This is a genomic window from Parabacteroides sp. AF17-28, assembly GCF_003479205.1.
Classification (GTDB): Bacteria; Bacteroidota; Bacteroidia; order Bacteroidales; family Tannerellaceae; genus Parabacteroides; species Parabacteroides acidifaciens.
Map to the genome: position 1 here is coordinate 1 of NZ_QUGV01000014.1, position 57671 is coordinate 57671.

Sequence of the window (57671 nt, forward strand, 5' to 3'; positions counted from 1 at the left end):
GTATATTTGATTAATTAAAAACACAAGAAAATGACAACAACAACCTTCCGCATCCATGCCTACGGAGTAGGCGAACTGGCCGGCCTGTACAACCCCCACCTTTCCCACCGTGGCGCCATCATGCAGCTCTGGCGCTGGATCAACTACCAAGGCGTCCTGAAAGAAAAACTGACCACCTTAGGCTACCGCCCGGGAATGCGCTGCTTCACACCCAAAATGGTCGCTTGCATTGTGGAGCATTTGGGGGAGCCGTGAAGATAATGTGCCAATGGGGGAATGTGCCAATATGCCAATGATAAGAAAAACTGGCTGAATTTGTAAATGAAGATTTAGCTGTATATTTTGGACAGAAGAACAAATGAACAAATGAAGATTTGGCGGTCTGTTCTTTTAATGGGACAAGCTCCTTATCATCTGCGACAGGCGTTCCCGTCCCATCTTTTCCCGGACAGGGGCGGTTTTTTTTCGGACGGGAGCGAAAAAAGGGGCACGAGGGGCACGTTAAAAGGCTTTTTCCGTAACTTTTATAAATATATAAGACGAGATATGCTACAGAAGAGCATATCTCGTCTCGCGTTATGATAAATGTTTAGAAAAAGGCCTTTTAACGTGCCCCTCGTGCCCCTTTTTACTAAAATGGAATAGATGGATTTGAGTCAGCGTGCTCTTTTTCAACAGTTTGACTAATCTCGTCTTTCGGCAGTGTTTCGTCTGTAATTCCCATCTGACGGGCCTTAACCTGGTCAAAAGTCATCTCTATGACCGCAAAAAGGCGTCTGCCGTTCCGCTTTACCTGTTCAAAATCGCTCCTTTTTAGCATCTTGCCCAGGTTATTTACGTTCAGATTAGTGATCGACAGACGTGTTTTTTCGGCTAATTTGGCCAATATTTCACTGCTTGAGAGATATAATGGCGCATCGAAACGTCCGGGACGACGAAAATAGGTGTAGAAAAGTTCTTCCTCGGGACTGCTTTGCTGGAAAGCTTCGTTGTTCGTGTTCACTTCGGCGATGTCGGTGTCGGAGAACCAGAATTTGAAGCCACTACGGAACAATGCTAATGCCTGCGAATAGATGCCGGTATGGTCGACGGGCGTGGTGTAGTCGATGCCTTGCGCCTCGAAGCAGAGGAAACGGCGTGATCCGGTACGGTCGGTCAACACCTGGCTATCGTTGACCGTCGCGAGGAAGGAGGCACGGCGGGTGTAGGTCTCGGCATTGCGGGCGTAGGCACGGCGGGTGTAGGTCTCGGCATTGCGGGCGTAGGCACGGCGTTCGTGTACAGTGTCTTTCGTTATCATCGCCTTCAGGCGGTTCAGCTCCATGCGGCTCTGTCCCGACAGCTCGTCGAGGATGATCAGGAAGCAGTCGGAGAGCAACAGCAGGGCGTCTTTCGACGACGGGTCGAGGTTGCCCGAATAGACATAACCCGAGAGGGCGGGCGGAACCAGATGGCAGCACCAGGTGGTCTTGCCGATCCCCTGCTCGCCACTGAGCAACAGGACAGAGTGGTTCTCCTGCCCGGTGCTGATGGCGCAGGCGACCGTCGCCACCAACCACTTGCGGAGGCACATCAGCCAGTAATCGGGGCGATCTGTGACCACCGTCGCCGCCAACCGGGCGATAGGGTCCGACACGCCGTCCCACGCAGGAAGCCCCTCGAAATAGGCTGTAAACGGGTTGTACTCGCGGCTGAAATCAGAAAGGATCACACTGTGGAGGTCACTCTGCCGGCATTGTATCCCTTCGAGCTGCATGGCGCACCAAACGGAGTTCTCCCAGTAGTCGGTCACGGGAGCGAAGTCTTTCCTCCCTTTCTTCTTCCGCCATTCCACGAAGCCACGCACGACGTTATAGCGCAGCATATAATGCTCGGAGAGGTAGCGGCAGATGCTCTCGACCTTCCTGTCCTGCCGCGCCGCCTTTTCGTCTTTACCCTGCTCTTCCTGGTGCGAATAGGCGCTGTCGAGGGCTTGCCGAATCTCTTCTTCGGGCAGGTCGGAGAAACAGCGGTTGCAATAGGCCGCCGTCTCTTCCTTCGAAATGCCTAAGCGGTTACACTGGCAGCCGAATTGGTAGACGTAGTTGTTCCGGTTTCCGGCCTCATACTTGCCCTTGCGCGAAGTGCGGTTGCGTGCCTTTGCGAACAGGTAGGGCAGGTTGTCTTTCGCGGGGGCTTCTTCCACCGGCATGGCTTCGGCAGCACTGGCGGCTACCGGCCCTTTACGGGGGACAACGGGGTCCAACAGGGGCATGTCCTCAGGCAACTGCCCTGTGTCGTTCAGCCAGTCCGAGAAACGGGGTGAGAGGAACAGCCCGCTGTCGTCCGAGACGAAGCACAGACGCCCGGCATCGCTTCCCGAAGCGTCGATCTCGACACCTAAGAGGTTCTCATACCACGCCTTCATCGTGTCGTAGAGGACACGGTGGTTCTCGGGGATCGGCTCCAGGCGGACCGCCGCGTAGACAATCACCTTCAACCCTGCCCCGCCGGGACTCAGGAAGCAGGCAACGGTGTAGGCAGCCGCTTCAATCAACGCCCTGAGGCGGACGATATCGGCAGCCGTCAACCCGTCGAGGTCCAGTATCAACAAGGGGTTATAGCCGGTCAGGCATTCCTTGAGGCGTTTGCCGTCGTAGAGGGCGGAAACGGTGAAGGCCGGCAGCCCTTTCTTGATCCGCTCGGCCGCCGCTTTGTCGCCATCGGCAAGACACCCCCGGAGTTTACGGACATCGGGGGCGTAGCGGCCCGCCTTGATTTCGGTTAACACGGCTACCAGGGCCCTATTTCCCTGATAAATTCTGAACATAATAAAGACACTAATTTGTACCATAATGCAACTTTTGTGTGATTTATGTCGATTCGTTCGGCATTTGTTCAAATGTAGGGAGAATGAACCGGTTAGCTCACACCTTTTTTGCTTTATTAGTAAAAAGGGTGTCGAATATTATTCGTCTGAAAGATAGCGTTTGGCGGCATCCAATAAACTGGAAAATTTCAGGGGCTCTTTTCCTTCTTCGGGACAGACTTTGATCACCTCGTCGAGCGCACGCAGAAGGGCTTCGCGGTTGCTTTTCCCGTCCACCTTGCAGTGCTCGCTCTTGATCAGTGGCGCCAGTAGCGTCAGGAACTGGTGTGTCGACCCGTGGAAGACGACCCGGTCTTTCCACTCCATATCTTCCTCCAGGGCTGCGTGTTCCAGGATACGGTTCACCTGGTTACAGCGTTTTACTAACTCGTGCAGCTGCTTTTCCGCTGGCTGCAGCGTCTCATTTAATTCTTGCAACATCCGGTTCAGACCGGCGGCTTCAAATTTTTTTTCATGCTGATTGTTTGTTTATTTGGGGATTGATTTGTTGTTTTAGACCGTAGAGATGCACGGCTGTGCATCTCTATACAGCGGGGTGTCAAAACATTCTTGTCCCCGCGCTTGACACATCCCCGTAGAGAGATGCACGGCCGTGCATCTCTACATTAATAAAACGACAAAGCCCCGGAAGTGTTACCATCTCCCGGGGCTTGTCTTTTGTATGCTTTCGTCCTTCACAGGGTTACCGGCTACATTGAACTTTTAAATTCAATATACTTTAGTATTATTAATATTAAATCCGGCCGCTTGTTCGCCTGTCGCAGGGTACTTAAAACTTGCATTTTGCACGGCCAAACATTTTAGAATTATCTATTCTATTATCTTCTATTATTTAACGATAGCTTTTACAGCCTCTTCACCTTCGACAGCTATCACGACTACACCCTGAGGAGCAGCGATAACAGCGTTGTCAGAAGTAAGAACTGTGTTAGCGACTGTCTGGCCGAGGATGTTTGAGATAACAACCTTCTTGCCTGCTGCACCGGCAACAGTTACCTGGCCTGCGCCTGCGATAACGGTCACTTCAGAAACAGAAGGAGTTGCTTCGTTAGATGTTGCGTAATCAGGAGCTTTCAAAGTGGCAACCATATTGGCGTCAGAAGAAGCTCTTGCAACCAAAATACCGTTTACGCTAACCACATAGTTGTTGTTGACTTTCATCGCGTAGGCTCCGTCATTACCATCAATGGCACGGAACTGGAACTTAAAGTCAGCTACTCTTGCTGCAGTCTTGGCTGTATCCGGAAGCACAGCAGCCGAATCAACATTGAAGTTTTTAACGATCAAAGAGTCAACGCCATAACGAGTGGCCGGACGGAAATACAAACGATTATCGCTTGCCAATTTATAATCAGGATTTGCTTTTGCAGTATCCCCATTAGCCAATGTCAGATACATTCTTTCTGCAGATGCATCTTCGTCAGCTTTCGTTCCGTCAGTTACCTTCTTGATACCCTGAGAGATGAAGTAAGAAGCTTCAATATCTGATTTATAATTTACAGTATCCAACCACAAGGTGAAGTTGTCGTTTGTAAACACGTCAGCATCAGCCTTCAATTCATTACCCGGTTGAGCCATTACTGCAAAGTTGTTTTTGCCGATAGCTAAACGGTCATTGTTGTTGTAGATGTTCTGGTGAACAGGATTCGTAAACAACATAGAAGGAGCATCCAATTCTGTAACAGTAAACAAGTCGGTGTTCTTAGTATTTGCAGCCAGCTTGATCACTGCAGGAGCAGAAGACTGTGCATTGATACCTACTTTCTGCAAACCGGCAGATGTATAAGAATCTGTAGTATCGATCAAAGCGTAAGTTGTTGCAGCACCCCAAGATTTCAGATAGAATACAGCTGTATCTTTAGACGCATCTTTTGTCAGAGCATAACCGTCAGCTGTCGGAGTTACCCATTCATTCTTGCTTGTAATCAAAATATAAGATTGACGATACAAAGTATCTACACCAGCTGCTTGAACACCTATTGCACCACCCTTCTTCAATGAACTTCCTTTCTTCGGCAATGCCAGATAGAATGAATATTCGGCTTCGTCCAAGACAAGAGTGGAATCTTGTTTCGGCTGCATAAACAATGCATTCAGATAAGGAGAAGCAGAAGCGACTTTGAATCTTTTGTTCGGCAGAGATGCTTCGTCGAAGTATCCGTAACCTGTCGTTACATAATTCTGGGAACCGATCTTGATTGTTGTTTCTGCAATCTTGGCATCATCCAAGAACAGTGTATCACCAGCGCAAGTATACGTATTAGCGACAGCTTTACCGGCAGCATCTTTAACCACATTGAATGAACCTTCAACCAACTTGTTACCAGTTTCACGGTTTACAATCTTATAAATACCCTTAGCGCTACCAGCTATAACAGCCCACTGAGAAGAAGGAATAGCTGCACTACCCTTACCAGCCTGATAAGCGTCAGCGTTTGCCAAATCCAATACTTTATATTTACCATAGTCTGCATTTACAGCAGCGTTCTTTTCTTTATTCATATCCTTAATAAAGTAGAAGCCTGCTGTGATTTCAGCATCACCACCGATAGCGGTTGAACGGCCGGAAGCAACGATGTTTGCTTCAGAGAAACCTACAATATAAGCAGAAGTATTCATTTTTGCATCGATACCCAAAGCAACTGTAGAGCTCAACTTCTTTAAGCCGATTACAGGAGTAGCACTTGATGCAGCCAAATTGTGCATAGACAGAGAATCGCCTACAGTCCAGTTACTACCTGATGTTTTAGCCACAGTTGAAGCTGTAGAAGAATAAACAGGAAGTGCAATAGGAGCAATAGACAAAGAGTCGTTACCGTATGTATACTTAACTTGGAACATATACAAACTATCGCTTTTTGCAATACGCAACCCTGTACTTGTTCCCCATGCTGTTGCGTCATTACCTTGTTTTAAAGAGTCTGTTTTCAAGATATATGTACCCTTACCTGCAGCAGCATCCTGAGCTGTACCGGCCATAAATGCGGTATCCACAGACAGATAATGTTCTTTCGCTTTGCTACCCTTTACCTGGAAGAACAATGTATCAGTGCCCCATGTACTTGCTTTTGAAGCAACCCAAGTTTGGGATGTCAGCAAGTTTGTTTCGCCAGTAGTAGTTGTAGCAGGATCTTTTCTGCCATTTACAGCTGCAAAGTTGAAACCTTTGATGTTTGCGTTAAAGTCTTCAGCTGTCAAAGTAATAACATTGTTCATCTTACGAGGAACAAAACTTTCAGTAGAAGAGGTTGCGCCTTTCGCTGACTCAACTTGTACATTAGAAACTGCTACACAATAAGCAGAGTCACCTTTAGTTGCATAAAGTCCCTTAGTGCCAATAGCCCAAGTGTCAATACCAGTTGCTACTTCAGAAGAAGCGGCACCTTGTCCGCCTAAAGCCTTTACAGATAAATAATGACCGGTTGCTCTATTCTGGAATTTGAAAGTAGGCACAGTACCAGCCACTTTTTCTACACGCCAAGCCATAGAATCCAACACTGCGATAGTTGAATCTGTAACAGAAGTAATGTCTTTGTGCAATTTCAAAGTTCCGTCTACTGTAACGGACAAATCGTTACCGGCAGTTGCAGCACTACTTAAAAATACAAAGTCACCTGTCTTCAAGTCACTTGTACCTAAGTAAACGCCATCTGCAGCATTTGCCGACAATCCACAAGCTACCAGTGCGGCAGCCAAAAGAGTAGAAAATCTCTTGTTCATAATTTAATAATTTAATTAGTAATAAAACTTATGTGTTATATAATGTATATCACTTTGTGAATGTTAACGATTGTATTTTGACTACAAATACGTACGTTTAAATTCGTCATTTTTTGAGGGGGTTTTGGAGTTTGTCGTGAAAAGCGGTATTTTCGTCCTTGTTTAGTTATCTAATTGATAAGAAAGGACATAGAAAAAGGAAAAAACTTTGAGAAAAGAATTGCAGGTTTAAAAAGTATGCGTAAATTTGTGACTAATTTAAACGTACGTTTTTTTTCGTCATTTTGCTTTTGCCTCCTATCTTTTTTATTCCCAATCAGTTACAAGTCAAAAATAGGTCGTTTTTACCCCTAAAAAACGGACTTTTCCGCGTTTTCCCGTCTTCGCTCATATATTTCTTATTTATAATCACTTACACCCCTTTCATTCAAGTAGTGCTCGAAGTGCAAATTTGTTGTTTTTGAAGGGACAGGGCGAAAAAGGGGGTAAAAAGGGGCAAAAACTTCTTACAAGTTTACCCGAAATAAGCGATATCGAGTGAGCCGATATCGGCACTTACAATGAGGGAAAAGTGGCGTCTTTGCTGGCATAGGATAAGGGATAATCGAGGTCACATAAACTAACGAAGCCCCGGAGATGTAAGTATCTCCAGGGCTTGTTTGTGTCTGCTTTCCACCTTCACAGGCGTACTTGTAGAATGAACTTTATTTCATACTTTAGTATTATTAATCCGACCCCTTGTTCCCCTTCGCAGGTTAATTGATGTTGGTAGAGACGGACGGATGCCCGTCTCTACAACCTCGCGCGGTCGACTTTAGAATTATTTGATTATAAATTGTAATGTTAAGTTACTTTACAATAGCCTTTACAGCTTCTTCACCTTCGATCGATACGACAACTACACCAGCCGGAGCTGCGATTGTTGCATTGTCGGAGTTGATAACTGCATTGGCAACTACCTGGCCTAAGATGTTTGTGATAACAACTTTCTTACCGGCAGCACCTGCGATTTCTACAGCACCGGCCTTAGCCATTACTCTGACTGTAGTAGTCTGGATGCTTTCGTTGGATGTTGCACCACCTTCTGTTGTTGTCAGGCTGAATACTTCACCGTCTGTTACGTTATCAGGTGTCAGGCCGTAACCTGCAACTGAATTATGTTCACCCGTGATGTAGTTGACAACCGGACAGTTGTTGTAGATCTTAACCCAAGCACCATTCCAGGAACCGATAGCTGAATATTCATCCAGATTTGATTCGATCAGGAAGTTGTCTGTGTCACCTTCATTAGCATCTTCGATCAGACGGAAGGAGAACGACCAGTTGTTGTGCTTACCTGTTGTGTATTCTCTGCGATCTGTGTTTGCAGGATCAAACAGCTTACCCGGGATCAGTTTGCCTTGTTCGTTCTTCAGGTCTGCCAATGTCTTGCCATTGGTCGGGATGTAGAAGAATTCTCCGGCTTTAACTGTACCTTCACCTAAGAAAGCGTTGATCTTAGCTGCGTTTTCAGGAGTGATCACCATGTGTACACCTTCAATGAATCCCAGACGTACGGCATAACCTTTGTATGTGTACATATCCGGATGGTTGTAAGCGTGAGAGCCTTTCGTTACGCTGTCGGCCAGGTTAACCAGGAAGCGACCTGCTGTGTAACCGTTGTAGAATACTACGTGGGTTGCGTCTTCTTTCTGGTCGATAGCATCTTCTACTGATTCGAAGTAGCCATGTGTATTTGTGTTACACCATACACCGTCGCTAACTGTGTCTTTCTCGATTGCCAACATATATTGCGGCATGCGGGCAGCCATTGCGCGGAGCGGTTCTACGATGAATACCTTAGACTCGTCGCTTGCGTTCATCTTTTCCTGAGCCAGGCCTAAGTAGCTGAAGCCGTCGATTACGTTGGAAGCAGGTGCTCCTGTTTCGTTGGTCTTGTCTTCAAACAATTTCTGGTCAACGTTTCCTACCGTACGGAAGAAGTTAACGTTTGCTTCAGGGATCGAGCGATACAACGGACGATCGTTTTCTTTCAGTGCGAATGCGGAAACCCGATCGTTCGGATTGTTGTTCAATGTATTGTATTCAACATAACCGTTTGCATCCACTACGCTGGCACGGCGGTAACCATAATACAAGTCTTCACAACAGTTGTTGATACGGGTGTCGATCAGTGCATAGCAAGTAGCGTCGCCGTCAACCTGGTCATTCTTCAGATAGAAAGAAGCCAGAATAGCAAGACCGTTTTCACGGATATCCTTGATGCCTTTTGCCACATAGTAACCGTTAGCAGCTTCGGCTGTGTTCATGGCAACATAAGTAGTGTCGTTGTCGATCAGGTTTGTATCTTTCACTTTCAGTACATAACGCTGACGTACCAATTGCGGCAATTCTAATCCGCTGTTTGCATCGATTACACCGGCACCGTAACCGAATTCGTTCAGTCTCATTCTGTAACCATTGTAACCATAAACAGTGTCTAATTCGTAGTAAGAATTGTCACCGGTCGTTACTTTCAACAGTTCGTTGGATTGTACATTCAGATACTTGTCACCATTGTTATGGTTGTAGCGTAATGCATAGTTCGTGTAAGGCAGAACTTCCGGTTCGATATAGCCATAACCGTGGTATCTGCTTGTCAGAGCGGTCTTGTCTTCAACCGGTTTGATTTCGTAGTTGTCAGTCAGAAGTAACCGGCCACTCGGTATCATTCTTTCAGTTGTCATATAGTTTCCGAAGTAGTCGCCATATGTGTTATCGATGGTAAAGTAGCGGCCGTCTTCTTCATACAGCTGACCTGTAAAGATATCGTTGCATGGAGTTCCGAATTCGCGGTTGCGGATTGTAACCAAGTCGCCGCAATCGCTGCCATACTTTTCAACAACCCACATGGTTGCCGGCATTTGATTGTAGTCCTGAGCTTCCAGTTCTTCAACATCGTACATCAACATACCATAGAAGTTATCAACGAGGTATCTTCCTGCATTCACTCCGTCTTTAGCCTTGATCGTGTACAGACCCGGATTCAGGGTTGCACGTTTCAGGTGCGTGAATTTATTGTTGAATGCCATACGACATTTCAACGGTCTTGCATCTGCAGCGTCAGCGATAGCAGCTGTCAGGCAGTTGCCGGAATTGCTGAGGTCTTCGAGTTTCAATACGATTTCAGTACCGTTGTTTGTCCAGGAGTTACTTGCCTGTGAAGCGTTAGCCTGAACATCCGAACCGTAAGCAAAATGAGTAGCTACCCAAGATTCTGCCCAAGATTTCTTAGCCGTATAGTCTGCTACGCTCTTTTCAGAAGCGTTCAGCGGTTCGATCACCAAGCTGTCCAAAGTAGGATAGTAGGTGAAGTTATAGAAGAAACGGGCACGAAGCGGAGCTGGTGAGTTTGCCTTGTAGGTTTCATGTTTCAACTTCAGGTTCGCGTTCATCGGAGAAACCGAATTACCCTGCCAGAAAGCGGTATCGACCATCAGGTAAGTACCTTTCTGATCATTCATGTATTGCAGTTTCATGAAGTGATTTCTGCAGTTGAGCAGGTATGCAGTCTGTGCATTTGCTACGTTATAGGTATTTAACCGGGCTTCTGCATCAGCTAATGCTTTTTCGCAATTATTATATCTTTCCAATGCGGCTTTATAAGCATTTTGAGCATTGATCAGGTTTTCGTTTGCAGTAGCGAGAAGGCCTTTAAATAATTTGAGGTTGTTGTAGACTGTTTTGTAATTCCTATAATACTCATCTTTTTCCCCGTCAAACTCAGCCATAGCCATGCTCACTCTTTGTTTATTTCGCCCAGTTAAAACTGACATAGCTGCACTACCTGTAGTTATAGCCGCTTCAATTTTTGCGATGGAGTCTGTTTCGCGATGGAATATATCTTTCTGTGTTAAATAATTATTATTACGTTGCAGGTCTCTGTCATCAATAGATTCGGCAGTTGCAACAATCATCATGGCTACATCATAGGCAGCATCAAATCCATTTTGCAGAGTGGCTAATTCTCCTTCGTTATATTGAATGGTGCTCTCTACTATGTTTTTAAATGCTTGTGCATTAGTCAAATCAGCTTCAGCTCCAGAACTGTTTTCTCCACCATAAAGAGTCCGTTCTGCATCTTCCAAATCGAGTCTTGCAAAATTAGCAGCCATCAAAGCGCTCTCATATTCATCTGGGTTTGTTGTCCCGCCTAATTGGCTAACCGATGCCCGATAGAAGTCGAGGATGGCAGTGTAGTCATCTTCAGCCTGGTAAGCCATGTCTGCATCCATAACACCACCTGTGTTCGGAGTGATTTCAACGGCATCGTCCAGACCTTGTTTACCTTCGAAGAACAGGAATTTAGCCCATTTCTTATCTACGGATGGCTTGTGATAGTCTATCATAGAATTGAAGGCATAAGAGTCCAACGTGATAGGAGCAGCTTCGACCGGCTGGATCTTTAAGGCCTGAATCGCATCCGAGTTGTTGATCATCTCGTTTTTCGAACCTTTGCGTGAGTACACGTAACCGTCATAGCTACGGCTCATTGTGATCACAGAGTCTTTTGTGAAATAGGCATAAGGTGCCACTTCTCCGAAGTCACTGCTGTTCTGAGAGTCGGTGTTATACCATTCCCAGTTTTCAACACAGCTTTTAACCATCCAGCTCGGATCTCCCAAGGCTTGGTTTTGATAGTTAGTCGAAGCGGCAAATGCAGGATCGAATGTCAATTCTACGTTTGTCTCTTTGTTGATGAATTTCCATTTACCACCACCGACAGTCTCATCTTCATCATAGACCAACTTCCACAAAGAAGGATTCAACGGCGCATTTTCAGCCGGGACCAAACGCAAGTAAAGTTTACCTGTCATCATGTCGCGATACTGAACCAATACTTCTTGCTTGCTGGGGTTGGGTCTGTCAGCCTGCATGTAACGTGGGTTGTAGTGAGTTGATGTTCTCAACTGGTACCATTTGTCAGATTGAATCTGATTCACGGTCTTAGTTGGAAAAGCAGCTCTTACATCAGCTTTACGAAACTCGTAGGGTCTTTCAGGAACCGCCGCGTTCGTGGCCACTGAACCAGCTACCAGGGCGGTAGCCATCAGAGTAGAAAACAATTTGTTCATAATCCAATTAATTTAATTAATAAAAAATATATTTGAGCATATATAAATCCAGTCTCTTATGTACGCACGTATCTGAATGTTGAATTTCTGTAATTTGACTACAAATACGTACGTTTATTTTAGTCATTTCGGACGGGTTTGTCCGGCGAAACGGGTTTTTTGTACTTGGTAAGCTATCTGATTGATAAGAAAGAACATAGAAAAAGAAAATTTCTTTGCCAAAAGGGTTGCAGGTTTAAAAAGTATGCTTATTTTTGTGACGAAAATAAACGTACGTTTTTTTAGTCATTTCGTTTTTTGCCATCTATCTATTTTATATCCAATAAGTTATATGTTCATTTTTGTCTGTTTTCACCCTTAAAAAACAGACGTTTTCGGATTTTTGATAAATTACCGTATCTTCCTTATTTCAAATTATTTATCTTGTTTTCTTCAAGTGATACTACAAGTAAAAAAGTGTGGTTTTTGATTAATTGTGAGAAAATAAGGGCAAAAAGGAGGATGAACAGACTGTGATTTATGAATTATGAACCTCGATTTGTATGGAAACCGGTATTGTGGCTTTTAACTTCCATTTTTAATTTTCAATTAATTTCTCTGGCTTTCGTATTTACAGAATGCAAACGAGCGCGGAATAAAGCAGACTATTTTTTCTATTATCTGCGTTATTCCGCGCTCGTTTGCGTCATCTGTGTCCGGTAAATACGGACTTAGCTGTTGATTATTTTGCCGGCTGGTCGGTCATCGTGAATACCAGATTGCCGCCGTCCATGATGTCTTTGTGGCTGATGGTTAGGCCGGTTACCGGTTTGCCGTTGAGCTCGACGGATTTTACGTATTTATTGGCTTTCGACAGGCCTTTGGCTTCAACAGTGAAAGTCTTATTTCCGGGGAGTGAAAGCGAAACCTTTTCTATCTGCGGTGCGCCCAGCACATATTCGCCGCTGATCGGGTTGACAGGATAGAAGCCCATGGCCGAGAAAATATACCATGCAGACATCTGGCCGCAGTCGTCATTGCCGCATAGCCCGTCCGGTTTGGCGAGATAGAAACGGTCGAATATTTCACGGATTACCTGCTGCGTTTTTTCCGGATGACCGGCGTAGCTGTAGAGGTAAGCGACGTGGTGGCTCGGTTCGTTACCGTGCGCATATTGTCCGATCAGGCCGGTTACGTCCGATACGAAGCCGGTGTTTTCAGCCGTACTTTCCAGGAAGAACAGGGAATCTAACTTTGTCACAAAGGCTTCGTTTCCACCCATGAGGTCGATCAAGCCTTGTACGTCGTGCTGTACGTGCCAGGTGTATTGCCAGGAATTGCCTTCCGTAAAGTCGCCACCCGATGAGCTGGCGTGCGACAACAGGAAGGAGTTGAACGGCGTGCGCCAGTTGCCTTTGGAGTCTTTTCCTCTCATCAGCTTGAGTTCCGGGTCGAACAGATTCTTATAGAATCCGGCACGTTTGGAGAAGTGCTCGTAATCTTCCGTCTTGCCTAATGCTTTTGCCATCTGGGCGACACAATAGTCATCGTAAGCGCATTCCAATGTTTTGGAAACGGATTCGGTATCGATGATGTCGAACGGGAAGTAACCGTATTTTTCGAACGTTTCCCAATCGGAGTTGTAATGGCTCACGGTCGCACTGGCTTTGACCGCCTCATAAGCTTTTTCTGCGTCAAATCCTTTGAAGCCCTTCAGGTAAGCGTCTACAATCACCGGAATGGCGTGGTTGCCGATCATGCAGAAATTCTCTTTCCCCCACAAAGCCCAGATAGGCAGGAAACCCTGTATCTGCTGGTGGTCCAACATTGTCTGGATCATGGCGTCGACTTTATCCGGGTTCAGAATCGTGTACAGCGGATGGGCGGCGCGATAGGTGTCCCAAAGCGAGAACGTTGAATAATATTCGCCGGTCGGAGAGGTGTGGACATTGTCATCGATGCCCCGGTAGCGTCCGTCGGTGTCGGCAATGTTGTTCGGCTGCATCATCAGGTGGTACATGGACGTGTAGAAGCTGGTCTTTTCGTCTGTCGTTCCTGTAACCTGTGCACGGGCGAGGAGTGCTTGCCACTGGTCGTGTGTTGCCTGGCGGACAGCCTCGAAGTCCCATGCCGGGTTTTCTTTTTGCATGGAGGCAAGCGCACCGTCGATGCCGACGCTCGACATGGCAATTTTTACCTGCACGGCTTCACCCGGTTTCGTGTCGAATTCGAGTACCAGGCGTTTGGCCTTTTCCCCTTTCTCAGCGGGAAGTTCTTCTTTGACCGTGTAAGGATGGTCGAACTTGATTACATAGAAATAATGGCGTGTCACCCAGGCGCGTGTCTGGTTGTGGCCGGTGATCGTCTGGTTGTCCGGCATCTCGATGTCGGCTTCCAGGACATGTGTTTTCAGGCTTTCCACACTGCCGACCATGCCGCGTTGCAGGTCGAGGAGCAGGCGGGCGGGACCTTCGTTCTTGAATGTATAGCGGTGGAGAGCTGTGTGGGCGGTTGCCGTCATTTCGGCATCCACACCGTAGTCCGACAGGGTGACGGCATAGTAACCCGGCGCAGCTTTTTGGGTGGATTTGTCGTATTCGCTTTTGTATGTATTATTCTTTATATCGCCGTTGAAAGGGAAAAGCAGGATGTCTCCGAGGTCCGGGCAACCCGTTCCGTTGAGGTGCGTCTGGGCAAACCCTTCGATAAAGTTGTCGTCGTAGTTATATCCCGAACAATACCTCCACGAACCGACACCGGATTCCGGGCTGGCTTGTATCAGGCCGAACGGGGCGCAGGCACCGGGAAACGTATGGCCGTTATCCGCATTTCCGATAAAAGGGTTGACATACTGGCAATAATCTTCTTCGATATTGTCTTTACTTTGCGGTGCAGGGGCGCACGCGCTGACTATCCCTAACAGGGACAGCCCGATCAAAAGGTCCTTCATGAATTAGAATATTATAATTATTATTGTATTGTTATTCCTTTTTCCCGTCTTTCATCTTTTCCCGGATCTTCAAGCGTTTGATCTGCAAGAAACGCAAGAAACTGATCACAAGAACAGTCACTCCGATTACACAGAAATATTGTACATAATCAGGGTCTGCCTTTTTCCCCGGCCAACCGATCACGCTCATCACGATCAGGTATATTAACAGGACTGCTGTTGTGATATTTATTTTCTTCATCGACTCTTCTTGTATTTAAACATGCAAACTTAAAGAAAAAAATTATCTTTGCCGGCCAGAAAGCGCGAAAAGTCAGATTTATGCATATCTTTATCCGCAATTTTAGGATACAATTATGAAAGGCGAATCCGAGATACACTCTTTTAATCAGTTATATTCTGACTATAAAAGTCGTTTTGTCCGTTTTGCCAATACATATGTCGGCGACAGCATGATTGCGGAAGATATAGCGATCGAAAGTCTGATGTATTATTGGGAGAACAGGGGGAATCTTGCGCCCGAATCGAACGTGCCGGCTTATATCCTGACTGTAATCAAGCATAAATGTTTAAACTACCTTCAGCGTTTGCGTACGCAGGAAGATATAGTCGAGTATTTGAAGGATTGTGATACGTGGGAACTGAACTTGCGTATCGCCACCCTGGAAGCCTGCAATCCCGAGAAATTGTTTTCCGACGAAGTGATCAGTTTAGTCACTAAAGCCTTAGAAACACTGCCGGAACAGACGCGCGACATTTTTATCCGTAGCCGCTACAACAACCAAAGCCATAAGGAGATCGCAGATGCCTTGGGCGTCTCGACAAAAACGGTGGAGTATCATGTCACCAAAGCCCTCAAAGTCTTGCGTGTAGCCTTAAAGGATTACTTCCCTTTACTGGTATTCTTTCCCCGTTTCTTCTGCTGAGATTTGCTTCCGGCAAATCACCTGTTACAACTTAATTAAAAAAAAATGTCATTTTAGGTTAGGGATGTTTTCCGCTTATTTGCTTTATAAGTAGAAACGGAAAAAGATGGAAAAAGAAACATTATATAAATTCTTTGACGGAAAAGCATCTCGCAAAGAGAAGGACGCTATTCGCGTTTGGCTGGAAGCCTCTCCCGAAAACGAGAAGGAGCTTTTCAGGGAACGTGAGTTCTTTGACGCGATGATACTGTCGGGAAGCGGCAAGGAGGCGGACAAGGGCAAGAAGGCGCGTCCTTTCTATATGATCGCCATGCTCGAACTGGTGAAAATCGCTGCCGTATTTGCGATTACGATCGCTTGCGGGACTTATTACTATACATCGGAAATCCAAAAGATCGGGCAGACGATGAATACGATCACCGTCCCTTCCGGCCAGCGCGTGAACCTGACTCTTCCGGACGGAACGAATGTCTGGCTGAATGCCCGCTCGGAACTGCGCTATCCGGCTGTCTTTACCGGCGATAAACGGGAAATAATCCTGGACGGGGAAGGCTATTTTGAGGTTACTCATAATGTGGAAAAGCCTTTTATCGTACAGACGAGCAAGTGCAATGTGGAAGTGTTAGGAACGAAGTTCAATGTGGAGGCGTACAGCGATTCGGAAGATTTCTGCACTTCGCTGATGGAAGGTTCTGTAAGGGTTTCCAGCACGAAGAACCCGTCGATGAACCTTGTCCTGACTCCCAACCACCAGGCGTCTTTGGTCGACGGACAGTTGCAGGCGAAGCTGATATCCGATTTTGACCTTTTCCGCTGGAAAGAAGGGTTGATCTGCTTCAAGAATATGGACTTCAAGCAATTGATGGCGCGCTTTGAGAAATGCTACGGCATACGTATTATTATAGAAAACCAGCAGGTGGGCGATTATGTCTGTAGCGGTAAGTTCCGTATATCGGATGGGATAGATAATGCGTTGCGCATCCTGCAGAGAGACGCAAAATATACATTCGAGCGGAATAAAGACGAATCAGTTGTCTATATAAAATAAGTAATATAACGTAATGTTTAATCTTAAAATGTAATGCCTATGGTTAGAGAGAAAGGTTAACCTTTAAGCAAAAAAATGCCGACAAGCGTCCCCACACTTATCGGCATAGACTTAACACAATTAATTAACTGTATTAATAAACTTGATTTCAAAGATATGAATAAAAAATCTTTGTCGATGTCTGATTTAGTAAAAAGGCCTCGATGTAAACAATTTTTTAGAATCATGAGAATAACCACATTGTTATTATTCGTGTTCATTTTCTGCATGCACGCGGAAAATTCCAATTCCCAGAACGTGAACGTCACTATTAAAAGAAGTAACACGGAACTGGAGAATGTGTTGAACGACATTGAAAAACAAACTGATTTTCTGTTTGTTTACAACAATTTTGTAAACGTCAACAGGAAAGTGTCTGTTAACTTGAAAAAAGCCTCTTTGGAGGAAGTCTTGGCGAACCTGTTCGAAGGAACAGATGTGAAGTATTCCATCGACGGCTCCTACATCCTGCTTTCCGCAGGTGGAACAACGACAGCCATTCCCTTGTCGGCCCAGCAGGGCAAAACAATCACCGGTGTTATTGTGGATGACAACGGCGAACCGGTTATCGGCGCCAATGTTGTCGAAAAGGGTTCGAGGTCGATCGGTACGGTAACCGATGTGGACGGTAAATTCTCTTTGGCACTGAGCAATCCTTCCGCTACGTTGGTTGTGTCTTACATCGGCTATCTGACGAAGGAAGTGCCTGTTGGCAACCAGTCTGCGCTGCGGATTACGTTGGCGGAAGATACCCAGAACCTGGAAGAAGTAGTGGTAATCGGTTACGGTACGGTAAAGAAAAGCGACTTGACCGGTTCTGTCGGCTCCATCCAGGTAGACAAGGTGCAAGGTCTTGCCATCAAATCTGTAGACCAGATGTTGCAGGGACGTACTTCCGGTCTGTATATGGTACAAAACTCCGGTATGCCGGGTGCCAGCTCTACGGTTCGTATTCGTGGTGGTAATTCTATTTCGGGTGGTAACGAACCGTTGTACATCATCGACGGTATGCCGGTTTACCCGAGTGCGGATAACAGCCAGACGGCGTTGAGCCCGTTGAACTCGATCCCGACGTCGGACATCGAGTCGATCGAAGTTTTGAAGGATGCCTCTTCAACGGCTATCTACGGTTCCCGCGGTGCCAACGGTGTTATCATTGTGACGACCAAGAAAGGTAAAAGCGGAAAGACTTCCGTTGCTTTTGATGCTTATTGGGGCATTCAGAATATTTATAAGAAATATGATTTGCTGGATTCCCGTTCGTTCGAGAAACTGGCAAATGCTTCCTTGGTAAACTCCGGCGGTGCAGCCGTTTATGACGAAAGCGCACCTCCCGCAACTACGGACTGGCAGGGGTTGACATCTAACGACAATGCGCTGACCCAGAATTATCAGGTGAGTATTTCCGGCGGAAACGACAAGACTTCATTCCTGACCTCTTTCAACTATTTCAACCAGGAAGGTGTCGTCAAGGCGACAGAGATGGAGAAATATGCTTTCCGTGCCAATATCGACCACAAGATATCTTCTACGATTAATTTCGGGTTGAACCTGACCATGACGAAGGTTGACAATAACCGGGTCGGGAACTCAATTCTTACGTCCCGTCTGACTACGCCGCCGAACCTGCCCGTGTACGACGAAAACGGCAACTATACGTTCAGCGATGCCAATGGCGTGATCATGTTCGATAACCCGGTTGGCGTATTGAATGAAAAGGTGGACTGGCATACTTCTTTCCGTTCGCTGGATAATGCTTTTGTCGAATGGACGATCCTTAAAGGGTTGAAGTTTAAATCTTCATTCGGTATCGATATCGAATATGCAACAAATAAAAGTTACAATCCCCGCTCTGTCTATTCCGGTAGCCAACGAAGCGGAGAGGCCAAGAAATCGTCTGCCAATACCTATACATGGATTAATGAAAACATCCTGACTTATACGAATACATGGGGAATGCATTCTTTTACAGGAATGGTCGGTTATACGCAGCAGTCTTCTACGTATGACGGCTTCAACGCCGGTTCATACGGTTTCCTGAATGACAACTTGCAAATGAATAACCTGGGATCAGGTACGACTTATACGGCTCCGGGTTCGGAAGTGAAGAAATGGGCGTTGAATTCTTATCTGGCACGTGTCAACTATACGTTGAACAATAAGTATTTGCTGACTGCCTCTATCCGTGCCGACGGTTCTTCCCGCTTTGGTAAGGACAACCGTTGGGGGTATTTTCCTTCTGCCGCTTTGGCTTGGAGAGCTTCCGAAGAATCGTTCATCAAAGACTTGAATATCTTTAGTAATTTGAAACCGAGAATCAGTTTCGGTATTACGGGTAACCAGGACGGTATCGGTACTTATCCTGCTTATGCATTGCTGGGCTCGACCGGTTATGTAAGCGATGGCGATAAAGTGACCGGTTATTATCCTTCACAGGTTGCCAATACGAACCTGAAGTGGGAAACAACAGCCCAGTTTGACGCAGGTATCGATTTCGGCTTTTTCAATAATCGCCTGACAGTCGTTCTTGACGGTTATATCAAGAAGACACACGACTTGCTGCTGAATGTCAAGATTCCGGGATCTTCCGGCTTCTCTTCCGGACTGAAGAATATCGGTGAAGTGGAAAATAAAGGTTTTGAATTGGCGATCAATGCGACGCCGGTAGAAGGTGATTTCACTTGGAACACAAGTTTGAACCTGACATACAACAAGAATAAAGTATTGGATCTGGGTGATGTCTCTTTCATTTACCCGAGCCAGCCGGGACAGGACGAGACCGGTACGCATCTCGGACGTATCATACAGGTCGGACAGCCGTTGGGAACATTCTACGGATATGTTTATGACGGACTTTTCAGCACGACGGACGATATCAAATCTTCCGCCCAGCCGACAGCTCAGCCGGGAGATATCCGGTTTAAGGACATCAGCGGACCGGACGGCGTTCCCGACGGACAGATCAATGACCTCGACCGTACCATTATCGGTTGTGCACAGCCTAAAGTGTTCGGAGGTTTCAATAATACCTTCTCTTATAAGAATTTCGATTTGAATGTAAATACGATTTTCTCTTTAGGAAATGATGTCTATAACGGTACGAGAGTGATGATGGAAAACATGCAAGGCTCGAGCAATATGTTTGCATCGGTTGTGAACCACTGGACCGAGTCGAACCAGAATGCGGCTTTCCCGCGTCCGCTCCGTTCAAAAGCCGTGATGCGCGTGTCTGACCAGTATGTGGAAAACGGTTCTTACTTCCGTTTCCAGAATATCACGCTGGGCTATAATGTGCCTACCGATTTCTTAAGCTTCACGAAATATGTCTCTGCTTTGCGTGTTTACGCTTCTTTGCAGAACTTCTTTACGATTACGAGCTATTCGGGCGATAATCCGGAAGTGAGTAAATACGGTCAGGATAACCTGGGCGCCGGATATGATGCTTTCTCCTATCCGTTTGCGAAATCAGTGTTGTTTGGTTTGAATGTTAAATTCTAATTGAGTCTAAGTAGTTATGAAAAAGATAGCATTTATAATATTGAGTTCAATCATGATGGGCTCTTGTACGGACATGGACTTGATACCGGAGTCTAATTTGAGTCCTGAAAACTTCTTTAAATCGGAAGAAGATGCAGCGGCGGCTGTTTATGGCACCTACGCTACCTTTGCCGGAAATGATATTTATAACCAGTTCTGGGAAGTATTGCAAAGCCAAGGTACGGATGACAGCGAATGGGGAGGTGGACGTACGACGAATAACCTCGATAAGAATGCCTTGGATAAATTTGAGTTCGATGGAAACACGAACTTAGTCTATTCGGTTTGGGTCAGACATTATGTGGCTGTCAACCACGCTAACTTTGCGATCGAAAACATCTCGAAGATGGGAGACGGCCTGATTAAGCCGGAAGCAAAAAGCCGTCTGATAGGCGAAGCTAAGTTCTTGCGCGCGTTGGCCTATTTTAACCTGGTCCGTACGTATGGCGGAGTTCCTTTGGTATTGAAGGAAACGACATCGCTGGACGGGTTGGAAGTGCCTCGTAATTCGTTGGATGAGTGTTACGCACAGATCATAACGGACTTGCAGGATGCAAAAGCCGCTTTGCCGGTAGTCACGCAGATTCCGAGCGGTTATCTGGGACGCGCCACAAAAGGTTCGGCTTCCGCTCTGTTGGCTAAGGTCTATTTGACTCGTGAAGACTATCAGAATGTCGTGAAAGAAACGGCGGAAACGATGCAGATGGGTTATAAGTTGTGGGAGAATTATGCCGACAACTTCGACCTGGAAAAGGAAAACGGGCAAGAGTCTGTTTTTGAAATCCAGTATAAACGGAATACTCCGGGCGTGCTTGGTAGTAACTTCAATGGTTATTACCGTCCTCCTTTCGTGAATATAAACGGTTGGACCGGATATGGTGACGATCCGGTGACACGCAATCATTACGAATGTTATGAGGAAGGCGATTTGCGCCGTGACGTAAATGTCCGCCTGTACACGTTGGAAGAATATCCGAATATGTCTACCAACTATGAGTTCCCTTGCTACGTGAATAAATTCCTGGATTTGTCGCCGCAGGCAATCCGGTCACAGGGGAGCGAAAATAACTATCCGGTGTTGCGCTACTCAGATGTTTACCTGATGCGTGCGGAAGCGTTGAATGCACTTAATCCTTCCGATGCGGAGGCATATGAGAACCTGAATATAATACGTCGTCGTGCTTTCGGCAAGGACATGAACACGGCTTCCGATATCGACATCAAACCCGGATTAAGCAAAGAGGCTTTCCTGGATGTGATCTTGTTGGAACGTCGCCGCGAGTTCGCGTTTGAAGGGCAACGCCGTTTCGACTTGCTGCGTACGCATAAGTTGAAGGAGGCGATGATGGCTCAGAACCCGACTATCGCTTCAGTCATAGAGGATAAACATTATTTGTTGCCGATACCTGTGACTGAAATGGATGCAAATAAACTGTTGGAACAAAATCCTGGATGGTAATAGCGTATGAAAAGAAGAAATTTTATAAGAAACATTAGTTCTTTAGGCTTGGCATCTGTGGCGATGGGGAAACCCTTCGCCGCAGAGAGTCCCAAAACGGACGCATCGCCGGGTAAAGCCAAAATACCGGTGTATGACGGTTGGGACGTGATTGTTGTGGGAGGTGGACCTTCGGGATGTGCTGCGGCTACGGCTGCGGCACGCGAAGGTGCCAAAACACTGCTGATAGAAGGAACCGGCGCTTTGGGCGGAATGGGAACATCCGGATTGCTGAATGCCTGGTGCCCTTTTACAGACGGTGAGAAGATTATTTATAAAGGACTTGCGGAACGGGTTTTCAAGGAGTCCAAGAAGGGTGTCCCGCATGTCCATTATGATGATTGGGTTCCCATCAACGGCGAGTATCTGAAGGTTGTGTATGATGACCTGGTTACTTCTGCCGGCGTCACCGTTCTCTTTTTCTCCACGATGGCGGCTGTCGAGATGAAGGGAAAGGGAGTCGTGGAGGCGATAACCGTTGCCAACAAGGCCGGCCTGTCGACTTACAAAGCAAAGGTCTTTATCGATTGCACGGGCGACGGCGACCTGGCTGCCTGGGCTGGCGCAAACTTTGTGATGGGCGATGGCGAAGGATCCGTACAGGAAGGGACTTTGTGTTTTACGGTGGCGAATGTCGATCCGTATGAATACTCATTGATCGGGACTGTGCATAGCAATCAGAAGAGCAGTCCGGTTCATTCGATGGTGGGCAATCCGAACTATCCGTTAGTGAAGGACCGGCATATGAATGACAAAGTGATAGGCCCCGGATTCCTGGGCTTTAACGCCGGCCATGTCACGGTCGACAGCACGGACCCTGCTTCTTTGACCGATGCCATGATGAAAGGGCGCAAGCTGGTACATCAACTGCATAAAGGACTGGTGGAGTTCGCACCGAAGCCGTTCGGCGCCTCTTTCCTGGCGGGAACATCCAGCCTCATGGGAATACGGGAAAGCCGACGGATCAAATGCGATTACACCTTTACACTGGAAGACTGGCTGGCCCGTCGCGAATTTGAAGACGGCATCGGGCGTAACTGCTATTATATCGATGTCCACAAAGAGGGCGCAGCGAAATATCCCCGCTATAAAAAGGGAGAGTCGCATGGGATTCCGTTCAGTTGTCTGGTGCCTGCCGACTTGAAGAATGTAATGGTTGCAGGACGCTGTATCTCGACAGACCCTTATGCTCACGGCAGTCTGCGCGTGATGCCTCCTTCCCTGGTAACAGGCGAGGCGGTCGGCGTTGCGGCAGGACAGATTTGCAAGTCTAAATCTCCCGATGTTCATCAGGTGGATATCCAACAATTACGGAAACGTTTACGGGAAGAAGGTCAGTTGATCTGAATCTCTTACTTCTGCTTCAGCTTTAGGGAATAGGCATCGGGCTGGAAACGGATGGGCATCGGATGGAAAACGGATGGGCATCGGTTTCCCGGCCGATGCCTGTCCGTTTATGGAAGGATAACCTTGTAATGCTTCTGGAAGTGGGGCGTCTCGATTTGTAAGATATAGATCCCCGGTTTATTGGAAACCGGGACGGACGCTGAACCTTCCCGTATCTTTTTATTTAAGAGGCAACTTCCACTTATATCGGTGAGTTTGATATATCCCGGCTCCGGTATGTTTTGCAGGTAAAGTTGTCTGTCTTTTATAAAGTAATGGATATTGCCAGTTTTTAGGTTTGTAAGCCCGGTGCTTTGTTTATCCGGTGCGGGCTCGGCATTGTGTGGGGCTAAAGGGGCGTTTGTCCGTATCATATTGGTTGTTTTGGCGGACAGATCGGACGATACGTTTATATGGGTTTCGGATGAGGCCTTGACGAAGAAGGCGGAGAATGGCGGTAAAGCATAGTCGCTGTTGAGGGGATAAGCCGTGTAGCCGGAACTGCTGTACACATAAACATATCCGTCCAGAGTCTCATTCTTTTCGATTTGTGATAAGGGGAGCGGGGCCGGTAAAGGATTTCCGCATAAATACCAGCCGTAGTTCTCCCGGTTCCAGGCGGTCATGCCGGTAGCCAAAGGGATGCTTAACGTGCCGGTGTTGGCAAAATCTTCGGGAATATCGCCGGGACGGGAGGAGAACGACAGTGTCTTGTCCGTCGCTTGGCTGTCTAATGCGATCAGATAGCCTTTATTCTTTTCAAATATGGGAATCTCATCGGAACGAACCGGCACGACTTCCCAGTTCCCGGTTGGGCGATTGGCCGATGCGCGTTTATCTCCGTTGTAACACTGAACATACAGGAAGTTCCCTCCGGCATTCGGAGTGCCGTCTTTCTGATTAAAGCGGGAGTCTATGCCGGAAGGATAGACATCGAAAGGGAAAGAGATAAAATACCATTTCCCTGTTTCCTCGAAAGTCTTACGAACGGTTATGCAGTCGGAGATTGTGATTGCTCCTCCCGACTGGATGGAAGCATCGGCTTCAAACAGTTCCAAATGATTCGCCATAAATTTTGTTCCCGGGTTGATTTGCAGATTGCCGGAACTGATCGCGGCAGTGTTACAATAGGTATCGGCAGTGATAGAGACATTTCCCTTTATCAGTGCGCTGCGGTGGCGGAGCGGGGGAAGATGCGACCAGCGGATTGTGTCGTTCCAGTTGCCGGTGCCGGTAAAAAGCGAGTGGGTTGGGATAGTGCCGGATGCAAAGGCGTATTGCAGGCAATAGTAGCTATCAGGATTAGTACCGGTAGCAGAAAAGAAATCTATTTTTAACGGAGTGTTTGGGATGATAAGTGCATTATATGGACATGCGATGTTACTATCAGTGATTTTTGCAATCACTTGTACGGATGTGTCCTTTTCCGTATAGATACGCATGCTTAGGTTGTTGCCTCTATTCAGATAGTTCCCTCCGTAAAAGATTTCAGCTGTTACATCCGAATAAAGAGTCGGGATGTATTGTTCAAACCTGACGGAACTCCCTAAAGGCATTCTTAATCCCATTTTTCCTCCCAGTTTGTCAATGTTGACGGAAGATACGTCGAGAATCTGAGTTCCTCCTTTTGCTGAATATCCCCAATTATCCCATTCCGAATCCCCGAATGTCTGCAGCCTGAACGTGTCGGATACAAGCGTATTGTCGCTACTGTTTACAAAACTTTCCCATGAAGATGGATCGGAAACTTGCGCTTGAAGTGAATAGCCGGTACCGAAGAATAGAATCTTAACAAGTGCGCATTGAACAAAGTGCATGACTTTCTTTTTCATAGTTAATACTATTTTGGATTGTTATTATGGTTGCAAATATACATAAATAATTGAATTTACTATCTTTGCCGCATGAAAGAATTTATTATATCTGAAGCACAGACAGAAAAGGCCGTTCTTGTGGGGCTGATTACCCCCGAACAGAACGAACAGAAAGTAAGAGAATACTTGGATGAATTGGCTTTTCTGGCCGATACCGCAGGTGTCGAGGCTGTGAAACGCTTTTATCAGAAACTGGATTATCCGAACTCCGTTACTTTTGTCGGTTCCGGCAAGTTGCAGGAGATTAAAGAATATGTGGTGGAAAATGAGATCGGGTTGGTGATATTCGATGACGAACTTTCCGCCAAGCAATTGCGCAATATCGAGAAAGAGCTGCAGGTGAAGATACTGGACCGTACGAACCTGATCTTGGATATCTTTGCCAGTCGCGCGCAGACCGCCCACGCCAAGACACAGGTGGAATTGGCACAGTATAAATATATGCTGCCGCGCCTGACCCGTCTGTGGACGCACCTGGAACGTCAGCGAGGCGGTGTCGGTATGCGCGGACCGGGTGAGACGCAGTTGGAGACGGATAAACGTATTATCCTGGATAAGATATCCAAGTTGAAGCGTGACCTGGTTGAAATAGACAAGCAGAAGAGCGTGCAGCGGAAGAACCGCGGCAAGATGGTTCGTGTCGCCCTGGTCGGATATACCAACGTTGGGAAGTCCACTTTGATGAATCAGCTCAGCAAAAGCGAGGTGTTTGCCGAAAACAAACTGTTTGCGACATTAGACACGACTGTACGCAAAGTGATTGTCGACAACCTGCCTTTCCTGCTGTCCGATACTGTCGGCTTTATCCGTAAGTTGCCGACCGAGCTGGTCGAATCGTTCAAGTCTACTTTGGATGAGGTGCGTGAGGCCGATTTGCTGGTCCATGTCGTCGATATTTCCCATCCGACATTCGAGGAACAGATCGAAGTGGTGAACCGTACGTTAGCAGAGATCGACAAGACGGAGAAGCCGATGATTATGGTGTTCAACAAGATCGACGCTTTCACCTTCGTACCGAAGGAGGAAGACGACCTGACACCGCGTACGCGTGAGAATATCGACTTGGATGAGTTGAAACGTACGTGGATGAACAAGATGCAGGACAACTGTATCTTTATCTCGGCCAAGGAGCGGACCAATATCGATGCCCTCAAAACCTTGTTGTACGAACGGGTGAAGCAAATTCATATTACCCGTTTCCCTTATAACGATTTCCTGTTCCAACAATATGACGAAGAATGATTGATACTGAAGATTTGAGGAAACTGCGACCGCAGGAAATTGCAGCTTTGGAGGCAAACGGCTGTAGCGCAGAAAACTGGGATAACATATGGGTTGTCAGTGCTTTCAGAGGCGAATATGTGGTTAATGTTCGCTTTTCCGGGCTTATCGTATTAGGTCTTTTCAAGAAAGAGTTTACGTTTCCGGGCGGAGTGAAGAAGCATAGCGGTATTCGAAATGCAACTTTGCATAATTGTCAGGTAGGGAATAATACGTTGATAGAGGATGTGCATAATTATATAGCCAATTACGTTATCGGCGATGAATGTATTATTCAAAATGTAAACGTAATGATTGTTGAAGGAGAAGCCTCTTTTGGAAATAATGTTTTGGTCTCTGTCTTGAATGAGACAGGAGGACGTGAAGTTCCTATTTATGGAGGTTTGTCTGCTTCGTTGGCTTATCTGATCGCATTATACCGGCATCGTCCTGAATTGATAGACAGGTTGCAGTCGTTAATTGCGGAATATGCTGAAGATGTGTCTTTGGAATATGGTAATGTTGGTGATTATGTGAAAATCACCAATGTGGGGACACTTCGGAGTGTCTGGATAGGCGATTATGCAACGATTGAAAACTGTACCCGGCTTGCTAATGGTACGATACGGAGTAATGAAAAGGCTCCGACTTATATTGGCGACAGTGTGATTGCCGAAGACTTTATCATCTCTTCCGGTGCTGTTGTTGCCGATGCGGCCAAGATCATCCGTTGCTTTATCGGGCAGGCTTGTCATGTGACGCATAACTTCTCGGCTCACGATTCCCTTCTGTTCAGTAATTGCACCTTCGAGAACGGGGAGGCCTGCGCTATCTTTGCCGGGCCGTTTACGGTTTCGATGCATAAGAGCAGCCTGCTGATTGCCGGGATGTATTCGTTCCTGAATGCCGGTAGCGGTTCGAACCAGAGTAACCATATGTATAAGTTGGGCCCGATCCATCAGGGAATCGTGGAGCGCGGCTCTAAAACAACCAGCGATTCCTATATCCTGTGGCCGGCGCGTGTCGGCGCTTTCTCGCTTGTGATGGGACGCCATCATCATCATAGCGACACGTCGGATATGCCGTTTTCCTATCTGATAGAGAAGGACGATGAAACCTATCTGGTGCCAGGTGTGAACCTGCGCAGTGTCGGGACGATCCGTGATGCGCAGAAATGGCCGAAGCGTGATAAGCGTACAGACCCGGAACGCCTGGATATGATCAACTACAACTTGCTGAGTCCGTACACGATCTATAAGATGATGAAGGCTGTCGGAATTCTGAAGAATCTTCAGGAACTGGTGGGCGAAACATCCGAGGTCTATTATTACCAGAACACCCGTATCAAAGGCTCTTCTTTGCGGACTGCCCTTGAACTCTACGGAATGGCTATCAATAAGTTCTTAGGCAACTCGCTGATTAAGCGGTTGGAGGGGACGCTATTCCGCTCTATGGATGAGGTCTGGGCGCAATTGAAACCGACCTCTGTGGAAGGCCGTGGCGAATGGCTGGACCTTTCCGGATTGATCCTTCCGAGGGAAGAGTTGGATAAGTTGATCCAAAAGATCGAGAATGGAGATATTCATTCACTTGATGAGATCGAACGATTCTTCGCAACGATGCACAGCCGTTATTATGATATGGAGTGGACATGGGCATACGATAAACTTGAAGAATATTACGGCATCAGCCTCTCGTCCATATCAGCAGAGCAAATCATCGAGCTTGTCCGCCGCTGGCAGGACTCTGTGATCGGGTTGGACAACCTGCTTTACAAAGATGCAAAGAAAGAATTTTCCCTGACATCCATGACCGGCTTTGGCGTAGACGGCTCGGACAAAGAAAAACAGGAAGACTTCGAAGGCGTACGCGGCGCATTCGAAAGTAACCCGTTTGTAACAGCCGTCAAAGAACATATCATTGCCAAACGTGCTTTGGGGGATGAATTGATTGATAGAATGACGCCGTTAACCTAATAAAAAAGCCAGCTTAATCAAGCTGGCTTAAATATATTCCGAAAAAGACGTATTCATTACATATTCTCAATCCATTTTTTCCCGGATGGAGTGTAAGTGTATACTAATATGCCAACGGCAACAATAGCTACAACAGTGAAAAAGATAACAGCTATTTGCATACTAATTATTATTTTAAAATTCTATATCCAATCATCGCAAAGGCAACTGTCCCAACGAATCCCATTCCAAAAAGGAAAATTGCCATATTAGAAATCTCAGCATCTACATCCTTATTTAATAAAGAAGCTGCAACTCCTAATACTAAAGCTGCAAAAGTCAGCTTGGCCATATCAAAGAAAAACTTGGCAGTTGTTTCTTTTCTTACTTTACTTTTTTCTAATTCGTTTTTGGTTGCCATGTTACAAATATGAGAAAAGTTTTCCGAATAGCAAAAAGTATTTTGAAGTTATTTATTTCTCGGATGATGTTCCAATATCTCTTTCCGGAGGAACTGGCGGTCGATATGTGTGTATATTTCGGTGGTGGTGATCTTTTCGTGCCCCAGCATTTCCTGGATTGCGAGCAGATTGGCGCCACCTTCCAACAGATGGGTCGCGAATGAGTGGCGGAACGTATGCGGGCTTACATTCTTCTTGATCCCGGCCAGTTCCGTCTGCTGCTTGATGATATGGAACACCATGATTCGCGACAAGCCCGTACCCCGACGGCTCAGGAACAGGATATCTTCAAATCCTTTCTTTACGGGAACATGGTTACGGTCATACAGGTAGTTCTTAATTTCCTTTATCGCGACTTTCGAGATCGGAACCAAGCGTTGTTTACTCCCTTTCCCTTCCACCTTGATAAATCCTTCATCGAAATAAACGTCTGTGAAACGCAGCGTTATCAGTTCCGATACGCGCAGGCCGCAACTGTACAGCACTTCGAGCATCGCCCGGTTCCGTTGCCCTTCCGGTAGCGTCAGGTCGATCGTGTCGAGGATGCTGTTTATCTCGTTGACTGTTAGAACTTCGGGCAGCTTCAGCCCGATCTTGGGCGATTCTAACAATTCGGTCGGATCGATTGTTATATAATCGTCGAGGAACAGGAACCGGTAGAATGATTTGATACCCGAAATGATCCTTGCCTGCGAACGCGGATGGATGCCGATGTCACGGAGCCGGGCGACAAACTGTTGCAGGTCGTCATAGGTGACCTCTTCATACTTCTTGCCTTCACTTTCGACGAAGTTTGTCAGTTTGTCGAGGTCCGTCAGGTAAGCGTCGATCGAGTTGGGCGAAAGTGCTTTCTCCAGACGGAGATAAGTCCTGTATCGTTCTATTTTGTCATTCTCTTGATGCATGATTCATAATTCTTTACTATCTTTGCCGGATATTTTCTGCCCGTACAAGGTAGTGCAAAGGTAATAAATTACAGCAAAATGAAGAAGATTCAGATCATCAACGGCCCTAATCTTAATCTGTTAGGCAAGCGCGAACCGACAGTCTACGGAAATGCTTCCTTTGAAGGTTATCTGAGTGAATTACGTGCTAAGTATCCGCAATGTGAAATTGCTTACTTCCAAAGCAATGTGGAAGGCGAGATGATAAACAAAATCCATGAGGTCGGCTTCGATTACGACGGGATTATTATGAATGCAGGCGCTTATACGCATACTTCCATCGCGCTGCACGATGCAATAAAAGCTGTAACGACCCCGGTTGTGGAGGTGCATATCTCAAACGTACATGCCCGCGAATCATTCCGCCATGTTTCCATGATTTCAGCAGCCTGCAAAGGCGTGATCTTAGGATTCGGACTGGATTCATACCGGTTGGCTCTCGAATCGTTCCTGTAATAGTGATTAATAGGTAAAAATAATAGGTAAATATTTAGGTTATATGTTAAAGCATACGAAGATTGTTGCTACCATTTCCGACCAGCGTTGTGAGGTCGAATTTATCGACTCGTTGTATAAGGCGGGAATGAATGTTGTGCGCCTCAATACGGCTCACATGGCGGAAGAAGGATTGACTAAAGTGGTGACTAATGCCCGGGCGGTGTCCGGTCGCATCGGTATCCTGATGGATACGAAAGGGCCGGAAGTGCGTACTACGATTTCGCAGGCCCCGATTCCTTTTACAACCGGAGAGCTGGTGAAGATTATGGGAAATCCGGATATGGAAACTTCGCATGATTGTATTTGTGTCTCTTACCGGAATTTCGTGAACGACCTGGCTGTCGGCAGTGACATCCTGATCGATGACGGAGACCTGGAACTGAAAGTGACGGAAAAGAAAGACGACTATCTGGTTTGTGAAGTGCAGAACGACGCCACCTTAGGAAGCCGTAAAAGTGTGAACGTGCCGGGCGTACGTATCAATCTCCCTTCCCTGACGGAAAAAGACCGGAAGAATATCCTTTGGGCCATTGATAACGACCTGGATTTTATCGCCCACTCCTTTGTCCGTAACCGGCAGGATGTACTGGATATCCAGCGTATCCTGGACGAACACAACAGCCCGATCAAGATTATCGCCAAGATCGAGAACCAGGAAGGTGTCGACAATATAGACGAGATTCTGGAAGTTGCTTACGGTATCATGATCGCCCGCGGTGACTTAGGTATCGAAGTGCCGGCCGAAAAGATTCCGGGTATCCAGCGTGTTCTGATCCGTAAATGTGTGGAAATGAAAAAGCCGGTTATCGTGGCTACCCAGATGCTTCACTCCATGATCAACAACCCGCGTCCTACCCGTGCGGAGGTGACGGATATCGCCAATGCGATCTATTACCGTACGGATGCCCTGATGCTGAGCGGTGAAACAGCTTACGGCAAATATCCTCTCGAAGCGGTCCAGACCATGACGAAGGTGGCTCGTGAGGCCGAAAAGACAAAGCTGGCTGCCAATGATATCCGTGTCCCTATCGAAGGGAACGATTTGGATGTCACCTCTTTCCTGGCAAAGCAGGCGGTTAAGTCTTCCACTAAATTGCATGTGAAAGCGATTATTACCGATAGTTATACCGGACGTACAGCCCGCTACCTGGCGGCGTTCCGCGGAACATCTACCGTATTTGCCATTTGCTACAACCCTCGTGTGATGCGTATGTTGTCTCTCTCTTATGGCGTATGGGCTGTTTATCAGCCTTATAATGACAGCCGCCGCGGTTATTTCTTCCAGGCGTTGAACGAGATGATCAAGAGCGGACGTATCACGCGCAACAACATGGTGGCCTACCTGAGTGGTAGCTTCGGTGAGGGAGGTGGAACAAGCTTCCTTGAAATCAACAACGTAGGAAAGGTGTTGGATGCCGGAAACAACTATCAGTTGCCGACGTTTAAGGAAGTATGACTTTAGACGAATATATCCTTTCTCATAGTGACGAAGAAGGTGCACTGCTCGCGGCTCTGGACCGCGATGCGAATGTGAACCTGCTTCGTCCGCGTATGTTGTCGGGGCATTTGCAGGGGCGGATCTTGAAGATGTTTTGCCGGATGCTTCGTCCCCGCCGTGTGCTCGAGATCGGGACCTATACGGGTTATGCCACCCTTTGTATGGCGGAAGGGCTTGAGGAGGATGCTCTGATCCACACGCTCGAGATCAACGACGAGATGGAAGATTTCATTATGAAGTATCTGACGCAGTCGCCCCACCGGGATAAGATAAAAGTCCATTTCGGCGATGCCCTCGAAATCATTCCCACGCTGGATGAGACATTCGACCTTGTCTTTATCGATGCCGACAAGCGCTTGTATTCAGACTACTTCGACCTTGTTTTTCCGAAGGTGCGTCCCGGTGGACTGATCCTTGCCGACAATACGTTGTGGGACGGCCATGTGATAGAAGATCATCCGAAGGATAAACAAACACTGGGTATTCTTAGTTTTAATGATAAAATCAAAGAAGACCCGCGTATTGAAAAAGTTATCTTACCTTTGCGTGACGGCCTTACAATGATCTGGAAAAAATAAAACAGTAAGAATTTATGGAAAGTACAAGACTAAGTAAAATAGAACGTCTCCTGCAAAAGGAGTTGAGTGATATCTTTCAGAAACAGACACAGGCCATGCATGGTGTTCTGATTTCGGTGAGTGTGGTACGTGTCAGCCCGGACCTGAGTGTCGCACGTGCCTATCTGAGCATCTTCCCGTCTGAAAAGTCGAAGGAATTGCTCGAGAATATCCGGACAAACACGAAGGCGATCCGTTTCGATCTGGGACAGCGCATCCGTCAGCAAGTCCGTAAGATTCCCGAACTGACATTCTTTATCGATGACTCATTAGATTATATCGAGAATATTGATAATCTGTTGAAAAAGTAAAAGCTACCGCGTTGAACTTCCCGTTTTATATAGCCCGGCGTTACCTTTTTTCGAAGAAATCCCACAATGCCATTAATATAATTTCGATGGTGTCCGTTTGTGGGGTTGTCGTTGCGACGATCGCTTTGGTATGTGCGCTGTCTGTATTGAACGGGTTTGTCAGCCTGGTTTCCTCCATGCTCAGCAACTTCGATCCGGAATTGAAGATACTGCCGGCGCATGGAAAAGTGTTCGATCCGACCTTGCCGGCTGTCCAGGAAGTGAAGAAGCTGCCCGGAGTCGCCTTGTTTTGCGAAGTCCTCCAGGATAATGCACTCGTTCGCTACCGGGACCGCCAGATTGTGACGACGGTCAAAGGTGTGGACGATACGTTTGCGAAGCTGACGCGGATCGACAGTATCCTGATCGATAGCCGCGACGGTAAGTTTGTTCTTGCTGATGAAGTAGCGAATTTTGCAAGCCTCGGTGTCGGAACCGCCACACTCTTAGGTGTCCGTGCCAACTACTCCGACCCGTTGGAAATCTATGTTCCGAAAAGAGATGAGAAGGTGAATCTTGCCAATCCGGCGTCCTCCTTTAATCTTGATTATGCCTTTATCGGCAGTGTCTATGCCACCAACCAGCAGATGTATGACGAAAACTTCATGTTGTTGCCCCTCCCGCTGGTTCGTTCCCTGTTCCATTATGAAAAAGAGGTCTCTGCAATCGAGCTGTCTCTGGCTCCCGGTGCGGACGTAAATTCGGTCAAGAGCCAAATAAAATCGCTCCTGGGCGAAAATTTTTGGGTCAAGGACCGTTATGAGCAGCAGGAAGCCTCTTTCAAGATGATGCAAGGGGAGAAGTGGATGATCTTCCTGATCCTTTGTTTTATCCTGATCCTTGCCCTGTTCAATGTGATCGGTTCCCTTTCCATGTTGATGATAGAGAAGAAAGAGGATGTCCGTACTTTGCGCAATATGGGCGCCGACGATCGTCTGATCCGCCGTATCTTCCTTTTTGAGGGTTGGATGATTTCGGGGCTCGGTGCACTGATCGGCGTTATTATCGGCCTGACACTTTGCTTGTTGCAACAAGAGTTAGGAATTATCAAGTTAGGCCAGGCCGCCGGCTCTTTCATTATTGACGCCTATCCTGTCCGGGTTGAAGCCGGCGACGTTATCCTTGTCTTTATCACTGTCCTGACCATCGGCTTCCTTGCCGCCTGGTATCCTGTCCACTATTTAGGAAAGAAATGGCTGGATAAATAAAAGATTGGTCGAATGGATAAGCCTAAAGAGTAACTGATTAATTATAAAGAAGAAATTTCGTCTTTACTCAGTCCGGTGCTATTGGCGATGGAATCGATATCCATGCCCATGCGTTTCAGGTTTGCAGCTACTTGGCGTACACCTTCTGCTTTTCCTTCCGCTTTTCCTTCTATTCTGCCTTCCAGCTTGGCGGTGTCGATCGCGTCGTTTTGGATTATAATGTCATCTATATGCCGGTCGTAGACAAGGCGTTCCCCAGGCGACATAGAGTAGTATTTCAACTTTTCGCGGGCTTCCCGAAGGCCGGGGGTAGTCGTGTCGGGACGGATCGTGCCGTCTTTCAGGTACTTGATCCATTCGTCCAAAGGAGTGAGGGCCGCTTTATCGAACTCGTTTACACGGACCAGGATGTATTCGGGGAACACTTCGGCGGGGAGGCGGCTGACAATCACGTTGCGTTCACGCGTATTGACGCGCAGATGGTCACCGGTATGCACGCCAATGAAATGGTTCTGCCCGTGATAGATATAATCGTCACCAACACCGATGTCGAAATAAAGAATGCTGATGGAATAAACTTTCTTGATTTCCTGGTAGCCCTCGCCAAGGGAGATATGCTCGGTGATGGCTTTTGCAACGCCGTAGAGGATACGTTCCAGATAATGGATTTCGCGTGTGTTCTGAATTTCGACGATGATAATCTCGCCTTTGCTGTTGAGTGCCTTGATGTCGACGCGGTTGAACTTGTCGTCCGCACTCTCCTGATTACCTTCGCTTTCGAGGATTTCTTCGATCTTAATCTCTTCTCTTAACATGACAGTCAAGAAACCTTCGAGCACATCGAAATTGGCCTTCTGGCGCAACAGACGTTTGATGGCCCAATCGAACCGGATATACCGGTCTTGCAATTCTTTTTTTTCCTGCTCTTCCATGCTCTTCAGATCTGATTCGTTCTTTTTCATAGTCAATGTTTTTTAGTTATTACTTAATGCACAAATGTACACATTATAAATGAATAGGCAACGGATTGGGAAGAAAGTTTCACTTCTTGCCAGAACTGAACTATCCATCAAAACTTTCAATTTTCAACTCTTAACTTTCAACTATCCGGGGGGGCTTATTGTATAAAACGCATTTTTCGGGCTCGAAAGGCATCCGAAACAAAACAAATGTTAATCCACTTTTCGGCCGCCGAAAAGGGGCTGTTCCCTCTTTTCCTGGAGTTTTTTGCCGGAAAGTCAACCTTTATTTCATTTATCCTGTACTTTATCGCCATGAAGACGGTCACCGTACCCTATGAAGACGGTCGCCATTCCAACGAAGACGGTCGCGAGGGCGATGAAGACGGGCGTCGTGGCGACAAGCTCCCGAAATTTTCCTTACATATTTGAGACGCAGTCCGTATTTGTTTTGCTACAGGCGATTCTCCGGGAGTTAAGCTTTATCACTTTGCCGGTGTTTCCGGTTTCAGGTAATCAAATTGCACGTTTTTTCAGACAGCCTGCGCACCTCGCTCCATCTCTTGTCAGTAAAGAGGGATAAAACCGTGAAAAGAGTCAATTCAAAATCGATCAAGATTTCGGACGAAATAGAAAAAACGGCTGGGAAGGGGGTTCTTGTATATTCTTCCGGTTTTATTCGGAGCTATAAACAACTATTTGTAAATTCAAATCTACTATTAATGTACGCGTGTACATAAATACAATGTGTCTTTATAAGAACCAGTGCGAAACCGGGAGATATTATCGCTTGATATCTTGCCCTTCGCTTTCTTAGTTCGTGTTGGAAAGAGGCGTTTTCGTACGAAATAGGCTATCTTGTTGATAAGAAAGAATATAGAAAAGGAAAAAATATTAAGGAAAAGGATTGCCGATTTAAAAGTTATGCGTATTTTTGCCAAAAGAATTTGGTACGCATTAGTGATTGATTATAAAGTATTGGAAGCGTACATATTATTGGATTGAACTTATTACACTTTAGTATTAATATTAAATTATTTGATTATGAACAAAAAGTTTTCTACTCTTGTAGCAGGTGCTGCGCTCTTACTTGGTGCGGTGTCGGCTAATGCGCAAGTAGGGTTTGATGGCGACATTAAGCTGAAGGAAGGACAGAGCGAGAATCTCTACCAAATTCAGATTAAAGGTGGCTACCTTACAATTAATGAAACAGGGAAGTTGGATACTGTAAATACAGTAACTTCTAAAAATTTAGCAAGAACATTGTGGTGTGTTACTGTTGGCAAGGAAGTACAGGGACAGCAACCTAAGTTTGACTTTTTGAATAAAGGAGCTCAAGCTTATTTGGATGTAACTATGGACGGACTTGCTGGTGCAGCTTATGCTCCTGAAGTTTCTTATCCTGCTGCCGATACAGCTGCTGTTGGTGGTGAAATTGGTGGTTGGGCTTATTCTTCTGTTTATAAGAATGGTATTGAATTAAACAAGCCTCTTTTCTCTTATTTTACTCCGGACTCTGTTGTGGGTCTTGTAATTGATGGCAGTGTTGTCAAATTGAAAAAAACAAGTGCAGATAAGATTGCTACAGTTTTCACAGACTCTGTATCGTTGGTTAAGGCTGATGCTATCGAGTTGAATGCAGAAGAAATTAATACTGTTTTAGGCTCTCAGAAAGCTACTGACGGTGTTGATTTGACTTTTACTCCTGACGTAAAAGGTACAGATCTTAAGAATCCGTTTAAAGTGGGTAAATTCTTAGCAGTTCAGGCTACTACTGATGGATCTACTGCTGATGGTCATTTTGTAAATGTTTTGAGCAAGGACTCTTCTTATTTGTATGTAGATACTTCTTATACAAATGTTATTGGTGCTGCAAAATTCCTGGCTTATAAATGGTCTGATTTGAGATATGCTACTATTGGTAAATCTGCTCAGGATTCTATTAAAGACAATGCACTTGCATCACAATTTAAGTTCTTGTTTACTTACTATCCTACAAACGACAGTTTGGAAATCCAAGTAAAGGATGTGATGTTTGAAGATGCAACTGGTGTTTTCGTTGATACTCCGACTGATTCTGTATATGTTTCTTTGCAGGAATTAGTTAAGGATCAGACTCGTATTTTGACAGTTGACTCTGTTGCTCAGAATACAAGAATTGGCTTTGGCTATAAGGGTTGTGGTACTATTACAAGCGATAAGACTTCTAAGGACAATGGTTTGTATGTTATCTATAATGCTAAAGGTCAGGTATTAGCTTCTCCTATCCACAAAAATGGTTTAGCTTATGAATGGGTAACTCTTGATGAACAAGATCCTGAACATATGCCGGCTTATCAGTGGTTGGTACAAAAGACTCAGAATTCTGAAACGTTGAAAGCTACTTCTCCGCTTAAGATTACAAACCGTGAGTTTAAACACAATACAACTGTTCAGTTACGTTCAAAAGATGATAAGATTACTGCTGATGCATTTAGCTTTACTGGCGTTAGTGTTGCTGCAGGTTCTGTAGTCAGATTCGAACAGATCACAGACTCTACAATCTTGAAAGATTCTTATCTGGGATATAGAAAGTTCGATAAAGATAGCTTGAAGGTTGCTAAATATAAATTCAACTATTTGCATCCGTATGCTCAGGATAAGTGGATTAAGAGAGGTGAAGGTAAAGACTCTGTTCTGTATGCTACAGATGGTTATACTGCATTTACTATCTCTGAAGGTACACAGGTTAACTATGGTGAAAATCCTGCAAATGTTGATGGTTTGAAGGGTATTGCTAAATTGTACAGAAATCAGTATTTGATTTCTTTGAATGCTGATACTGTAGGTGTTGGTGCTGAAAATAAGATCGTTTTAGGTCAAGTTGTTTTGGATAGTGTATATTTCAAAGAAAATAACCACTATGATAGCAACCACTATTATGCAATTGTAGAGGCATCTGCTAATGCAATCGCTTCAAATAAGTTTGGTGTCGCTGATGATGGTATGACTGCAAACTTGAAATCTCAGCCGCTGGCTGAAACAAGAACTTCTGCATTTGCAATCAAAGTTGATGATGTTCCTTTGTATCGTCGTTTCAACAATGTAGCTTTGAATGAAAGTGCAACTGATGGCGCTGATACATTGCGTTTCATGGAAACGATTCGTAAAGAATACTTGATGGATGAAAACAACCGTGAAGGTGGTTTGATGGATAAGAATGTTAACTATCTGGGTATCTGGACTGCTGATAAGGCAACAGGTCTTGGATTCCATGTTGATACTGCTTGGGTTACACGTGGTTTAGGTTATATCAAACCGCAGTACTTGATCTCTGTAGATCGTACAGTCGTTCCTGCTAAGGGTGGTTATATCTGTGAAGAAACAACTGGACATATCACTGCTGATGGTACGCCGACAGACAACGCTGAAGAATGCTACCACTCTAAACCGGGTGTTGCTGGCTTCGTTCACGCTAAGTTCTTGGTAAGCTTTGCTGACTCTGCAGCTGCACATGGATTTGATAAACCTTATACAGATATTAAGAATGGTTACACTCGTGTTGGTTTTGTGAAAGCTATTCAGTCTGGTGATAAACTCTTTATCTTGGTTAATGGCTTTGAAAACATGAAACCGGAAGATCTGGATACTGCTACAGTAGCTAAAGCTTATACGGACGCTAAGATTTATAACACTTATGTTAAATCTTTGAAGAATGATAATCATAAGAACTATACTTGGTCATTCCGTTATGTAACTCCTGAAACTGCTGCTAATGTTGTAAAAGAAGGTCCGGAAAATTCATTCTTAATTGAATCTGCTTCTTACGAACCGGTAGCAGCAAACAACAGAGATATCGCTCCTGAAAAAGCAGCTTGGATTAAGATGCAGAATGGTTGCATTGTCTTGACTGACAAATCTTCTACATTCTCTAATGCTAAGACTGGTGGTGACGGTGCATTGGTATTCAATGTTGAAAACAAAGAAAACGATGAACTGGCTACAGACAACGAAGCAATCGCTACATCTGAAGTAACAGTTATCGCTCAGAACGGTGCTGTAAGAATTGCTAACGCTGAAGGCAAGAAAGTTGTTATCACTAACATCTTAGGCCAGACAATTGCTAACACAGTAATCACTTCAAGCGACGCTGTAATCGCTGCTCCTGCCGGTGTAGTTGTTGTAGCTGTTGAAGGCGAAGAAGCTGTAAAAGCTATCGTTAAATAATTGATGCATTTATTAATTAAATAAATCAATCTGCTCCTCCTTTCGTGAGAAAGGAGGGCGGAAAACAAATAGGCCTTTCCGGTAGAAATATCGGAGAGGCTTTTTGTGCTTATATGTGAACGGGTAAAAGGGGGTATGAGGTGGACTTTAACCTTCGGAGAGTGCGATATTTGAAAACGATCCTGTATAATCCCCCAAATATGCGATTCTGACGGACTTTAGGCTGCCAAAATGTAAGCATTTTTCCGACCTGTTGAAAACTTTTTTTTACTTTTCTCTTATATTTCTTGGCGGTTAAATTAGGAAATGTGTATTTTTACCATCCGATAGGGTGATGTATGTGCAAATCAATCAACTACGGGCCCTTATTTTAAGGAAAAGTTTAACACAGAGTAGCGAAGGAATGGAAGAAAAAGAAGTCTGTTATCATGTGCCGGTAATGCTTCGTGAAAGTTTGGAAGGAATGGACATTCAGCCCTCTGGGGCGTATGTCGATGTGACCTTCGGAGGGGGAGGACACTCCCGCGAGATATTGAACCGGCTGGATAACGAAGGAGAACTGTATGGATTTGATCAGGACGCCGATGCTGAAAACAATATTCCGGCCGATCCCCGTTTTGTCTTTATCCGTAGTAATTTCCGATATTTATACAACTTTATGCGCTACCACGATGTAGTGGGTGAAGTCGATGGACTGTTGGCGGACTTAGGTGTCTCTTCTCATCATTTCGATGACAAGGAACGCGGGTTCTCTTTCCGTTTTGACGGTGCGTTGGATATGCGGATGAATACCCGTGCGGGACAGACTGCGGCGGATATCGTCAATACATATACGGAAGAACAGTTGGCAGACCTGTTCTATCTTTACGGCGAATTGAAAGTGTCGCGTAAGTTAGCCTCCGTGCTGGTACGCAGTCGGGAAGCGAAGAAGATAGAAACGATCGGCGACTTTTTAGAAGTGATAAAGCCCTTTACGGGAAAAGATAAAGAGAAGAAGTTCCTGGCTCAGGTCTTTCAGGCGCTCCGTATCGAGGTCAACGACGAGATGCGTGCCTTGAAGGAGATGCTGCAACAGACGCTGCAGGTGTTGAAGCCCGGTGGCCGGTTGGTGGTGATCACCTACCATTCCCTGGAAGACCGCCTGGTGAAGAACTTTCTGAAGACAGGAAACTTTGAGGGTAAGACGGAACAAGATTTCTTTGGAAATATCAAATCGCCCTTCCGTTTGGTGAATAACAAGGTGATTGTCCCTTCGGACGAGGAGATCGAACGTAATCCCCGTTCCCGGAGTGCGAAGTTGCGGATCGCTGAAAAATTGTAGTTAATATATAGGGTTATGGACGCAGGGAAGAAGAAAAAGAAGAAGGAGAGCCGTTTCTCCTTTTTGTACATACTGGGCGGTGGAATCCTGAAGGAGGATTTCATTGTTAAGCATACGCGTATGATTGTGCTTATCGTCATCCTGGTGTTCTTCTTTATTGGTAACCGGTACACCTGTATGCAGAAACTGCGCGAGATCGACCGTCTGCAACAGCAATTGCGCGATGTTCGTTTTGAAGCACTGTCCATTTCCTCGGAACTGACAGGCAACAGCCGGCAGTCGCAGATCGAACTATTGATTGAAGAACAAGGTATAGAACTGGAAACGGCGAAGAATCCGCCGTACGAATTGTATAAGTAAAGATGGCTGAAGAGATCGAACCAAATGAACTTGCCCCGAAGAGTAACCGGATTCTATTCTGTTACTTTTTCATCGTGTTTCTGCTCGGAGGGGTGGCAATCGCCATTCTGGCGCGGGCTTTCGACACGGCTTTCGTTGAAAGGGATACCTGGCTGAAGGTGGCCGAGAGCCAGAAACGTCCGAACCGCCTGATCTATCCCAGCCGTGGGAATATCTATTCTTCCGATGGCAAGCTGATGGCAACCAGCGTGCCCTGTTTCTATATGTATGTCGATTTCAATGCCGATTGCTATTCCCATCCTACCCCTAAATGGAATAGCCTGGACACGCTCCTGAAGAGCAAGAATAACGGGATCGATTCCCTCTCGGTCTATCTCTCCCGTAAGTTGAAGAACCGGACGCCTGCCGGATATAAAGCTTATTTGTTGAGCGGTTTGAAGAAGAAGAGCCGCCAGTTCCCTGTTTATGAGAAAAAGATATCCTATTCGGATCTGAAAGAAATACAGAAGTACCCGTTCTTCCGCTTAGGACGGTTCAAGAGCGGTTTCTATACGCGCGAAATGGTGGAACGGCAGAAACCGTTCGGCTCATTGGCATCCCGTACGATTGGCGATACCTTCCGCGATATCGACCCGAAGACAGGGCTTACGAAAGGCAAGAACGGTTTGGAGTTGCAATACGACACTCTGTTGCATGGCGAAGCTGGTCTGAACTCCGTGCGCCGTGTGGGAGGCGGATGGACAAACGTCGTGGAAATCGATCCGGTGGAAGGAATGGATATCTGTACGACAATCGATATAAATATCCAGGATATAGCCGAGAAGTCTTTACTCGATATGCTGAAGAAGATCGATGCCGCATCCGGTACGGCTGTCGTTATGGAAGTGGCGACAGGCGAGGTGAAAGCTATTACCAATATGGGACGTATCCGCGAAGGGGTTTATGGTGAAGACACGAACCACGCTGTTGCGGACGAGACGGAACCCGGCTCGACGTTCAAGGTCGCCTCCATCATGGTTGCCCTCGAAGACGGTGTTTGCCAGCCCGGCGATACGGTGGATGTCGGCAACGGTATTTATATGTATAAAGGCGCCCGTATGACAGACCATAATAACAATAAAGGCGGTTATGGGCGTATCTCGGTAGAACAGGCGATCTGGAATTCCTCCAATATCGGAGTCGCCAAGACCATCCTGAAAGGATACGAAAAGAATCCGACCAAGTATGTGGAAGGGCTTTACCGCCTCGGCCTGAATGAAGATCTGCGTCTGGAAATCCCCGGAGCCGGCCGTGCCAAAATACGCCGCCCTGATGATACGGTCCGCTATTGGTCGAAGACGGCGCTCCCCTGGATGTCGTTCGGTTATGAAACGCAGATACCGCCGATCTATACGTTGGCTTTCTATAATGCCATTGCCAATAACGGGAAAATGATCCGTCCGATCTTTACTAAAGAGATCATGCACAACGGCAAGACCGTGCAGAGTTTCTCGACCGAAGTGATACGGGAGTCGATTTGCTCGGAACGTACGCTGAATATTATAAAAGATATGCTGTTAGGCGTCGTGGAGAAAGGGACGGGTAAAGCTGTCCGTTCCGATTTCGTCCGGATAGCCGGAAAGACCGGTACGGCGCAGATCGCATCGGGCGGTGTCTATCGCCAGGCCGGCCACCAGGTCGCTTTCTGCGGTTATTTCCCTGCCGATGCTCCGAAATATTCCTGTATTGTCGTGATCCGCCAGCCGCGTATCGGTTATCCTTCGGGAGGAACGATGTCCGGTGGTGTGGTAAAAGCGATAGCGGAAAAAGTATATGCCAGCCATATGTCTTTCGATATCCGCGATATGGAACGCGATTCGCTGGCTGTCACGATGCCGCGCCCGAAGGCAGGCGACCGGATTGCCTTGGACGAAGTGCTGGATAAACTGGACATCGATATGAACACGGATGAAGCTGCCTCCCGGTGGGTGACGGCTTCCATCGACGACAGCCTGCAGGTTGTCAAACTGAAAGATATACCTGTCCGGGAAGGGCTTGTGCCGAACGTGGTCGGCATGGGTGCCAAAGATGCCGTCTACCTGCTCGAAAGTGCCGGGTTGCGGGCTTCCCTGAATGGTCTGGGGCGCGTTGCTTCCCAATCCGTATCACCGGGCGCCAAGGTATCGAAAGGACAAACAGTCTCATTAACGTTAAAATAGACTATGGAACTAAAAGAACTCATTCGTCCGTTGGAAGTACTTGAGATCGTCGGAGACGCAAGTGTCGAGATCACAGGTATCCAGTCTGATTCCCGCAAAGTGGAAAAAGGCTTTTTGTTTGTGGCCGTACGCGGTGTCTCTGTCGATGGTCATGCCTATATCGAGGGGGCGGCCGGGAAAGGAGCTGCCGCAATAATCTGCGAGGAAATCCCTTCGGATGAAAACATACATACATCCGGAAACAATCCTGTTTTTATCCGGGTGAAAGATTCGGCGGAGGCCTTGGGCAAGGTGTTGTCAGCCTGGTACGAGAATCCTTCGGACAACCTGATCCTGGTCGGTGTGACCGGAACAAACGGGAAGACGACGATCGCGACTCTCCTGTACGAGATGTTCCGCAAGATGGGGCATAAAGTCGGCTTGCTTTCGACAGTATGCAACTATATCGATGGCGAAGCGATTCCGACCGACCATACGACGCCCGATCCTGTAACCCTCCACAGCCTGATGGCGCGGATGGTGGAGGCCGATTGCGAGTATGCCTTTATGGAAGTAAGCTCCCATTCGATCGACCAGAAACGTATCAGCGGTCTGTCGTTCGACGGTGGTATCTTTACCAACCTGACACGTGATCATCTGGATTACCATAAAACAGTCGAGAATTATCTGAAAGCAAAAAAGAAGTTCTTCGACGACCTGCCCGCATCGGCTTTTGCCCTTACGAATGCGGACGATAAATCCGGCTTGGTGATGTTGCAGAATACGGCGGCAAAGAAGCTGACCTATTCGCTCCGCACGCTCGCCGATTTTAAGGGAAAGATATTGGAATCCCATTTTGAAGGGACCGAGATGTTGATTAACGGCCGCGAGGTGATGACCCGCTTCGTAGGACGTTTCAATGCCTATAATCTGCTGGCCGTATATGGTGCGGCCGTTTCGTTAGGGAAAGACCCGGAAGAAGTGCTGGTCGTATTGAGCGATCTGCATTCCGTCTCCGGACGCTTCCAGACGATACAGTCTCCGGCAGGATATACGGCGATTGTGGATTATGCCCACACGCCCGACGCGTTGGTCAATGTGCTGAACAGTATCCATGAAGTCCTGGACGGCAGCGGCCGGGTAATCACCGTGGTCGGTTGCGGCGGTAACCGCGATAAAGGCAAACGTCCTATCATGGCGAAAGAAGCATCCCGCTTGAGCGACCAGCTGATCCTGACATCCGACAATCCCCGTTTTGAGGAGCCGGACGAGATTATCCGGGATATGGTTGCCGGACTGAATGCTGCCGATATGGAGCATACGCTCTGCATCACGGACCGTACACAGGCCATCAAGACCGCTACCATGCTGGCAAAGAAAGGCGATGTAATCCTCGTAGCCGGCAAAGGCCATGAAGATTACCAGGAGATAAAAGGCGTTAAGCACCATTTTGATGACCGTGAGAAGCTACGGGAAATATTTGCAACACAACAACAATAAAAGACATGCTGTACTATCTGTTTAATTATTTGGATCAACTCGATTTCCCGGGTGCCGGTATGTTCAAGTACGTATCATTCCGTTCCGGGTTAGCATTGATCCTGTCTTTGTTCATCTCGACGACTATCGGACGCCGTATCATCGACAAGCTGCAACTGTTGCAGATAGGCGAGACGGTGCGTAACCTCGGCCTCGAAGGGCAGATGAGCAAGAAAGGGACGCCGACAATGGGCGGTATCATTATTATCATTGCCATCGTGGTGCCGACATTACTCTGTGCGAAGTTGACGAATATATACGTGATCCTGATGTTAGTGACAACCATCTGGTTAGGTGCATTAGGGTTTGCCGACGACTATATCAAGGTATTCCGGAAGAACAAGGAAGGCATGCACGGCAAATTCAAGGTGATCGGACAGGTCGGCTTGGGACTTATCGTCGGCTTGGTTCTCTTTATGAGCCCGGATGTCGTGATCAAGGAGAATATGGAAGTGCGGCATGACAATGTGATCGAGGAAGTACGCTATCATACAGTGGAGAAGAAGTCTACCAAGACGACGATCCCTTTTGTGAAGAATAACAATTTCGACTATGCGCAGTTGGTGAACTGGGCCGGTCAATACAAGGAAGAGGCAGCCTGGCTGGTCTTCGTCATAATGGTTATCTTTGTCGTGACAGCCGTGTCTAACGGGGCGAACCTCACGGACGGTCTGGACGGACTGGCGGCGGGAAGTTCCGCCATTATCGGGGTCGCGCTCGGGATTCTGGCGTATATGTCGTCTCACTTCGAGTTTGCTTCCTTCCTGAATATCATGTTTATTCCCGGGGCGGAAGAGTTGGTGGTGTTTGCGGCGGCCTTTATCGGGGCGACGGTCGGATTCCTGTGGTACAACTCTTATCCGGCACAGGTGTTTATGGGAGATACGGGCAGTCTGATGTTGGGCGGTGTCATCGCTGTGTTTGCGATTATTATCCGGAAGGAATTGCTGATTCCGATCCTTTGCGGCATCTTCCTGGTCGAGAACTTGTCAGTCATTATGCAGACGGCTTATTTCAAATATACGAAAAAGAAATATGGCGAAGGGCGGCGTATCTTCAAGATGGCGCCCCTTCACCACCATTTCCAGAAGGCCGGTAATGCGGGCATACAGGCGATGATACAGAAACCCTTTAACGTCGTTCCCGAATCGAAGATCGTGGTGCGTTTCTGGTTGATCGGTATCATCCTGGCGGTGATTACGATTGTAACATTAAAAATGCGATAAACGGTAGAGACGGATGGCATCCGTCTCCTTGAAACAAATAAAAATGAGCAGAATAGTAATATTAGGAGGAGGCGAAAGCGGCGCAGGTGCCGCCGTGTTAGCGAAGGCGAAAGGATTCGACGTGTTCGTTTCCGATTTCTCGTCTATCAAACCTAAGTATAAGGATATGCTGGACGCCCACGGGATTTGTTGGGAAGAGAATCAGCATACCGAAGCCGACATCCTGAATGCCGACGAAATCATCAAGAGCCCCGGGATTCCCGACAAGGCTCCCATTATAAAGAAACTGAAGGAGAAAGGTACGCCTATCATCTCCGAAATAGAATTTGCCGGACGCTATACCGATTCGAAGATGATCTGTATCACCGGAAGCAACGGCAAGACGACGACAACCATGCTGACTTACCACATCCTCCGCCAGGCGGGTGTCGACGTCGGTCTGGCAGGTAACGTCGGCAACAGCCTCGCCCTTCAGGTGGCTGAAGACCCGCACGCCGTCTATGTGATCGAACTGAGTAGCTTCCAGCTCGACAACATGTACGACTTCAAGGCGGACATCGCCATCCTTCTGAATATAACGCCAGACCATCTGGACCGTTATAATTACGAGATGCAGAACTATGTGGATGCCAAATTCCGCATTATCCGGAACCAGACGGCAGCAGATGCTTTCATATTCTGGAATGACGATCCTATCATTGCCCGCGAAATCGCCAAACGGCACCCCGAGGCAACTCTTTACCCGTTCGCCGAGACTCATGAAGCCGGCGTAAAGGGCTATACGGAAAATAAAAAGATAGTAATTGAAACCTCAAACGGAACGTTTACAATGGAAGAAGATTCATTAGCATTATCGGGAAAGCATAATCTGTATAATTCCTTAGCTTCGGGTATCGCCTCCAAAGTGGTGGATATCCATGACGAGAATATACGGGCTTCGCTGAGCGACTTTACCGGGGTGGAACACCGCCTCGAGAAAGTGGCGCGTGTACGTGGAGTCGATTATATCAACGACTCGAAAGCTACGAATGTGAACTCCTGCTGGTACGCCCTGCAGAGTATGACTACTCCGCTTGTGCTGATACTCGGCGGAACGGATAAGGGAAACGACTATTCCGAAATTGAAGAGCTGGTGAAGCAAAAGGTGCACGCCCTGATTTTCCTCGGTGTGGACAATGCCAAGCTGCACGGCTTCTTCGACGGCAAAGTGCCGGTGATCGAAGATGCCCGTTCAATGGAAGAAGCTGTGTCGAAAGCATATAAACTGGCTGAAAAAGGAGACACTGTCCTGCTGTCGCCCTGCTGTGCCAGCTTCGACCTCTTCAAAAGCTATGAAGATCGCGGCGACCAGTTCAAGGCCTGTGTACGGAATCTGTAAAAACAAATAAACAATGGATCTGGCAAGTAAACTATTCAAGGGAGACCGGGTGATATGGGTGATCTTCATGTTCCTGTGTCTGATCTCGGCAATCGAGGTCTTTAGTGCGACGAGTACGCTCGCCTACAAGAGTGTGACGCATTGGGACCCGATCGTGCGGCATGGCTCGTTCATGTTAGGAGGTTTCGTGCTCGTTTTGCTGATGCACAATGTGCCTTGCCGGTTTTATGCTTTGCTTGCCGGTGGTGCATTCCTTTCGGTTGTATTGCTGCTATTGTTGTTTGTTCCGGGGTTGGCTGTGGTGATAAACGGGGAACCCCGTTGGTTGAATTTGTTCGGCTTTACGTTCCAGCCGTCGGAGATTGCGAAAATCACCCTGATCGGATATACGGCTTTTGTCATGAGTAAACAGAACTGGTTCACGGACAAGCAGATGTTCTGGTGGATAGAAGGAGGGACGCTTGTTATCTGTGGCTTGATCTTCACGACCAACGGTTCGACGGCTATCCTGCTTTTCTGTATCATTCAGATGATGGCTTTTTTCGGCCAGATATCGTTTGCCCGTCTGGCAAAGTTCTGGGGAATCCTGATTGCTGCGGGGGCATTGATGGTGGGCTTGCTGTTTGTGACGCCGGAGAGTGTGATGAAATATATGCCGGATCGCGTCCATACCTGGAAAGCGCGTATCGAGCGGTTCACCGATCCGACTCCGCCTGTGCAGTTCGAGCCGGGAAAGGCCGTCAATATCGATGGCGACGACTACCAGGTTGTTCACGGCAAGATTGCCATTGCCAGTGGCGGCATCTGGGGCAAGTTTCCCGGACACGGACAGCAGCGTGACTTCCTGCCGCAGGCTTATTCGGATTTTATCTATGCTATTATCATTGAAGAGATGGGGATCGCCGGAGGAATCTTCGTCCTTTTCCTCTATATAGCCCTGCTTGTCAGGGTCGGGATGATCGCCCGCAGATGTGATAAACTGTTCCCGAAATTCCTGGTTTTGGGCTGCGGGCTGCTTCTTGGTGTCCAAGCCCTGACGAATATGGCGGTGGCGGTGGACCTGATACCGGTCACCGGTCAGCCGTTGCCGCTGATCAGTCGCGGAGGTACGTCGACTGTGATCAGTTGTGCCTATATCGGCATCATTCTTAGCGTAAGCCGCTTCGGCGCCAATATGGGAAATGAGGACGATACGGACGCACTGGCATCGGATGAAAATTCCATGGGCATCGAACCGGAAACGGATGGGCATCCGTCGGAAAATGGGTCGGCACCCGCTGAAAACGGGACGGGAGCCACAGAAAATGGGACAGGAGCCACAGAAAACGAGACGGGAGCGGATTCCAACCCCCTCGAAGCCATTGCCGAACTGAAAGAAGAAACAAGAACGGAAACAACAACAGAAACTAAAATATGAAACAGTACCGAATCATCATAAGCGGCGGCGGGACCGGAGGGCATATCTTCCCGGCTATCTCGATCGCCAATACCTTCAGGAGACGTTTCCCGGAGGCGGAAATACTGTTTGTGGGAGCTGAAGACCGGATGGAGATGGAGAAAGTCCCGGCCGCCGGTTACCGCATCGTAGGGTTGCCGGTGAGCGGTTTCGACCGTGCCCGGCTGATGAACAATATCCGCGTTGTCGGCCGTCTGGTTAAAAGCCTCCGGCTTGCCAAGAAGACGATACGCGAGTTTAAACCCGATATCGCCGTCGGTGTAGGCGGTTATGCCAGCGGGCCGACCTTATGGATGGCGGCTTCCTTAGGGATTCCTACCCTGATACAGGAGCAAAACTCCTATGCCGGTGTTACGAATAAACTGCTGGCCAAGAAAGCCAGCAAAATATGTGTGGCCTACGATGGCATGGAAAAGTTCTTCCCGGCCGACCGTATCGTCGTGACCGGTAATCCGGTCCGCCGCGATCTGGAAGAGGCGCAGGGGAAACGCGAGGAGGCATTGGAGTTCTTCAAGCTTTCGCCGGAGAAAAAGACGATCTTAGTGGTCGGCGGAAGCCTGGGTGCCCGGACGATTAACCGCAGCATACAGGGCGACCTGGACAAGCTCTTTGCCGCCGAAGGCGAAGTGCAGGTGATTTGGCAGACAGGGCGTTATTATCAGGAAGAGGCCCTGAAGCATCTGAAAGCCTATCGGGGCATGCGCATCTGGTGTTCGGATTTCATCACCCGTATGGATTATGCTTATTCGGCAGCCGACCTGATTATCTCCCGTGCGGGAGCCAGCTCGATCTCCGAACTTTGCCTGTTGCGGAAGCCGGTAATCCTGGTTCCTTCCCCCAATGTTGCGGAAGACCATCAGACGAAGAATGCCCTGGCGCTGGTCGAGAAAGATGCCGCTATCATGATCGCCGACAAGGATGCCGAGGCACAACTTGTCTCGAAAGCCCTCGAAGTCGTCCACGACGAAGAGCGTCTCCGCACCCTGAGCCGCAACATCGCTACGCTGGCCCATCACCAGAGTGCCGAACATATTGTAGATGAAATTGTAAAGATCATCTCGTAAAAGGAGGCTTGGGAATGTGTCAAAAGTAGGTTCTAACGCTTTAGCGTGTCATTGCGGGCTTGACCCGCAACCTCATACTAATCATTGTAAATCAGTTTAGTATGAGATGGCGGGTCAAGCCCGCCAGGACACAGACACTATAAATAGGACTTTTGACAAGGTGAATTAGGACAAGGTTATAGCCTGTCGGTAGAAAAGCTATACTCTATTAGACAAAAAGCTATACTCTTTTGCATAAAAAGCTATAGTCTTTTCCGCAAAAAGTTATAGTCTTTTTCAAAGAACCTGCGGGACTTTTATAACAAATAAGCTACGAAGGCATTATCTTTGTAACAACGAATAGTAAAGAATAAGTAAATATGGATATAAACAACATAACGGCCGTCTATTTCGTCGGTGCCGGCGGTATCGGGATGAGTGCCCTGATCCGTTACTTTCTTTCGAAAGGGAAGAAGGTGGCCGGTTACGACAAGACCCCTTCCGGTTTGACGGAACAGTTGAACTGCGAAGGAGCCGTCATTCATTATGAGGATAACGTCGACCTGATCCCCGATGACTTTACCGATCCGGCCAAGACATTGGTGGTCTATACGCCTGCCGTTCCCGAGGCCCATTCGGAGCTTTGTTATTTCCGGGGTAACGGTTTCGAGGTGATGAAACGTGCCCGCGTGCTGGGCGAGATCACCAACTGCAACCGCGGACTCTGTGTTGCCGGTACGCATGGCAAGACGACGACCTCATCGATGATAGCCCACCTGTTGAAACAGTCGCACGTCGACTGTAACGCCTTCTTAGGCGGTATCCTGAAGAACTACGACAGCAACCTGATGCTCTCTGCAAAGAGCGACCTGACTGTGATAGAGGCAGACGAGTTCGACCGCTCCTTTCACTGGCTCAAACCCTATATGGCCGTCATCACCGCCGCCGATCCCGATCACCTGGACATCTACGGAACACCGGAGGCCTATCGTGAAAGCTTCGAGCATTTCACTTCGTTGATCCGTCCCGACGGCTGCCTGATCATGAAGCAAGGCATCAACGTCACGCCCCGCCTGCAGGAAGGAGTGAAACTCTATACCTACACCGGTGAATTGTCAATTGTCAATTGTCAATTGTCAATTAGTAAGGTTCCCGATTTCTACGCCGAGAACATCCGTATTGGCAACGGAGAGATATTCTTCGACTTTGTCGGTCCCGATGTCCGCATCCCGGATATCCAGTTGGGCGTTCCTGTAAAAGTAAATATCGAGAACGGTGTGGCCGCTATCGCCCTTGCATGGCTGAACGGTACGACACCGGAGGAAATCAAGCACGGTATGGCAACCTTTGCCGGTCCGCGCCGCCGCTTCGACTTCCACCTCAAGAAAGATAACATCGTCCTGATCGACGATTATGCACATCATCCCGCAGAGTTGAAGGCAAGTATCCTTTCCGTAAAGGAACTGTATGCCGGACGCAAGGTGACCGGTATCTTCCAGCCGCATCTCTACACCCGTACGCGCGACTTTGCCGCTGACTTTGCCGCCAGCCTGTCGCTCCTGGATGAACTGATCCTGCTGGATATTTATCCCGCACGCGAGGAACCGATACCGGGTGTCACTTCTCAGATCATCTTCGATGCCGTGACAATCCCCGGCAAGCGGTTGATCCGGAAAGAGGAACTCCTGGATGTCGTCTCTGCCGAAGCAGGCAGGCTCGACGTAGTCCTGATGCTTGGCGCCGGCAATATAGAATTGCTGGTAGAACCTGTAAAACAAATATTGGATAAAAAAGAATAAAGAGTGGTCCGTATCGTATCCATAATAGTTGCAATACTGTTGTTCTGTTACATCGTGTTTGTCTCCTTCTTCTTCCGGGAAAGCAGGCAGAAAGACTTGTGCCGGGACTTGCAGGTGGTAGTCGTGGACAGCCTCGACAAACATTTTGTGAGCGAGAGCGACCTGGTCTCCCTCCTCAAGAATGCCGATCTGAACCCGATAAAAAAGCCGATGAACGAGATCAACACAGACCGGATTGAAAATGAACTGCTGAAGAACGAGATGATCGCCCGCGTGGAAGCCTACAAGACTCCTTCGGGCATGATTAAATTGGAAGTGGAGCAAAAAATACCTATCTTGCGTGTGATAAGTCCGAGAGGCAACTACTATGTGGATAATTTGGGTAGCACGATGCCTGTCAGCCGCCGCTATGTGGCGCACGTTCCCGTTGTAAGCGGATACGTGGAAAAAGAGTTAGCGGTAACCGACTTATACAAATTTGCATTATTTTTGCAGGAGAATGATTTCTGGAATAATCAGATAGAACAGATATACGTTCATCCGGATAATGAGGTGGAACTGGTCCCCCGGGTCGGTAACCACCGTATCGTGCTGGGCTCCCTGGCCGGTTATGAAGAGAAGCTGGATAACCTCCGGCTCTTCTACGAAAAGGCGATCCCCAAGGTGGGATGGGAGAAGTACGGCATTATAAATTTAAAATATAAGGATCAGATTGTTTGTACTAAAAGATAGAGAATATGGCATACACAGACTTTATAGCAGCCATCGACCTTGGCTCTTCTCACATGGTCGGTATGGTAGGTGCGAAAGGCCCTTCGGGGGCTCTTTCCATAATAGCCTACGAAGTAGAGAATTCCGAGACCTGTATTCGAAGAGGATGTGTATATAATATAAAAGATGCAGCCGGTAAGATCGTGCGCTTGATCCGCAAATTGGAGAACAAGTTGGGCGGTTCCCGTATCGGCAAGGTCTATATCGGGGTGGGAGGCCAGTCGCTTCGCACCATCAGCCATGCCGTGTCGAGAGTGATCGGCGACGGTACGGTGACCGAAGAAATCCTGCAGGAACTGGACAAGGAGTGCCGCCAGTATCATCCCGATATGCTGGATGTGCTGGAAGTCGCACCGCCCGCCTACTTCCTCGACAACCAGCCGGAAGCCCATCCCGTGGGAATGGGGTGTTCCCGGATAGATGCACGCTATAAGCTGATCGTCGGACGTCCGTCGCTTCGCCATGCCGTCACGACCAATATGACGGAACAGATCAAACTCGATGTGGCAGGCACAATCGTCTCGCCATTAGCCTTGGCCGATCTGATTCTGACGGAACAGGAAAAAGATAAAGGATGTGCGCTGGTCGACTTCGGTGCAGGCGTAACCTCCGTTACGATATATAAAGATGGAAGCCTGGCAGGCCTGTACGTGATCCCGTTGGGCAGTCAGTTGATCACTCGCGACCTGATGTCGTTGGGCATACCCGAAAAGGAAGCCGAACGGGTGAAACGCACCTACGGCAATGCCATCTGGGAGAAAGACAACGAACAGCAAGTAGTCTCTGTCGACTTGGCGGACGGACAACATGCCGGTGAGGTTAAGCTCTCCGATATCAATATGGTAGTGGAAGCCCGCAGCCGCGAGATCATCGAAAACATATACGCCCGTCTGGAAGATGCCGGAGTGGTCAAGACACCGGGTTACAGTGTTGTGATTGCCGGTAACGGCGCCGCATTGAAGAATATGCGCGAAGCTCTCGGCGAACGCTTCAGGATGGATGTCCGTTATGCATCTGTCCGGAAAGACCTGATTGCCGACGGCGAGATGATTGCCAACAACCCTGAATACACGACCGCAGTCGCTCTCTTGCTGAAAGGTCGGGAGAACTGTGCGGCTTATGTTCCCGAAACGGAAAAGAAGAAAGAGGAACCGGTTTCTAAACCGATCCAGACAGCTCCAGAGACAGTTGCTGCGGACTTTATTACGGAAGAGGAAAAGAAGGAAACAACGGAACAGCGCAGTGACGGAACGGGTGAGTCCGATAAGAAATCGGATCGAGGATCTGATAAAGGATCATCAAAGACGAATAAGAATACCTCTAATAAAAAGTCCGAAGAGGAAGGCCCCAGTTTATTTGGGAAATGGTTTTCCAAGAAGATAGACGATATGAGTATCAAGATCAATGATGCATTGAAAGATGAGAAGTAATCGGTAACAAATAAAGACAGACGACAATGGACGATAAGACATACGATTTTGATTTGGCAAAAGCGCCTCAGACGATCATCAAAGCGATAGGCGTCGGTGGCGGTGGTGGTAATGCTGTCAGCAACATGTACAAGGAAGGCATACATGATGTCTCTTTCGTGTTGTGTAATACCGATAATCAGGCTTTGCAGAAGTCCGATGTACCCGATAAGCTGCTGATCGGAAAGAATACGACTCGTGGTCTCGGATCGGGAAATGTCCCGGAAAGAGGCGAGGAGGCGGCTCTCGAAAGCGAAGATGAGATCCGCGAGATGCTGGACGACGGTACTCGTATGGCCTTTGTCACTGCCGGAATGGGCGGTGGTACAGGTACGGGAGCAGGGCCGATCGTAGCCAAGATATCGAAAGAGATGGGCATCCTGACTGTCGGTATCGTTACGATTCCTTTCCTGTTTGAAGGCCGTCAGAAGATTGTGAAAGCTGTCAAAGGCGTGCGGAAGATGGCGCAGAACGTGGACTCGCTGTTGGTGATCAACAACGAACGCCTGCGCGACTTGTATTCTGAAGAACGTATGAGCGTCCCCCAAGCCAACCGGAAAGCCGATGAAACACTGACGATCGCCGCTAAGAGCATCGCTGAGATTATTACGACTAATCTGGAGCAGAACGTCGACTTTGCCGATGTCGACACGACGATGCGCAACAGCGGTGTCGCCCTGATCAGTATCGGGTTCGGTGAAGGCGAAGGTCGCCTGCAACGGGCTATCGATGAGGCTTTGCATAGCACGCTGGTCAACGACATAGACAATATTTTCAATGCCAAACGAGTTGCTTTCGTGATCTACTACAGCCACGAAGACGCGCTCCGCATAGATGAGATGGATGATATCCACAACTTCATGGCACGTTTCAAGACAGACTACGAAGTGAAGTGGGGGCACGGCTATGACGACAGCTTAGGGGCTAAGATCAAGATTACGATCTTAGTGACCGGTTTCGGCCTGGAAGATGTCTTGTCCAAACAGCAACAGACACTCGATACCGAAGAAGATCTTCTTGCTGCCGCCCAAAAAGCCGAAGAGCTTAAGAAGAAAAAGGAAGAGGAAGACCAGTTGATCAACCGCTATTACCGCGATTATATCAACTTCCGCCCAAAAGCGGAAATCGTCATTCTCTCGACCGAAGAACTGGACGATGACAACCTGATCGCCCTTCTGGAAGAGACTCCGACCTATAAGCGGAATGCAAAGGAAATCCTGCAAGTACGCCGGAAAGACGACGGAGCGGCCCGCCCGCAGGGAACTGCGTTCCAGTCTTCATCCGCTAATCAAGGCAAGAAGTCGAAACCAGGCGGTACAGTGATCAGTTTCCGATAAATAATTCATAATTCATAACTCATAATTCTAAATAGATGGATTTGTTTGAAAGAGTCAGCGAAGACATTAAAAACGCAATAAAGGCGAAAGACAAAGTAGCCCTTGAAACACTGAGAAACGTCAAGAAGTTCTTCCTCGAAGCAAAGACTGCTCCGGGAGCCAACGATACATTGAGTGATGCCGACGCATTGAAGATCATGCAGAAGCTCGTGAAACAAGGCAAGGATTCCGCCACTATCTACGTGCAGCAGGGACGCCAGGATCTGGCCGATGATGAATTGGCACAGGTAGCCGTAATCGAAAAGTATCTGCCGGAACAGATGTCCGCCGAACAACTGGAAGCCGAGATAAAAGCAATCATTACACAGGTTGGCGCTGCCGGCCCGAAAGATATGGGCAAGGTAATGGGCGTTGCCTCCAAAGCATTGGCCGGAAAAGCCGAAGGCCGCATGATCTCGGAGGTCGTTAAGAAATTATTAAATCAATAGTAATAGGGGGTGTCAAAAGCCCCCCTATTAGCTTCTCTTATCTATACCACCAAATGTTTATTATTCAATTCTCTTTATACCATGATTACTTTTATTTGTTGCCTTATCGCGCTGATCGTAGGCTATTTCGTTTACGGTAAATTCATTGAACGTATTTTCGGTATCGATGCCAAGCGGCAGACACCTGCCTATACCCATCAGGACGGGGTGGATTACATTCCGATGCCCACCTGGAAGGTTTTTATGATCCAGTTTCTGAACATCGCCGGACTGGGCCCGATCTTCGGGGCCATCATGGGAGCGAAGTTCGGAACGGCTTCTTTCCTGTGGATCGTGTTAGGAAGTATCTTTGCCGGTTCGGTGCACGATTACCTGTCCGGTATGTTGTCCCTGCGTAATAACGGGGAGAGTCTGCCGGAGATTATCGGACGCTATTTGGGAGCGAACTTCAAGCAGTTTATGCGTGCCTTCACGGTGCTTCTGATGATATTGGTCGGTTCCGTATTTGTTGCCGGACCTGCCGGGCTGCTGGCAAAGCTGACGCCGGAGCATCTGGATGCTACTTTCTGGATTATTATTGTATTCCTCTATTATATCCTGGCAACGTTGTTGCCTGTCGATAAGATTATCGGCAAGGTCTATCCGTTGTTTGCAGGTGCTCTGCTGTTTATGGCGATCGGTATCCTGATCATGCTGTTTGTCCATCATCCGCCGTTGCCCGAGATTACGGACGGAATGCCGAATACCTATCCCGGCCATCTGCCTATCTTCCCGATCATGTTCGTGAGTATCGCCTGCGGGGCTATCTCCGGTTTCCATGCGACACAAAGCCCGTTGATGGCGCGTTGTATCAAGAATGAGAAATACGGCCGGCCGATCTTCTTCGGTTCCATGATTACGGAAGGTATTGTTGCCCTGATCTGGGCGGCAGCCGCTACTTATTTCTATCATAATAACGGGATGGGCGAGAACAATGCAGCCGTTGTGGTCGACAGCATAACAAAAGAATGGCTCGGTACCGTAGGCGGTATATTGGCCGTGTTAGGTGTGATTGCCGCGCCGATTACTTCCGGTGATACAGCCTTTCGTTCGGCCCGCCTGATCGTGGCTGACTTCCTGCATCTCGAACAGCGTAGCATTACCAAGCGCCTGATGATCTGTATTCCTCTTTTCCTGGTGGCCATCGGCCTTTTGCTTTATAGCCAGAAAGACAAGGACGGTTTCGACATGATCTGGCGTTATTTCGCCTGGAGTAACCAGACGTTGGCCGTGTTCACCCTGTGGGCTTTGACGGTCTATCTGGTAACGGCAAAGAAACTGTATATCGTGACTCTGATTCCGGCTCTGTTTATGACAGCCGTTTGTTCGACCTATATTTTTGTCGCCCCCGAAGGTTTGGGGATGGCAACCGGCCTGTCGCAGATTATCGGCGTTGCCATCACGGTTGTCGTCTTTGCTTTCTTCTTGGTATGGAAAAAGAAAAGCTGCAAATGATCATTTGCTCTTTTCCCAGAAATTGAAGGAAAAAGGTCAGAACTATAAAGCCCGGGCGGACTTATCCTTTTATCTTTATCCGCAGAAATCATTAAAAGGATAACCGCCATGAAAAAACTGATCAATTTACTGAGCCTTTTTTGCCTGTCTGCCCTGCTTCCGTTGTCGGCTGTAGGGGAACCTATTGACCGTGAAGCTGTGGTGAAGCGGCACAAGGTGTTTACGACAGGCACTCTGCTGAAAAGCCCGGCACAAGTGGGTAACGGCAAATTTGCTTTCGGGATGGATATCACCGGCTTGCAGACATTTGCCCCCTTTAATACCCTCTCCGATTGGGGTTGGCACAGTTACCCGCTGCCCGAAGGGACGAAGGTGGAGGATTACCGTCCCGTCGTTGTCGAAACGCACGGCAAAAAGATCGCCTACGAACTCCGTGATCCCAACCAGCCTGCATTGTCGGAATGGCTGACCCAGAATCCACACCGCATAAACTTAGGACGGATCGCCTTTCGCCTGCTGCGCGAGGACGGGAAAGAAGCTCGTGAACTGGACATAAAAGCCGCCCGGCAGGAGACCGATCTTTGGACCGGTGTGGTCTACAGTCGCTTTGAACTGAACCGCAAAGAGGTGAAAGTACGTACCGTCTGCCACCCGGGGAAAGACATGATCGGGGTCACTGTCGAATCGGAACTGCTTAAAGACGGATCGGTCAGTATCTACCTGGATTTCCCCTATGCGGATAAGCGCCAGTTCCCTCATTTCATGGGACGTTACGATACGATCTCCGGTCATACCTCCTCGTATGAAAAGTTGGCGCCTAACTCCGTCCGCATCAGCCGGACAATGGATGATACCCGCTATTATACCCAGTTCGACTGGACCGGGCAGGCCGTCTTTAGCCGTGAATCGGCAGATGC

Annotated in this window: 40 protein-coding genes (1 of these 40 running past the window's edge); 30 read left to right on the forward strand and 10 right to left on the reverse strand. The window is 47.5% G+C overall.

Annotated elements, in window-relative coordinates; translation table 11 throughout:
• The first annotated feature begins 30 nt into the window (after nt 1-30).
• The gene (locus DWW90_RS11485; RefSeq protein ID WP_115501429.1) at nt 31-255 is read left to right on the forward strand and encodes a DUF4248 domain-containing protein; all 225 of its coding nucleotides are present in this window, start codon (nt 31-33) and stop codon (nt 253-255) included.
• Between the two features lie 376 nt (nt 256-631).
• Here DWW90_RS11485 and DWW90_RS11495 read toward each other — a convergent pair whose 3' ends face one another.
• The 6 genes from DWW90_RS11495 to DWW90_RS11520 form a co-directional block, all read right to left on the reverse strand.
• Nucleotides 632-2833, reverse strand: a complete 2202-nt coding sequence (locus DWW90_RS11495; protein ID WP_122345072.1) for a VapE domain-containing protein — start codon at nt 2831-2833, stop codon at nt 632-634.
• Nucleotides 2834-2947: 114 nt separating this feature from the next.
• The gene (locus tag DWW90_RS11500; RefSeq protein ID WP_122345073.1) at nt 2948-3289 is read right to left on the reverse strand and encodes a hypothetical protein; all 342 of its coding nucleotides are present in this window, start codon (nt 3287-3289) and stop codon (nt 2948-2950) included.
• A gap of 408 nt (nt 3290-3697) precedes the next feature.
• Nucleotides 3698-6589 (reverse strand): DUF6383 domain-containing protein, encoded by a 2892-nt coding sequence (locus DWW90_RS20975; protein WP_122345074.1) that lies wholly within the window; start codon nt 6587-6589, stop codon nt 3698-3700.
• An 848-nt stretch (nt 6590-7437) separates the two neighbouring features.
• A complete protein-coding gene (locus tag DWW90_RS11510; protein WP_122345075.1) occupies nt 7438-11703 on the reverse strand; it encodes a DUF6383 domain-containing protein in 4266 nt (1421 codons plus the stop codon).
• A gap of 721 nt (nt 11704-12424) precedes the next feature.
• The gene (locus DWW90_RS11515; RefSeq protein WP_122345076.1) at nt 12425-14632 is read right to left on the reverse strand and encodes a GH92 family glycosyl hydrolase; all 2208 of its coding nucleotides are present in this window, start codon (nt 14630-14632) and stop codon (nt 12425-12427) included.
• Nucleotides 14633-14663: 31 nt separating this feature from the next.
• Complete coding sequence (locus DWW90_RS11520) at nt 14664-14873, reverse strand: hypothetical protein (protein WP_122345077.1); 210 nt, start codon at nt 14871-14873, stop codon at nt 14664-14666.
• A 115-nt stretch (nt 14874-14988) separates the two neighbouring features.
• On the opposite strand from DWW90_RS11520, the gene DWW90_RS11525 reads away from it, so the two are divergent.
• The 5 genes from DWW90_RS11525 to DWW90_RS11545 all read left to right on the forward strand — a co-directional run bounded on the left by DWW90_RS11525 (nt 14989) and on the right by DWW90_RS11545 (nt 23027).
• The gene (locus DWW90_RS11525; RefSeq protein ID WP_122345078.1) at nt 14989-15558 is read left to right on the forward strand and encodes an RNA polymerase sigma-70 factor; all 570 of its coding nucleotides are present in this window, start codon (nt 14989-14991) and stop codon (nt 15556-15558) included.
• 106 nt (nt 15559-15664) lie between these two features.
• Nucleotides 15665-16606 (forward strand): FecR family protein, encoded by a 942-nt coding sequence (locus DWW90_RS11530; protein ID WP_122345079.1) that lies wholly within the window; start codon nt 15665-15667, stop codon nt 16604-16606.
• A gap of 225 nt (nt 16607-16831) precedes the next feature.
• Nucleotides 16832-20143 carry a TonB-dependent receptor gene (locus DWW90_RS11535; RefSeq protein WP_233547724.1) on the forward strand — a complete coding sequence of 1104 codons (3312 nt, stop codon included), beginning with the start codon at nt 16832-16834 and terminating at the stop codon, nt 20141-20143.
• Between the two features lie 16 nt (nt 20144-20159).
• Nucleotides 20160-21641, forward strand: coding sequence for a RagB/SusD family nutrient uptake outer membrane protein (locus tag DWW90_RS11540; RefSeq protein WP_122332572.1), 1482 nt, complete (start codon nt 20160-20162; stop codon nt 21639-21641).
• Between the two features lie 6 nt (nt 21642-21647).
• Nucleotides 21648-23027, forward strand: a complete 1380-nt coding sequence (locus DWW90_RS11545) for an FAD-dependent oxidoreductase (protein WP_122345081.1) — start codon at nt 21648-21650, stop codon at nt 23025-23027.
• Nucleotides 23028-23134: 107 nt separating this feature from the next.
• Here the strand turns inward: DWW90_RS11545 and DWW90_RS11550 are convergent, their stop codons facing one another.
• Nucleotides 23135-24898: a T9SS C-terminal target domain-containing protein gene (locus DWW90_RS11550; RefSeq protein ID WP_122345082.1), complete on the reverse strand. Its 1764-nt coding sequence runs from the start codon at nt 24896-24898 to the stop codon at nt 23135-23137.
• A 72-nt stretch (nt 24899-24970) separates the two neighbouring features.
• On the opposite strand from DWW90_RS11550, the gene hflX reads away from it, so the two are divergent.
• Both hflX and DWW90_RS11560 read left to right on the forward strand, forming a co-directional pair.
• Nucleotides 24971-26182: a GTPase HflX gene (hflX, locus tag DWW90_RS11555; RefSeq protein WP_122345083.1), complete on the forward strand. Its 1212-nt coding sequence runs from the start codon at nt 24971-24973 to the stop codon at nt 26180-26182.
• On the forward strand, nt 26179-28176 hold the full coding sequence (locus DWW90_RS11560) for a DUF4954 family protein (protein ID WP_122345084.1): 1998 nt from the start codon (nt 26179-26181) through the stop codon (nt 28174-28176). The genes hflX and DWW90_RS11560 overlap by 4 nt, the downstream gene beginning before the upstream one ends.
• 169 nt (nt 28177-28345) lie before the next feature.
• Here the strand turns inward: DWW90_RS11560 and DWW90_RS11565 are convergent, their stop codons facing one another.
• Together DWW90_RS11565 and xerD are read right to left on the reverse strand one after the other, a co-directional pair.
• Complete coding sequence (locus tag DWW90_RS11565; RefSeq protein ID WP_122332575.1) at nt 28346-28576, reverse strand: hypothetical protein; 231 nt, start codon at nt 28574-28576, stop codon at nt 28346-28348.
• Nucleotides 28577-28624: 48 nt separating this feature from the next.
• Nucleotides 28625-29521: a site-specific tyrosine recombinase XerD gene (xerD, locus tag DWW90_RS11570; protein ID WP_122332576.1), complete on the reverse strand. Its 897-nt coding sequence runs from the start codon at nt 29519-29521 to the stop codon at nt 28625-28627.
• A gap of 78 nt (nt 29522-29599) precedes the next feature.
• Here xerD and aroQ point away from each other — a divergent pair, with 78 nt between their 5' ends.
• From aroQ to DWW90_RS11595, 5 genes are read left to right on the forward strand one after another with little or no spacing between them, the layout of a single operon-like run.
• Nucleotides 29600-30016 (forward strand): type II 3-dehydroquinate dehydratase, encoded by a 417-nt coding sequence (gene aroQ / locus DWW90_RS11575; RefSeq protein WP_115500221.1) that lies wholly within the window; start codon nt 29600-29602, stop codon nt 30014-30016.
• A gap of 43 nt (nt 30017-30059) precedes the next feature.
• The gene (pyk, locus tag DWW90_RS11580; protein WP_115500222.1) at nt 30060-31514 is read left to right on the forward strand and encodes a pyruvate kinase; all 1455 of its coding nucleotides are present in this window, start codon (nt 30060-30062) and stop codon (nt 31512-31514) included.
• The gene (locus tag DWW90_RS11585; protein WP_122345085.1) at nt 31511-32134 is read left to right on the forward strand and encodes an O-methyltransferase; all 624 of its coding nucleotides are present in this window, start codon (nt 31511-31513) and stop codon (nt 32132-32134) included. Before pyk ends, DWW90_RS11585 begins: the two co-directional genes overlap by 4 nt.
• Before the next feature lie 14 nt (nt 32135-32148).
• Nucleotides 32149-32484 (forward strand): 30S ribosome-binding factor RbfA, encoded by a 336-nt coding sequence (gene rbfA, locus DWW90_RS11590; protein ID WP_115500224.1) that lies wholly within the window; start codon nt 32149-32151, stop codon nt 32482-32484.
• A gap of 11 nt (nt 32485-32495) precedes the next feature.
• The gene (locus DWW90_RS11595) at nt 32496-33731 is read left to right on the forward strand and encodes an FtsX-like permease family protein (RefSeq protein WP_122332578.1); all 1236 of its coding nucleotides are present in this window, start codon (nt 32496-32498) and stop codon (nt 33729-33731) included.
• Between the two features lie 41 nt (nt 33732-33772).
• Here the strand turns inward: DWW90_RS11595 and DWW90_RS11600 are convergent, their stop codons facing one another.
• Nucleotides 33773-34693 carry an Rpn family recombination-promoting nuclease/putative transposase gene (locus DWW90_RS11600; protein WP_122345086.1) on the reverse strand — a complete coding sequence of 307 codons (921 nt, stop codon included), beginning with the start codon at nt 34691-34693 and terminating at the stop codon, nt 33773-33775.
• A gap of 207 nt (nt 34694-34900) precedes the next feature.
• Here DWW90_RS11600 and DWW90_RS11605 point away from each other — a divergent pair, with 207 nt between their 5' ends.
• The 17 genes from DWW90_RS11605 to DWW90_RS11685 all read left to right on the forward strand — a co-directional run.
• Entirely contained in the window at nt 34901-35122 is a 222-nt protein-coding gene (locus DWW90_RS11605; RefSeq protein ID WP_122345087.1) for a hypothetical protein, read from the forward strand.
• Nucleotides 35123-35734: 612 nt separating this feature from the next.
• Nucleotides 35735-38896, forward strand: a complete 3162-nt coding sequence (locus tag DWW90_RS11610) for a DUF6383 domain-containing protein (RefSeq protein WP_122345088.1) — start codon at nt 35735-35737, stop codon at nt 38894-38896.
• Nucleotides 38897-39299: 403 nt separating this feature from the next.
• The gene (gene rsmH / locus DWW90_RS11615; RefSeq protein ID WP_122345089.1) at nt 39300-40217 is read left to right on the forward strand and encodes a 16S rRNA (cytosine(1402)-N(4))-methyltransferase RsmH; all 918 of its coding nucleotides are present in this window, start codon (nt 39300-39302) and stop codon (nt 40215-40217) included.
• Nucleotides 40218-40232: 15 nt separating this feature from the next.
• The gene (locus DWW90_RS11620) at nt 40233-40577 is read left to right on the forward strand and encodes an FtsL-like putative cell division protein (RefSeq protein WP_115500230.1); all 345 of its coding nucleotides are present in this window, start codon (nt 40233-40235) and stop codon (nt 40575-40577) included.
• Nucleotides 40578-40579: 2 nt separating this feature from the next.
• On the forward strand, nt 40580-42775 hold the full coding sequence (locus DWW90_RS11625; RefSeq protein ID WP_122345090.1) for a penicillin-binding protein: 2196 nt from the start codon (nt 40580-40582) through the stop codon (nt 42773-42775).
• 3 nt (nt 42776-42778) lie between these two features.
• Nucleotides 42779-44254, forward strand: coding sequence for a UDP-N-acetylmuramoyl-L-alanyl-D-glutamate--2,6-diaminopimelate ligase (locus tag DWW90_RS11630; protein ID WP_122345091.1), 1476 nt, complete (start codon nt 42779-42781; stop codon nt 44252-44254).
• A 5-nt stretch (nt 44255-44259) separates the two neighbouring features.
• Nucleotides 44260-45519: a phospho-N-acetylmuramoyl-pentapeptide-transferase gene (gene mraY, locus DWW90_RS11635; protein ID WP_115500233.1), complete on the forward strand. Its 1260-nt coding sequence runs from the start codon at nt 44260-44262 to the stop codon at nt 45517-45519.
• A gap of 43 nt (nt 45520-45562) precedes the next feature.
• On the forward strand, nt 45563-46897 hold the full coding sequence (murD, locus tag DWW90_RS11640; RefSeq protein ID WP_122345125.1) for a UDP-N-acetylmuramoyl-L-alanine--D-glutamate ligase: 1335 nt from the start codon (nt 45563-45565) through the stop codon (nt 46895-46897).
• Between the two features lie 13 nt (nt 46898-46910).
• Nucleotides 46911-48314: an FtsW/RodA/SpoVE family cell cycle protein gene (locus tag DWW90_RS11645; RefSeq protein ID WP_122345092.1), complete on the forward strand. Its 1404-nt coding sequence runs from the start codon at nt 46911-46913 to the stop codon at nt 48312-48314.
• On the forward strand, nt 48311-49417 hold the full coding sequence (murG, locus tag DWW90_RS11650) for an undecaprenyldiphospho-muramoylpentapeptide beta-N-acetylglucosaminyltransferase (RefSeq protein ID WP_115500236.1): 1107 nt from the start codon (nt 48311-48313) through the stop codon (nt 49415-49417). Before DWW90_RS11645 ends, murG begins: the two co-directional genes overlap by 4 nt.
• 359 nt (nt 49418-49776) lie before the next feature.
• Nucleotides 49777-51195, forward strand: coding sequence for a UDP-N-acetylmuramate--L-alanine ligase (murC, locus tag DWW90_RS11655; RefSeq protein WP_122345093.1), 1419 nt, complete (start codon nt 49777-49779; stop codon nt 51193-51195).
• 3 nt (nt 51196-51198) lie between these two features.
• Complete coding sequence (locus tag DWW90_RS11660) at nt 51199-51927, forward strand: cell division protein FtsQ/DivIB (protein WP_115500238.1); 729 nt, start codon at nt 51199-51201, stop codon at nt 51925-51927.
• Between the two features lie 5 nt (nt 51928-51932).
• On the forward strand, nt 51933-53396 hold the full coding sequence (gene ftsA / locus DWW90_RS11665) for a cell division protein FtsA (protein ID WP_233547725.1): 1464 nt from the start codon (nt 51933-51935) through the stop codon (nt 53394-53396).
• A gap of 26 nt (nt 53397-53422) precedes the next feature.
• Nucleotides 53423-54772 (forward strand): cell division protein FtsZ, encoded by a 1350-nt coding sequence (gene ftsZ, locus DWW90_RS11670; RefSeq protein ID WP_122345094.1) that lies wholly within the window; start codon nt 53423-53425, stop codon nt 54770-54772.
• A gap of 35 nt (nt 54773-54807) precedes the next feature.
• Nucleotides 54808-55260, forward strand: a complete 453-nt coding sequence (locus DWW90_RS11675; protein WP_122345095.1) for a GatB/YqeY domain-containing protein — start codon at nt 54808-54810, stop codon at nt 55258-55260.
• A gap of 81 nt (nt 55261-55341) precedes the next feature.
• Nucleotides 55342-56754: a carbon starvation protein A gene (locus DWW90_RS11680; RefSeq protein WP_122345096.1), complete on the forward strand. Its 1413-nt coding sequence runs from the start codon at nt 55342-55344 to the stop codon at nt 56752-56754.
• 108 nt (nt 56755-56862) lie between these two features.
• Nucleotides 56863-57671, forward strand: partial view of a hypothetical protein gene (locus DWW90_RS11685; protein WP_122345097.1) — the 5' end (the start) only. It continues 1303 nt past the right edge of the window; the window shows 809 of its 2112 coding nt (coding positions 1-809); the start codon lies at nt 56863-56865; its stop codon lies off the right edge, out of view.

What these genes read in the sequence shown, in the direction of transcription:
- ftsA (WP_233547725.1), top strand. Translation starts at nt 51,933, where the DNA reads ATGGCATACACAGACTTTATAGCAGCCATCGACCTTGGCTCTTCTCAC.
- DWW90_RS11510 (WP_122345075.1), bottom strand. Translation starts at nt 11,703, where the DNA reads ATGAACAAATTGTTTTCTACTCTGATGGCTACCGCCCTGGTAGCTGGT.
- DWW90_RS11565 (WP_122332575.1), bottom strand. Translation starts at nt 28,576, where the DNA reads ATGGCAACCAAAAACGAATTAGAAAAAAGTAAAGTAAGAAAAGAAACA.
- pyk (WP_115500222.1), top strand. Translation starts at nt 30,060, where the DNA reads ATGTTAAAGCATACGAAGATTGTTGCTACCATTTCCGACCAGCGTTGT.
- DWW90_RS11620 (WP_115500230.1), top strand. Translation starts at nt 40,233, where the DNA reads ATGGACGCAGGGAAGAAGAAAAAGAAGAAGGAGAGCCGTTTCTCCTTT.
- DWW90_RS11535 (WP_233547724.1), top strand. Translation starts at nt 16,832, where the DNA reads ATGAGAATAACCACATTGTTATTATTCGTGTTCATTTTCTGCATGCAC.
- ftsZ (WP_122345094.1), top strand. Translation starts at nt 53,423, where the DNA reads ATGGACGATAAGACATACGATTTTGATTTGGCAAAAGCGCCTCAGACG.
- DWW90_RS11675 (WP_122345095.1), top strand. Translation starts at nt 54,808, where the DNA reads ATGGATTTGTTTGAAAGAGTCAGCGAAGACATTAAAAACGCAATAAAG.
- DWW90_RS11485 (WP_115501429.1), top strand. Translation starts at nt 31, where the DNA reads ATGACAACAACAACCTTCCGCATCCATGCCTACGGAGTAGGCGAACTG.
- DWW90_RS11600 (WP_122345086.1), bottom strand. Translation starts at nt 34,693, where the DNA reads ATGAAAAAGAACGAATCAGATCTGAAGAGCATGGAAGAGCAGGAAAAA.
- mraY (WP_115500233.1), top strand. Translation starts at nt 44,260, where the DNA reads ATGCTGTACTATCTGTTTAATTATTTGGATCAACTCGATTTCCCGGGT.
- DWW90_RS11500 (WP_122345073.1), bottom strand. Translation starts at nt 3,289, where the DNA reads ATGTTGCAAGAATTAAATGAGACGCTGCAGCCAGCGGAAAAGCAGCTG.
- DWW90_RS11525 (WP_122345078.1), top strand. Translation starts at nt 14,989, where the DNA reads ATGAAAGGCGAATCCGAGATACACTCTTTTAATCAGTTATATTCTGAC.
- DWW90_RS11630 (WP_122345091.1), top strand. Translation starts at nt 42,779, where the DNA reads ATGGAACTAAAAGAACTCATTCGTCCGTTGGAAGTACTTGAGATCGTC.
- DWW90_RS11610 (WP_122345088.1), top strand. Translation starts at nt 35,735, where the DNA reads ATGAACAAAAAGTTTTCTACTCTTGTAGCAGGTGCTGCGCTCTTACTT.
- DWW90_RS11585 (WP_122345085.1), top strand. Translation starts at nt 31,511, where the DNA reads ATGACTTTAGACGAATATATCCTTTCTCATAGTGACGAAGAAGGTGCA.
- murD (WP_122345125.1), top strand. Translation starts at nt 45,563, where the DNA reads ATGAGCAGAATAGTAATATTAGGAGGAGGCGAAAGCGGCGCAGGTGCC.
- DWW90_RS11560 (WP_122345084.1), top strand. Translation starts at nt 26,179, where the DNA reads ATGATTGATACTGAAGATTTGAGGAAACTGCGACCGCAGGAAATTGCA.
- DWW90_RS11625 (WP_122345090.1), top strand. Translation starts at nt 40,580, where the DNA reads ATGGCTGAAGAGATCGAACCAAATGAACTTGCCCCGAAGAGTAACCGG.
- DWW90_RS11605 (WP_122345087.1), top strand. Translation starts at nt 34,901, where the DNA reads ATGTTAATCCACTTTTCGGCCGCCGAAAAGGGGCTGTTCCCTCTTTTC.
- xerD (WP_122332576.1), bottom strand. Translation starts at nt 29,521, where the DNA reads ATGCATCAAGAGAATGACAAAATAGAACGATACAGGACTTATCTCCGT.
- rbfA (WP_115500224.1), top strand. Translation starts at nt 32,149, where the DNA reads ATGGAAAGTACAAGACTAAGTAAAATAGAACGTCTCCTGCAAAAGGAG.
- DWW90_RS11680 (WP_122345096.1), top strand. Translation starts at nt 55,342, where the DNA reads ATGATTACTTTTATTTGTTGCCTTATCGCGCTGATCGTAGGCTATTTC.
- DWW90_RS11530 (WP_122345079.1), top strand. Translation starts at nt 15,665, where the DNA reads ATGGAAAAAGAAACATTATATAAATTCTTTGACGGAAAAGCATCTCGC.
- DWW90_RS11645 (WP_122345092.1), top strand. Translation starts at nt 46,911, where the DNA reads ATGGATCTGGCAAGTAAACTATTCAAGGGAGACCGGGTGATATGGGTG.
- aroQ (WP_115500221.1), top strand. Translation starts at nt 29,600, where the DNA reads ATGAAGAAGATTCAGATCATCAACGGCCCTAATCTTAATCTGTTAGGC.
- DWW90_RS11550 (WP_122345082.1), bottom strand. Translation starts at nt 24,898, where the DNA reads ATGAAAAAGAAAGTCATGCACTTTGTTCAATGCGCACTTGTTAAGATT.
- rsmH (WP_122345089.1), top strand. Translation starts at nt 39,300, where the DNA reads ATGGAAGAAAAAGAAGTCTGTTATCATGTGCCGGTAATGCTTCGTGAA.
- DWW90_RS11545 (WP_122345081.1), top strand. Translation starts at nt 21,648, where the DNA reads ATGAAAAGAAGAAATTTTATAAGAAACATTAGTTCTTTAGGCTTGGCA.
- DWW90_RS11495 (WP_122345072.1), bottom strand. Translation starts at nt 2,833, where the DNA reads ATGGTACAAATTAGTGTCTTTATTATGTTCAGAATTTATCAGGGAAAT.
- hflX (WP_122345083.1), top strand. Translation starts at nt 24,971, where the DNA reads ATGAAAGAATTTATTATATCTGAAGCACAGACAGAAAAGGCCGTTCTT.
- murC (WP_122345093.1), top strand. Translation starts at nt 49,777, where the DNA reads ATGGATATAAACAACATAACGGCCGTCTATTTCGTCGGTGCCGGCGGT.
- DWW90_RS11540 (WP_122332572.1), top strand. Translation starts at nt 20,160, where the DNA reads ATGAAAAAGATAGCATTTATAATATTGAGTTCAATCATGATGGGCTCT.
- DWW90_RS20975 (WP_122345074.1), bottom strand. Translation starts at nt 6,589, where the DNA reads ATGAACAAGAGATTTTCTACTCTTTTGGCTGCCGCACTGGTAGCTTGT.
- murG (WP_115500236.1), top strand. Translation starts at nt 48,311, where the DNA reads ATGAAACAGTACCGAATCATCATAAGCGGCGGCGGGACCGGAGGGCAT.
- DWW90_RS11515 (WP_122345076.1), bottom strand. Translation starts at nt 14,632, where the DNA reads ATGAAGGACCTTTTGATCGGGCTGTCCCTGTTAGGGATAGTCAGCGCG.
- DWW90_RS11520 (WP_122345077.1), bottom strand. Translation starts at nt 14,873, where the DNA reads ATGAAGAAAATAAATATCACAACAGCAGTCCTGTTAATATACCTGATC.